54 protein-coding genes and 1 pseudogene (1 of these 55 only partly in view) are annotated in these 56,495 nt (G+C 69.7%); 33 read left to right on the top strand and 22 right to left on the bottom strand.

Annotated features, from left to right (window positions below; translation table 11 throughout):
• Together ORI60_RS07760 and ORI60_RS07755 are read right to left on the bottom strand one after the other, a co-directional pair.
• Positions 1-357, bottom strand: partial view of a lysozyme gene (locus ORI60_RS07760; protein ID WP_266035802.1) — the start only. Its footprint begins 438 nt before the window's first position; only the first 357 of its 795 coding nucleotides appear in the window; the start codon lies at positions 355-357; its stop codon lies beyond the left edge, outside the window.
• Between the two features lie 42 nt (positions 358-399).
• Positions 400-1,239 (bottom strand): aldo/keto reductase, encoded by an 840-nt coding sequence (locus tag ORI60_RS07755; protein ID WP_266035800.1) that lies wholly within the window; start codon positions 1,237-1,239, stop codon positions 400-402.
• 78 nt (positions 1,240-1,317) lie between these two features.
• Between ORI60_RS07755 and ORI60_RS44590 the strand changes: the two genes are divergently transcribed.
• The gene (locus ORI60_RS44590; RefSeq protein ID WP_406601951.1) at positions 1,318-2,211 is read left to right on the top strand and encodes a LysR family transcriptional regulator; all 894 of its coding nucleotides are present in this window, start codon (positions 1,318-1,320) and stop codon (positions 2,209-2,211) included.
• Between the two features lie 871 nt (positions 2,212-3,082).
• Here the strand turns inward: ORI60_RS44590 and ORI60_RS07735 are convergent.
• Complete coding sequence (locus tag ORI60_RS07735) at positions 3,083-3,949, bottom strand: pentapeptide repeat-containing protein (RefSeq protein WP_266035799.1); 867 nt, start codon at positions 3,947-3,949, stop codon at positions 3,083-3,085.
• Positions 3,950-4,020: 71 nt separating this feature from the next.
• On the opposite strand from ORI60_RS07735, the gene ORI60_RS07730 reads away from it, so the two are divergent.
• The 3 genes from ORI60_RS07730 to ORI60_RS07720 are packed head-to-tail and all read left to right on the top strand — an operon-like array spanning position 4,021 to position 8,876.
• On the top strand, positions 4,021-4,839 hold the full coding sequence (locus tag ORI60_RS07730; RefSeq protein WP_266035797.1) for an SAM-dependent methyltransferase: 819 nt from the start codon (positions 4,021-4,023) through the stop codon (positions 4,837-4,839).
• Positions 4,840-4,893: 54 nt separating this feature from the next.
• A complete protein-coding gene (locus ORI60_RS07725; RefSeq protein ID WP_266035795.1) occupies positions 4,894-7,059 on the top strand; it encodes a putative bifunctional diguanylate cyclase/phosphodiesterase in 2,166 nt (721 codons plus the stop codon).
• 20 nt (positions 7,060-7,079) lie between these two features.
• On the top strand, positions 7,080-8,876 hold the full coding sequence (locus tag ORI60_RS07720) for a glycoside hydrolase family 15 protein (RefSeq protein ID WP_266035793.1): 1,797 nt from the start codon (positions 7,080-7,082) through the stop codon (positions 8,874-8,876).
• Between the two features lie 45 nt (positions 8,877-8,921).
• Here the strand turns inward: ORI60_RS07720 and ORI60_RS07715 are convergent, their stop codons facing one another.
• Positions 8,922-11,561, bottom strand: coding sequence for a glycoside hydrolase family 2 protein (locus ORI60_RS07715; RefSeq protein ID WP_266035791.1), 2,640 nt, complete (start codon positions 11,559-11,561; stop codon positions 8,922-8,924).
• 150 nt (positions 11,562-11,711) lie between these two features.
• Here ORI60_RS07715 and ORI60_RS07710 point away from each other — a divergent pair, with 150 nt between their 5' ends.
• From ORI60_RS07710 to ORI60_RS07690, 5 genes are all read left to right on the top strand, one after another.
• Positions 11,712-12,305: a DUF3558 domain-containing protein gene (locus ORI60_RS07710; RefSeq protein ID WP_266035789.1), complete on the top strand. Its 594-nt coding sequence runs from the start codon at positions 11,712-11,714 to the stop codon at positions 12,303-12,305.
• 123 nt (positions 12,306-12,428) lie between these two features.
• Positions 12,429-12,803 carry a transcriptional regulator gene (locus ORI60_RS07705; RefSeq protein ID WP_266035787.1) on the top strand — a complete coding sequence of 125 codons (375 nt, stop codon included), beginning with the start codon at positions 12,429-12,431 and terminating at the stop codon, positions 12,801-12,803.
• Between the two features lie 16 nt (positions 12,804-12,819).
• Complete coding sequence (locus ORI60_RS07700) at positions 12,820-14,109, top strand: hypothetical protein (protein WP_266035786.1); 1,290 nt, start codon at positions 12,820-12,822, stop codon at positions 14,107-14,109.
• Entirely contained in the window at positions 14,106-14,912 is an 807-nt protein-coding gene (locus tag ORI60_RS07695) for an ESX secretion-associated protein EspG (protein WP_266035784.1), read from the top strand. Before ORI60_RS07700 ends, ORI60_RS07695 begins: the two co-directional genes overlap by 4 nt.
• A gap of 56 nt (positions 14,913-14,968) precedes the next feature.
• The gene (locus ORI60_RS07690; protein ID WP_266035782.1) at positions 14,969-16,612 is read left to right on the top strand and encodes a glycosyl hydrolase family 28-related protein; all 1,644 of its coding nucleotides are present in this window, start codon (positions 14,969-14,971) and stop codon (positions 16,610-16,612) included.
• Here ORI60_RS07690 and ORI60_RS07685 read toward each other — a convergent pair.
• Complete coding sequence (locus tag ORI60_RS07685; RefSeq protein ID WP_266035780.1) at positions 16,607-18,295, bottom strand: FtsK/SpoIIIE domain-containing protein; 1,689 nt, start codon at positions 18,293-18,295, stop codon at positions 16,607-16,609. The two genes, ORI60_RS07690 and ORI60_RS07685, sit on opposite strands and share 6 nt — an antisense overlap.
• Positions 18,292-19,785: a hypothetical protein gene (locus ORI60_RS07680; RefSeq protein WP_266035778.1), complete on the bottom strand. Its 1,494-nt coding sequence runs from the start codon at positions 19,783-19,785 to the stop codon at positions 18,292-18,294. Before ORI60_RS07680 ends, ORI60_RS07685 begins: the two co-directional genes overlap by 4 nt.
• Positions 19,786-19,875: 90 nt before the next feature.
• Here ORI60_RS07680 and ORI60_RS07675 point away from each other — a divergent pair, with 90 nt between their 5' ends.
• Positions 19,876-20,223 (top strand): sterol carrier family protein, encoded by a 348-nt coding sequence (locus ORI60_RS07675; RefSeq protein ID WP_416234379.1) that lies wholly within the window; start codon positions 19,876-19,878, stop codon positions 20,221-20,223.
• Here the strand turns inward: ORI60_RS07675 and ORI60_RS07670 are convergent.
• Together ORI60_RS07670 and ORI60_RS07665 are read right to left on the bottom strand one after the other, a co-directional pair.
• On the bottom strand, positions 20,220-22,190 hold the full coding sequence (locus ORI60_RS07670; RefSeq protein ID WP_266035775.1) for an alpha/beta hydrolase: 1,971 nt from the start codon (positions 22,188-22,190) through the stop codon (positions 20,220-20,222). The two genes, ORI60_RS07675 and ORI60_RS07670, sit on opposite strands and share 4 nt — an antisense overlap.
• Entirely contained in the window at positions 22,187-22,510 is a 324-nt protein-coding gene (locus ORI60_RS07665; RefSeq protein ID WP_266035773.1) for a DUF2563 family protein, read from the bottom strand. Before ORI60_RS07665 ends, ORI60_RS07670 begins: the two co-directional genes overlap by 4 nt.
• A gap of 94 nt (positions 22,511-22,604) precedes the next feature.
• Between ORI60_RS07665 and ORI60_RS07660 the strand changes: the two genes are divergently transcribed.
• The 5 genes from ORI60_RS07660 to purM all read left to right on the top strand — a co-directional run bounded on the left by ORI60_RS07660 (position 22,605) and on the right by purM (position 26,726).
• Positions 22,605-23,351 (top strand): maleylpyruvate isomerase N-terminal domain-containing protein, encoded by a 747-nt coding sequence (locus tag ORI60_RS07660; RefSeq protein WP_266035771.1) that lies wholly within the window; start codon positions 22,605-22,607, stop codon positions 23,349-23,351.
• Positions 23,351-23,653 carry a hypothetical protein gene (locus ORI60_RS07655; RefSeq protein WP_266035769.1) on the top strand — a complete coding sequence of 101 codons (303 nt, stop codon included), beginning with the start codon at positions 23,351-23,353 and terminating at the stop codon, positions 23,651-23,653. Before ORI60_RS07660 ends, ORI60_RS07655 begins: the two co-directional genes overlap by 1 nt.
• On the top strand, positions 23,653-24,015 hold the full coding sequence (locus tag ORI60_RS07650; RefSeq protein ID WP_266035768.1) for a hypothetical protein: 363 nt from the start codon (positions 23,653-23,655) through the stop codon (positions 24,013-24,015). Before ORI60_RS07655 ends, ORI60_RS07650 begins: the two co-directional genes overlap by 1 nt.
• Positions 24,016-24,112: 97 nt before the next feature.
• Entirely contained in the window at positions 24,113-25,618 is a 1,506-nt protein-coding gene (gene purF, locus ORI60_RS07645; protein WP_266035766.1) for an amidophosphoribosyltransferase, read from the top strand.
• A gap of 46 nt (positions 25,619-25,664) precedes the next feature.
• Entirely contained in the window at positions 25,665-26,726 is a 1,062-nt protein-coding gene (gene purM / locus ORI60_RS07640; protein WP_266035764.1) for a phosphoribosylformylglycinamidine cyclo-ligase, read from the top strand.
• Positions 26,727-26,797: 71 nt separating this feature from the next.
• Here purM and ORI60_RS07635 read toward each other — a convergent pair whose 3' ends face one another.
• Complete coding sequence (locus ORI60_RS07635) at positions 26,798-27,349, bottom strand: hypothetical protein (RefSeq protein WP_266035762.1); 552 nt, start codon at positions 27,347-27,349, stop codon at positions 26,798-26,800.
• 191 nt (positions 27,350-27,540) lie between these two features.
• Here ORI60_RS07635 and ORI60_RS44725 point away from each other — a divergent pair.
• Positions 27,541-27,999: pseudogene (locus ORI60_RS44725) on the top strand (SigE family RNA polymerase sigma factor); the annotation flags it as partial.
• Between the two features lie 690 nt (positions 28,000-28,689).
• Positions 28,690-29,118 (top strand): alternative ribosome rescue aminoacyl-tRNA hydrolase ArfB, encoded by a 429-nt coding sequence (gene arfB / locus ORI60_RS07625; RefSeq protein WP_266035760.1) that lies wholly within the window; start codon positions 28,690-28,692, stop codon positions 29,116-29,118.
• On the opposite strand, the gene ORI60_RS07620 is transcribed toward arfB, so the two are convergent.
• Both ORI60_RS07620 and ORI60_RS07615 read right to left on the bottom strand, forming a co-directional pair.
• Positions 29,101-29,772: a response regulator gene (locus ORI60_RS07620; protein WP_266035759.1), complete on the bottom strand. Its 672-nt coding sequence runs from the start codon at positions 29,770-29,772 to the stop codon at positions 29,101-29,103. The two genes, arfB and ORI60_RS07620, sit on opposite strands and share 18 nt — an antisense overlap.
• Positions 29,769-31,307 (bottom strand): sensor histidine kinase, encoded by a 1,539-nt coding sequence (locus ORI60_RS07615; protein ID WP_266035757.1) that lies wholly within the window; start codon positions 31,305-31,307, stop codon positions 29,769-29,771. The genes ORI60_RS07620 and ORI60_RS07615 overlap by 4 nt, the downstream gene beginning before the upstream one ends.
• A 130-nt stretch (positions 31,308-31,437) precedes the next feature.
• Between ORI60_RS07615 and ORI60_RS07610 the strand changes: the two genes are divergently transcribed.
• From ORI60_RS07610 to ORI60_RS07600, 3 genes are read left to right on the top strand one after another with little or no spacing between them, the layout of a single operon-like run.
• Positions 31,438-32,406, top strand: a complete 969-nt coding sequence (locus ORI60_RS07610; protein ID WP_266036582.1) for a Bug family tripartite tricarboxylate transporter substrate binding protein — start codon at positions 31,438-31,440, stop codon at positions 32,404-32,406.
• Complete coding sequence (locus tag ORI60_RS07605; protein ID WP_266035755.1) at positions 32,403-32,921, top strand: tripartite tricarboxylate transporter TctB family protein; 519 nt, start codon at positions 32,403-32,405, stop codon at positions 32,919-32,921. Before ORI60_RS07610 ends, ORI60_RS07605 begins: the two co-directional genes overlap by 4 nt.
• The gene (locus ORI60_RS07600) at positions 32,922-34,436 is read left to right on the top strand and encodes a tripartite tricarboxylate transporter permease (protein WP_266035753.1); all 1,515 of its coding nucleotides are present in this window, start codon (positions 32,922-32,924) and stop codon (positions 34,434-34,436) included.
• 39 nt (positions 34,437-34,475) lie between these two features.
• Here ORI60_RS07600 and ORI60_RS07595 read toward each other — a convergent pair whose 3' ends face one another.
• From ORI60_RS07595 to ORI60_RS07575, 5 genes are all read right to left on the bottom strand, one after another.
• A complete protein-coding gene (locus tag ORI60_RS07595; protein WP_266035752.1) occupies positions 34,476-34,979 on the bottom strand; it encodes a BTAD domain-containing putative transcriptional regulator in 504 nt (167 codons plus the stop codon).
• Positions 34,976-35,242, bottom strand: a complete 267-nt coding sequence (locus ORI60_RS07590) for a hypothetical protein (RefSeq protein WP_266035750.1) — start codon at positions 35,240-35,242, stop codon at positions 34,976-34,978. Before ORI60_RS07590 ends, ORI60_RS07595 begins: the two co-directional genes overlap by 4 nt.
• Before the next feature lie 376 nt (positions 35,243-35,618).
• The gene (locus ORI60_RS07585) at positions 35,619-35,981 is read right to left on the bottom strand and encodes a hypothetical protein (RefSeq protein ID WP_266035748.1); all 363 of its coding nucleotides are present in this window, start codon (positions 35,979-35,981) and stop codon (positions 35,619-35,621) included.
• A 317-nt stretch (positions 35,982-36,298) separates the two neighbouring features.
• Positions 36,299-37,792 (bottom strand): CoA-acylating methylmalonate-semialdehyde dehydrogenase, encoded by a 1,494-nt coding sequence (locus ORI60_RS07580; protein ID WP_266035746.1) that lies wholly within the window; start codon positions 37,790-37,792, stop codon positions 36,299-36,301.
• Positions 37,789-38,790 carry a LacI family DNA-binding transcriptional regulator gene (locus tag ORI60_RS07575; RefSeq protein WP_266035745.1) on the bottom strand — a complete coding sequence of 334 codons (1,002 nt, stop codon included), beginning with the start codon at positions 38,788-38,790 and terminating at the stop codon, positions 37,789-37,791. Before ORI60_RS07575 ends, ORI60_RS07580 begins: the two co-directional genes overlap by 4 nt.
• 134 nt (positions 38,791-38,924) lie before the next feature.
• On the opposite strand from ORI60_RS07575, the gene ORI60_RS07570 reads away from it, so the two are divergent.
• The 11 genes from ORI60_RS07570 to ORI60_RS07520 all read left to right on the top strand — a co-directional run bounded on the left by ORI60_RS07570 (position 38,925) and on the right by ORI60_RS07520 (position 50,104).
• Positions 38,925-39,920, top strand: a complete 996-nt coding sequence (locus tag ORI60_RS07570; protein WP_266035743.1) for a Gfo/Idh/MocA family oxidoreductase — start codon at positions 38,925-38,927, stop codon at positions 39,918-39,920.
• 2 nt (positions 39,921-39,922) lie between these two features.
• Positions 39,923-40,783 carry a TIM barrel protein gene (locus tag ORI60_RS07565; protein WP_266035741.1) on the top strand — a complete coding sequence of 287 codons (861 nt, stop codon included), beginning with the start codon at positions 39,923-39,925 and terminating at the stop codon, positions 40,781-40,783.
• A gap of 14 nt (positions 40,784-40,797) precedes the next feature.
• Positions 40,798-41,784 (top strand): sugar ABC transporter substrate-binding protein, encoded by a 987-nt coding sequence (locus tag ORI60_RS07560; protein WP_266035739.1) that lies wholly within the window; start codon positions 40,798-40,800, stop codon positions 41,782-41,784.
• A gap of 15 nt (positions 41,785-41,799) precedes the next feature.
• Positions 41,800-42,849: an ABC transporter permease gene (locus tag ORI60_RS07555; RefSeq protein WP_266035737.1), complete on the top strand. Its 1,050-nt coding sequence runs from the start codon at positions 41,800-41,802 to the stop codon at positions 42,847-42,849.
• Positions 42,846-43,616 carry an ATP-binding cassette domain-containing protein gene (locus ORI60_RS07550; protein ID WP_266035735.1) on the top strand — a complete coding sequence of 257 codons (771 nt, stop codon included), beginning with the start codon at positions 42,846-42,848 and terminating at the stop codon, positions 43,614-43,616. Before ORI60_RS07555 ends, ORI60_RS07550 begins: the two co-directional genes overlap by 4 nt.
• The gene (gene iolC / locus ORI60_RS07545; RefSeq protein ID WP_266035733.1) at positions 43,613-44,545 is read left to right on the top strand and encodes a 5-dehydro-2-deoxygluconokinase; all 933 of its coding nucleotides are present in this window, start codon (positions 43,613-43,615) and stop codon (positions 44,543-44,545) included. The genes ORI60_RS07550 and iolC overlap by 4 nt, the downstream gene beginning before the upstream one ends.
• Positions 44,542-45,447 carry an aldolase gene (locus tag ORI60_RS07540; protein WP_266035731.1) on the top strand — a complete coding sequence of 302 codons (906 nt, stop codon included), beginning with the start codon at positions 44,542-44,544 and terminating at the stop codon, positions 45,445-45,447. The genes iolC and ORI60_RS07540 overlap by 4 nt, the downstream gene beginning before the upstream one ends.
• A complete protein-coding gene (gene iolB / locus ORI60_RS07535; RefSeq protein WP_266035730.1) occupies positions 45,444-46,331 on the top strand; it encodes a 5-deoxy-glucuronate isomerase in 888 nt (295 codons plus the stop codon). Before ORI60_RS07540 ends, iolB begins: the two co-directional genes overlap by 4 nt.
• On the top strand, positions 46,328-48,181 hold the full coding sequence (gene iolD / locus ORI60_RS07530) for a 3D-(3,5/4)-trihydroxycyclohexane-1,2-dione acylhydrolase (decyclizing) (protein ID WP_266035728.1): 1,854 nt from the start codon (positions 46,328-46,330) through the stop codon (positions 48,179-48,181). The genes iolB and iolD overlap by 4 nt, the downstream gene beginning before the upstream one ends.
• A 51-nt stretch (positions 48,182-48,232) precedes the next feature.
• A complete protein-coding gene (locus ORI60_RS07525; protein ID WP_266035726.1) occupies positions 48,233-49,024 on the top strand; it encodes a pentapeptide repeat-containing protein in 792 nt (263 codons plus the stop codon).
• A gap of 84 nt (positions 49,025-49,108) precedes the next feature.
• Positions 49,109-50,104 (top strand): NADH:flavin oxidoreductase/NADH oxidase, encoded by a 996-nt coding sequence (locus ORI60_RS07520; protein ID WP_266035723.1) that lies wholly within the window; start codon positions 49,109-49,111, stop codon positions 50,102-50,104.
• Positions 50,105-50,177: 73 nt separating this feature from the next.
• Here the strand turns inward: ORI60_RS07520 and ORI60_RS07515 are convergent, their stop codons facing one another.
• Positions 50,178-50,366, bottom strand: a complete 189-nt coding sequence (locus ORI60_RS07515; protein WP_030477845.1) for a DUF3073 domain-containing protein — start codon at positions 50,364-50,366, stop codon at positions 50,178-50,180.
• 173 nt (positions 50,367-50,539) lie between these two features.
• Here ORI60_RS07515 and ORI60_RS07510 point away from each other — a divergent pair, with 173 nt between their 5' ends.
• On the top strand, positions 50,540-51,400 hold the full coding sequence (locus ORI60_RS07510; protein WP_266035719.1) for a hypothetical protein: 861 nt from the start codon (positions 50,540-50,542) through the stop codon (positions 51,398-51,400).
• Here the strand turns inward: ORI60_RS07510 and ORI60_RS07505 are convergent.
• The 5 genes from ORI60_RS07505 to ORI60_RS07485 are packed head-to-tail and all read right to left on the bottom strand — an operon-like array spanning position 51,343 to position 55,498.
• Positions 51,343-52,524 (bottom strand): MFS transporter, encoded by a 1,182-nt coding sequence (locus ORI60_RS07505; RefSeq protein WP_266035717.1) that lies wholly within the window; start codon positions 52,522-52,524, stop codon positions 51,343-51,345. The genes ORI60_RS07510 and ORI60_RS07505 overlap by 58 nt on opposite strands.
• A 43-nt stretch (positions 52,525-52,567) precedes the next feature.
• Positions 52,568-53,137, bottom strand: a complete 570-nt coding sequence (locus ORI60_RS07500) for an aerial mycelium formation protein (protein WP_266035715.1) — start codon at positions 53,135-53,137, stop codon at positions 52,568-52,570.
• Positions 53,138-53,197: 60 nt separating this feature from the next.
• Complete coding sequence (locus ORI60_RS07495) at positions 53,198-54,022, bottom strand: 3-keto-5-aminohexanoate cleavage protein (protein WP_266035712.1); 825 nt, start codon at positions 54,020-54,022, stop codon at positions 53,198-53,200.
• A 28-nt stretch (positions 54,023-54,050) separates the two neighbouring features.
• Positions 54,051-55,112: a YgfZ/GcvT domain-containing protein gene (locus ORI60_RS07490; protein WP_266035710.1), complete on the bottom strand. Its 1,062-nt coding sequence runs from the start codon at positions 55,110-55,112 to the stop codon at positions 54,051-54,053.
• Positions 55,109-55,498, bottom strand: coding sequence for a Fur family transcriptional regulator (locus ORI60_RS07485; RefSeq protein WP_051770146.1), 390 nt, complete (start codon positions 55,496-55,498; stop codon positions 55,109-55,111). Before ORI60_RS07485 ends, ORI60_RS07490 begins: the two co-directional genes overlap by 4 nt.
• Positions 55,499-55,579: 81 nt before the next feature.
• Here ORI60_RS07485 and ORI60_RS07480 point away from each other — a divergent pair, with 81 nt between their 5' ends.
• Entirely contained in the window at positions 55,580-56,422 is an 843-nt protein-coding gene (locus ORI60_RS07480) for an aminodeoxychorismate lyase (protein WP_266035706.1), read from the top strand.
• The last annotated feature ends 73 nt before the right edge of the window (positions 56,423-56,495 follow it).

Genomic DNA, 56,495 nt, shown 5'->3' with positions numbered 1-56,495 from the left:
CGCGAAGTGGTACGCGCCGCGGATCATGCCGATGTTCAGGGACCCGTTGTACTGCTGGGTGAACTTCGGGTTCTTGTAGTGGGTGCCCTCGGTCGCCTTGACGTAGGCGAACCGGGCACCTTTGTCCCAAGAGGACTTCCAGTCGACGTCGCCCTGGTGGCTGCTCACGTCCATGCCGGGCACCTTGCCCTCGGTGGGCGGGGAGTCCGAGTCCGAACGAAGGTCACCCGCGCCTTCGTGCTTGAGGATCTGGGAACCCGCGGTGTGGTCCGCGGAGCCCTCGGGCAAGGGCGCCGCGGACGCGGGTGCCGGCGTCATGCCGGCGACGATCGCCACGATGCTGATCAAGGTCCGCATGGACTAGATCGTGCGACCATTTGTCGCAATTAGCTACCGGGGTCACCCGTCCAGGCGGGACAGCTCCTCGGCGGACAACTCCAGGTGGGTGGCGGAGGCCGAATCCCGGATGCTCGCCGGGCGAGAAGCACCCGGAATGGGGACTACCACTTCGGACTTCGCGAGCATCCACGCGAGACAGACCTGGTGGGCGCTCACGCCGTGGGCGTCACCGACCTCCTTGAACGGCCCGCTCAGCTCGCCCGCCTTGCCGATCCCGCCGAACGGGCTCCACGGCAGGAACGCGATGCCGAGCTTCGCGCAGAGCTCCAGTTCGGGTTCGCTCGACCGGAACACCGGCGAGAACTGGTTCTGCACGGCCGCGAGCCGCCCGCCGAGGATGTCGTTGGCGAGCACGATCTCGTCCGGGTTGAAGTTCGAGACACCGGCGTAGCGGATCTTGCCGTTGTCCAGCAGCTCCTTGAGCGCTCCGACCGACTCCGCGATCGGCGTCTTCGGGTCGGGCCGGTGGAACTGGTAGAGGAAGATCTGGTCGACACCGAGCCGCCGCAACGAGCCGTCGACGGCTTTGCGCAGGTACTCGGGCCGTCCGTCGAGCTCCCAGCCTCCGCCCGGCACGCGCGTGTGCCCGCCCTTGGTCGCCACGAACACCTCTTCGGAACGGCCGCGCAGCGCTTCGGCGATGAGCGACTCGTTGTGCCCGAAGTCGGTGTCGTCGAGCGAGTAGGCGTCGGCGGTGTCGATGAACGTCACGCCAGAGTCCAGTGCGGCGTGGATGGTCTCGATCGCCTGCGCGCGGTCCGGCCTCCCCTGCACGGAGACGGGCATGCCGCCCAGGCCGATGGCGCTGACTTCCACTTCTCCGATACGGCGCTTCTGCATGCACTCCACTCTGAACCCTGGCGATTAAGCTGTCCAACGCGGAGAACTGATCTCATTGAGCACTGCGGGTGATGAATCGTGGAACTCAGACAGCTCGAACACTTCCTCGCGGTCGCCGAAGAGTGCCACTTCACGCGAGCCGCGCACCGGCTGCACATCGCCCAGTCGGGTCTCTCGGCGTCGATCCGCGCGCTGGAGGTCGAGCTGGGCGCGCCGCTGTTCCTGCGCACCACCCGCCAGGTCGAGCTGACCCAGGCCGGACGGGCGCTGCTGCCCGAGGCGCGCAGGGCGTTGAGCAGCGTCTCCGCCGCCAAGGACGCGGTCGCCGCCGTCCAGGGGCTGCTGCGCGGCACGTTGTCCGTCGGCAGCCTGCAGTGCCTGCACGTGGTGCACCTGCCCGCGGTGCTGGCCCGGTTCCACGAGCTGCACCCCGGCGTCGAGATCAGGATGCGCCAGTCCGGCAACGCCGAGCTGGTCGAGGAGGTGCGCGCGGGCCGGCTCGACCTCGCGTTCGTCACGCGCCAGCCGAAGATCGCCGACGACCTGCGCGTGTCCACTCTGGCCAGTGAACCGCTCGTGCTCGCGTGTGCGCCGGGAAGTCCCTTCGCTACAAGGGAGTCCATCGAGCTGTCAGAGCTGGCCGGTCAGCCGTTCGTCGACTTCAACGCCGACTGGGGCACCCGCGACGAGGCCGACCGCGCGCTGGCCGCCGCCGGGGTCGAACGCAGGGTCGCCGTCGAGGTCAACGACGTGCACTCGCTGCTCGACTTCGTCGTTTTCGGCCTCGGTGTCGCGTTAGTCCCGCAGTCCTTCACCCTCAAGACCGACCGCGCGCACTTCGTCGGCCTTCGAGGGACCGCGCCCGTTGCCGAGACCGTCGTCGTCACGGCGAACACCGTCGGCGCCGCCGCGAGCGTCCTGCTCGACATGGTTCTGGAGGCCAGGTCGGGCCGCCTCCGCGTCGCGGGTTAGGTGCCAGCCGGTCGCGGGCTCGCGGAACTCGGTTCCCTCCAGGACCTTCATCTCGCCGTCCTGAGCGGCGGGTGGCTGCGGGGACGGGTGGAAGAACCTGCCCACCTCGGCGAAACCCATCTTCTCGTTGCCCAGGTTGACCACACCGGCGAAGGCCGTCTCCTGGAAGGAGATCCCGCCCGTGAACTCGGCGTTCTCCAGCTGCAGCCTGCCGTGGAACTTGCCACCGGAGAACAGCGTCACGCTCTTGACGTGGACGTTGCGCAGGTTCGTGATGCCGTAGAACTGCGCGCGCCGGGCGACGAACCGGTTGACGTACCGGCCGTCCAGCGAGAAGTACTCCAGGACAGCGCCGGTCAGGTCCAGGTCGAAGGACTCGTGCCTGCGCTTCTTCCCCCACGACAGGGTGTCCTTGATCAGCCGTTGCGCGGTCAGCCGGACCTGGTGCTCCAGCTGGATCTCCGTCGGCACCTCGCCGAAGTGCTGGTCCGGGTCTTCCGGCCGCGCCTTGTGCGCGGGGTGCTCGAAGGGCCGCCGCAGGTACGCGCACAGCACGTCGAGCACGGTCTGCTGGTAGCGGGGCGTCGACCTGGCGAGCGACACCAGCGCGTGCATCGCGCCCACCCGCACCTGGTCGGCCTCGTTGCCGAGCAGCTCCACCGCCCGCGCGAACCGCTCGTCGGCGACCTTCTCACTCTCCAGGAGGTGCTTGCGATCGTTGAGCCACAACGCGTACAGCGCGACGATGGCACCGCCCGCGACGCCGGCGGTCTTCACGATCTCCACGGCCGGCGCCTTGACCAGCCAGAGCAGGACCGCGGTCGCCCCGGTCACCACGGCCGCGGACAGAACCGCGAAAAACCACTTCACGTCAGTTCCTCCACGCTTCGGGAAGCTCGGCCTCCGCCGCGAACGCACAGCCGTCCGCCTTCACGTCGGCCCACTCCGAGTCCGCGAACTTGGTCTCCCCGCCGAACTTCGTCTCCGTGAAGACCGCGAGCCCGCGCACCTTGACCCTGCTGAACCACGCCTTGCGGCGGAAGTCGTTGTGGTGCATGTACAACCGGCCGGCCACCTCGGCATCGGTGAGGTAGACGTCGCCGTGGACCACCATGTGGTGGAAGGCGTTGGACTCGTTGAGGTGCGCGACCCGCATGATCAGGTCACCGACCTGCCGGTACGACAGGTCCATGTACTCGAGGTGGGCCTTGGTGAGGTTGAGGTCGTAGATCGGCGGGTCCTTCTCCTCCAGGCGCGGCAGCAGGTCCTCGATCAGCCGCTGCGAGGTGAGCCGGACCTCAAGCTCGATCTCCTCGGGGTCGTTCTTCGTCTTGCGGTACGGCTGGCGCAGGTACGCGCAGAGGATGTCGAGCACGGTCTGCGCGTACTCAGCCCTGGACTTCGCGAGGCCGGCGAGCGCGTGCATGGCGCCCACCCGCACCTGTGCGGTCTCGTGGCCCAGCAGCTCGACGGCGCGCGCGAACCGTTCGTCGGCCACGCGGGACCTGTCGTGGTCGATGCGCTGGCTCTCGATCTCCTGGCGCGCCTCCTCGACCTTGCGGCGCCGGTCGTTCAGCCACAACGCGTAGAGGGCGATGATCGCGCCGCCCGCGAGACCCCCGGTCTTGATCGCCTCGTGCTTGGGCGCGCCGGGGTCCACGAGCAGCAACGCGCCGCCGACCAGCACGAACACGCCGATGGACGCGAGAATGGTCGACAGCAGCAAACTTTTCCTCACGAGGTCGGCATTCTGCCAAGGACCGGGTGCATGATGGGCTCGAACGGTTCGAACGCGGGTGGGGTGAGCGAGTGGAGCGGCCGAACTGGGCGCCGGCGGACATCGACCTGGAGCGGCCCAGCGTCGCGCGGGTGTACGACTACTGGCTCGGCGGCGCGCACAACTTCGCCGCGGACAGGGCCGTGGCCCAGAAGACGCTGGAGACCATGCCCGAGCTGCGCGGGGTGGTCCTCAACCACCGCGCGTTCCTGCGCAGGGTCGTCCGCCACCTGCTGGGCCGCGGCGTCCGACAGTTCCTCGACCTCGGCTCCGGCATCCCGACCGTCGGCAACGTGCACGAGATCGTGCAGGCCACCGATCCCGAGGGCAGGGTCGTCTACGTCGACCTCGACCCGGTCGCCGTCGCGCACAGCCGGTCGCTGCTGGCCGGCAACGACCACGTGAGCGTGCTGCACGCCGACGTCCGCGACTGGGCGGGTGTGCTCGCCTCGGACGAGGTGGACAAGCAGCTCGACTTCGACGAGCCGGTCGCCGTGCTGATGATCGCGTTGTTGCACTTCGTGTCGGACGAGGAAGACCCGTGGGACGTCGTCGGCGGCTACCGCGACCACCTGTCGCCCGGCAGCTTCCTCGCGATCTCGCACGCCGGTTACGAGGCGGACGAGGAGACCGAGGCCTCCCGGCAGGCCCGCAAGATCTACAACCGCGACGTCACGCAGATGACGTTCCGCGACGCGACCGAGATCAGGCGCCTGTTCGACGGGTTCGAGCTGGTCGATCCCGGTGTCGTCCGGGTGCCCGCCTGGCACCCCGAGTCACCGGCCGACGTGGAGGAGTCCGGGAGGGGCTTTCCCGGGTTCGCCGCGTTGGGCCGGAAGGCTTGGAGATGACTCCGGACGGCGACCGGCCGTATGCTGCGCGTTCGTGGCGTTAGGGCCGAGACGATGACCGATCGGGTTGACCAGCGGGTGCGTGAGGATCGCTCTCCTTTGAGCCCGGCCGTACTGGCCGGTGCCCAGTCGTTCGCGCGCAGCTGGGCCACGGCCGTGATCGGGTCCAGCTACGTGCCGATGACCAGGGCGGAGGTCGCCCAGCACCTCCAGGACCTCACCGAGCTGCTGGTCGAGGCGCTGTTCGCGAGCCCGTTCCGCACGGCACCCGGTCACGAGATCGGCTCACGTCTGGTCGACGCGCACTTCACCGGCACCGACACGCTCGGCCGCACCGTCCAGCTGCTCGGCGACGACCTGCTGGTCGAGCTCGGCTTCCCCGGCGACGCCCGGCTGACGTCCCGCCTGACCGCCCTGCAGGGCGCGCTGGCCGCCGGGTACGCCCGCGCGCTGCGGGAGCGCACGCTCGCCGAGCAGGAGGCCATCAGGGCGGCCGTGCTGGACGCCCGCGACCAGGCAGAGTCGATGCTGCGGGCCTCGGAGGCCCGGTTCCGCGCCATGTTCACCGAGGCCGCGATCGGCATCGGCATCGCCGCCATCGACGGCCGGATCCTGGACGTCAACCAGGCCCTGCAGGACATGCTCGGGTTCAGCGTCGAGGAGATGCGCCAGTACAACGTGCGCGACCTCATGCACCCCGAGGACGCGGGCAGCGTGTGGCGGCTCTACGACCAGCTCATCGCAGGCGAGTGCGACCACTACCGGGCCGAGAAGCGGTTTCACCGCGCGGACGGCGAGCAGGTGTGGACGCACCTGACGTTGTCGCTGGTCCGCGACGACCACGGCGAGCCGCAGTACCAGGTCGCGATGATCGAGGACGTCACCGACCGGCACCTGCTGCAGAACCGGCTGCGCTACCAGGCGTTGCACGACCCGCTGACCGGGCTGCCGAACCGCGCGCTGTTCCTCGAACGCCTCGGGCGCGTCTTCAGCAACCGGGCCAGGCACGTGCGGGCCGGCCTCTGCTACCTGGACCTGGACGGGTTCAAGGTCATCAACGACTCGCTCGGCCACGACACCGGGGACCAGCTGCTGGTCGAGGTCGGCCGCAGGCTCGACCACTCGGTGTCCGGCGAGGGCAAGCTGGTCGCGCGCATGGGCGGCGACGAGTTCGTGATCCTGGTCGAGGGCTCGTCCGGCGAGCAGGACATCGTGGACGTCGCGGACCGGGTGCTGACCGAGCTGGAGGCGCCGATCCGCATCGCGGGCCACGAGCTGTCCGTGTCGGCGTCGATCGGCATCGTCGAACGGCAGCTGTCCGGCACCACGTCCGCGGACCTCATGCGCGACGCGGACATCACGCTGTACTGGGCCAAGGCCGACGGCAAGGCGCGATGGGCGTTGTACGACCCGGAGCGCAACGCCCGCGAGGTCGCCCGGTTCACGCTGTCCGCGACGATGCCGCGCGCGTTGGAACGCGGCGAGTTCTACGTCGAGTACCAGCCGCTGGTGCGCCTGGAGGACTCGAAGGTCATCGGCGTCGAGGCGCTCGTGCGCTGGCAGCACCCGGAGTTCGGGCGGCTCGCGCCGGACCGGTTCATCGAACTGGCCGAGGAGACCGGCCTGATCGTCCCATTAGGACGGTGGGTGCTGCGCAAGGCCTGCGAGGAGGCGCGGCGCTGGCTGGAGGAGTTCGGGGACGCGGCGCCGTTCGTGTCGGTGAACCTGGCCGTGCGGCAGTCCCGCGACCCGGAGCTGGTGCGCGACGTCAAGCAGATCCTGGACGAGTGCGCGCTGCCGCCGCACCACCTGCAGCTGGAGCTCACCGAGTCGGCGATCATGGGCACCGCCGACGAGCCGCTGGAGGCGCTGCGGGCGTTGTGCGACATGGGTGTGCGCATCGCGATCGACGACTTCGGCACCGGCTACTCGAACCTGGCGTACCTCAAGCATCTGCCCGTGCACGAGCTGAAGATCGCCGGTTCGTTCATGGAAGGTCTGCGGGCCGAGAACGAGGAAGACCCCGTCGACGCGCAGATCGTCGCGACGCTGGTGCAGCTCGCGCACGCACTGTCGTTGGGCGTCACGGCGGAAGGCGTGGAGACGCCTGCTCAGGCCGCCCGGTTGCTGCGCCTGGGATGCGACACGGGCCAGGGCTGGTTCTTCGCGCGGCCGGGTCCGCCGGAGAACATCGACAGCCTGTTGCGTGGTGATCTCTAGCTCGGGGAACACCCCAGGGCATGAAGCCATTGGCCCTGGTCGTACTCCTGCTGATCATGTCGGCCCCGGTAGCCCGTGCGGCCGAAGTGGTTCCCCTGCCCGCGGACAAGCAGGCGTTCGGCACGGCCAGATCGGCGGCCAGCCCGGTGTGGTTCACCCTCGGCCACCAGGGCCTGTCCGAGATCTTCTTCCCTGACCTCAGCACACCCGCGACGCGCGAGACGCGGCTGCTGGTCGACGGAAAACCCGGCCGGGCGCACACTGAGCCCGCCGACGACAGGTCGCTGACCTTCCGGCAGCACCTGCGCGGTGACGGCTGGCGGGCCGAGATCACCTACGTGACCGATCCGCAGCGCGCGGCCGTCCTCGCGGACGTGACGGTCACGGCCCAGCGCCCGGTCCGGCTCTCGGTCGAGCACGTGCCGATGAAGGGCTCCAGCGAGGTCAGGACCACCCTGCCCACCGAGCCGGTGCGCCACGCGCGCGGCACGTTCGCGGTCGGGTTCGGCGAAGGCGTGGCCCAGGCCGCGCTGGACCGGGGATTCCGTGCCAGCGCGAAGGAGTACGCGCGGGGATGGCACACCTACCTCGACGCGCTGAAGCGCCCGAGGTCGGCGGACCGGCGGCTCTACGACATGTCGGTGATGGTGCTGGCGGCGACCGAGGACAAGACCCACCCCGGCGCGTCGATCGCGTCGCCGAGCTTCCCGTGGGCCTTCGGGTTCGACCGGGCGCTGGCACCGGAGCTCGGCCCCTACGCGCTGGTCTGGCCACGCGACCTCTACCACGTGTCCACGGCCATGATCGCCGCCGGTGACCGCGGGTTCGCCGAGCGGTCGCTGGACTTCATGCTGCGCGAACAGCAGGAGCCGGACGGCCACCTCCCGCAGAACACGCGCGTCGACGGCACCCCCGTGTGGACCAAGGTGCAGCTCGACCAGACAGCGGCACCCCTCCTGCTCGCGTGGCACCTGAGCCGAACTGACAAGTCCACAATGGACGCATTGCGCCGGTCGGCCGACTACCTGCTGAGCTACCCGAACTCGCCGTTCAGCGAGCAGGAGCGCTGGGAGAACCAGGACGGCTACTCGCCGGCCACGATCGCATCGGTCGTCGCCGGGCTGGTGTGCTTCGCGGACCTCCTGCAGCGCAACGGGGAGAACGCGGACAGGTACCTCCAGGCCGCCGACGAGTGGCAGCGAAAGGTGGAGGGCTGGACCGCGACGAAGACCGGTCCTCACGCGCCGAAGCCGTACTACCTGCGCGTGACGAAGGACGGACAGCCGGACCAGGGCACGAAGTACAACCTCGGCGACAACAACCCCACCGACATCGACCAGCGCGCGGTCGTCGACCCGAGCTTCCTGGAACTGGTGCGGCTCGGTGTGAAGCGCGCCGACGACCCGGTCATCCGCAACACCGTGCGAGTCGTGGACCAGCAGCTGAAGGAGCAGGGCTACTGGCACCGCTTCACGCAGGACGGCTACGGCGAGACCGCGGACGGCAGGCCGTGGGGCATCAACTGGCCGACGCCGACGCGCACCTACGGCAGGTTGTGGCCGTTGCTCAGCGGCGAACGCGGTGAGTACGAGCTGCTCGCCGGCGACAAGGCCGGTGCCGCCCAGCGGTTGCGCGAGATCGCCGCGACCGCCAACAGCGGCCTCATGCTGCCCGAACAGGTCTGGAACGGCAGGGGAACCGGCTCGGCCACCCCGCTCGCCTGGACGCACGCGCAGTACGTGCGGCTGGCGTGGTCGCTCGACGCGGGCCGCCCCGTGGAACGACCCGCCGTCGTCGCGAACCGCTACGGCAGTTAGTGGCGCGGCTCGGAACGTTGCCGGCAACCTTCCGAGCCGCACCCACTAGCGCTTGCTCACGTTGTGCCCGGAGAGCTGGACGACCGGCTGGGCGCCTCCCAGGTCGGACGTCCGGTACTCGGCCCGGATCGTCTGGCTCTCACCGGGGAACAGCGTGATGTAGTTGTCGCTCCAGTCGACCGGCAGCACCTCGGCACCGCCCTGGCCCTTGCGCAGCGACGTCCGCATGAAGAACGCCACGGAGGTACCGGTGTTCTTCACCGTCACGCTCGTGGACTGCCTGCCGTTGGTGCCCGGCGGCGTCGTGGAGGTCACCGACACCTGGCCCGCCCTCAACGAGCTCAGCGACTTCAGGTCCGTGTACTGGGCCTGCGGGGTGTACCACCAGTCGCCGGCGTTGTAGTTCAGCGTGTCGGCCTTGGTGGACAGCCAGTAGACGTTGCGGTCGATCTCCCTGCCCGCGGCGTCCTTCAGCAGCAGCCGCACGAAGTACGCGGGCGTCAGGCCCGAGGGTTGCGGCAGGGTGCCGACCCGCACGGAACCGTTGGCCCTGGCCGGAACGGGCCGTGTCTCGTTCGCCTTCTGGGTGCCGTCGGAGTTGAAGACCGTCACCTGGAGGCTCATGCCCTGCTTGGCTTCCAGGCCCATGTTCACCACGGCGAGCGACCTGTCGTCGTAGGAGTACTGCGCGTGCAGCGCCTTGTTCGCCTTCTTGGCCCCGAAGTACGACCCCGCGGTCGCCAGGTTGTAGTTGTAGAGGTGCCAGAAGAGCTTGGGCCACGGGTCGTTCTGCATCCAGTAGATGACGCCCTGCGCCTGGTTCGCGCCGGTGTCGGAGAAGTCGCGGCCGAACGCCTCGAACTGCGCGCGGTTCGTCTCGTACTGCTGCAGCTGCGACTTGGCGACGAAGTCGTCCACGCTGGAGGGCTTGCCGTAGCGGTTGTCGAGCGCCGTGCCCCAGAAACCGATCTTGCTGAAGTTGCCCGACGGCGACAGGTGGTACTGCGTGGCGTTGTAGTCCGTCAGCTTGGCGATCTCGGCCGGGCTCAGGAACTTCCTGAGCTCGTCCATCTCCGGGATCGCGAGGCCGGGACCGATCTCGGACGCGAAGCCCGCGCTACCGCCCTTCTGGTTGTCGTACCAGTAGACCGGAGGCTCCCACCAGTACGGACCCTCCATCTTCATGCCCGAGTCACCGAGCTGCGGAGAGCTGCGGCGCGCGGCCGCGGTGACGATCGGCGTCTGCCAGTCGGCGCGCTTCAGGGCGTCCAGGTAGATCTTCTCGACGTCGGCGACCGGGGCCTCGTCCGAGCCGATCAGGAACGTGAACACGCTGGGGTGGTTGCGGATCCGCTTGGCCTCGCCCTCGGCGGACGCGCCGGCGACCCTCTTGTCCTCCGCGGTGAACCCACCGGTGTTCTGCCACTTCGAGCAGCACTCCCAGCCGGTCATCAGCAGGATGCCCGCGCGGTCGGCCAGGTCGTAGATTTCGTCGTTCTCTGGCTTGCCCTCGAGGCGGATCGTGTTGAGGCCCATGGACTTCGTCAGCATCATCTCGTCGGCGATCTTCCGCACGTCGGTCCGCAGGAAGAGGTCCGACGCCCAGCCGCCGCCGCGGATCAGGATCGGCCTGCCGTTGATCTGGTACTGGAGGTTGCCGCTGATCATCTTCGAGGTGACCTCGCGGATGCCGAACGTCGTCCTCTGCTCGTCCGACCTGGCGCCGCTCACGGTCGCGGTGGCCGTCGCGTCGTACAGGGGCTGCGCGCCCATCTGGTACGGCCACCAGACCTGGGGGTTGGTGACGGTGAGCGGGAACGTGACGGTCCTGGTCTCGTTCGCGGCCAGAGTCACGTTCTGGCTGTAGTTCTGGCCCGCGGCGCTGCCGGAGACCGTCGTGGTGACCGCGCTGCCGGTGTTGTTGCGCGCGTCGACCTTCACCGTGACCGCGGCGGTGTCCAGGTTCGGCAGCGGCAGGTCGCTCAGCACGTGCAGGCCGCGCAACGAGACGGCGCCGCTCTGCGCGAGGTCGACGTCGCGGAACAGGCCCTGGTTGCGGTCCGGCGGGAGCTGCGCCCAGTCGATGAAGTGGATCACCAGGTCCTTGGCGGGGTCGGACGGCGACGCCTTGATCGCGAGCGCGTTGTCGCCTTTGCGCAGCAGGCCGGAGACGTTGAACTCGAACGTCGGGTAGGCGCCGACGACCGTGTCCGTGCCGGCGACCTTCGTGCCGTTCAGCCACACCTCACCGCGGGAGATCACGCCGCCGTTGAGCTTGAGGAACGTGTGGACACCCGGCTGCGGGTCCGCCTGGAACACCTTGCGGTACCACCACGGCACCTTGAAGTCCGCGGGGTCGGCCCTCTTCAGGTTCTCGGAGTAGCCGACGTCCCCGTACCTGCCGTTGGCGATCAGGCCGGCCATCACCGTCGACCGCGCGGGCACGGTCAGCCATCCGGCGTCCGAGTACCCGGTCCCGGAGATCACACTGCCGGCCTGCGTCGCCGTGGCGCTGGTCTGCATGCGCCAGTCCGGGATGGTGGAGGTCTGTCCGGGGGCGGCGGCCACGGTGAGCGCCGCTCCCGTGCCGGGCACGGGGCCCGCGGTGGCTGAGGTGCCTGGCACGAGCAGGGCCAGACCCATCGCCGCCACGACCGCGGCCGGTAGTGGTCGGTTGCGCAGCATGTCGCTCCTCGACGCGTCGGGGCGGCGGCGCTCCGGGGTATCGTAAAGAAGGTTTCCTTTTGGTGGGGTGCCCGGCAATGCGGCTAACGGGTGACGCGGGACACCTCGTTCGCCACCCTGCGTGCCCGGTGATCCGATACGTTGGCCGCCATGCGTCGACTTGCCATCCCGTTCTTGCTGGCAGCGGTCCTGGCCGGGTGTTCATCGACCGAGCCGGGCAAGCCCTCCGCGAGTGACCAGACGGGCTCCGCTCCGACGACCGGAACTTCGACCGGCACCACGCCGGTGAACAGGCCCAAGGCCGTCGATCTGACGGCCGTCGAGCCGTGCTCGCTCATCACCTCCGAACAGAGGACGGCGTTGGGTTTGAGCAAGGTCGAACCGGGTAATCCGCTCCCCGATTTCGGGGAGGGGAGCAAGCGGTGCAATCAGACCTACGCCTCGGTCAAGTTCGTCTCCAGCATCCACACGGTTCTCAACGGCGGTGCGGACAGGCTGAAGCGGACGACGGGTGAGTCGAAGCTCACCTCCCTCCAGGTCGCCGGGTATCCCGCGTACCTGACGCAGCGGGAGGCGCCGGGTGGCGCCCCGGTCTGCGAGATCTACGTCGACGCCCACGACGGCCAGTTGTTGCTGGTGGACGCGGGTGGGGTCTTCGGCGAGAAGGGCAACACGCCGGAGGCCGCCTGCGCGCAGGCCAAGGCGCTCGCCACGGCGGCGGCCACCGTTCTGGCGACCCGGTGACGGTTGAGCAGAACTACCTGTCTTGTACCGGGAACCGGTCACTCGCGTAATGCATCAGAGCTAAAGTCGTCCCAAATGCACACATGGCCCGTTCCCTGAGGGCCGTACTGAGGAGGGTGTGCCGTGTTTCTCGCGGATGGTGGAGGTGGAGGCGTCTCATCGCCCCCGGAGTTCGGGCAGCGCAAGCTGAAGGTGGACCCGTCCGCCATTCCACAGGCGAGGAAGGCTTTCGAACAGGCCCTGGCCGAGTTCGACAGCAAGATCACGCAGGCCGTCAACGACCTGCCCACCAGGCCCTGGGCCGCCGACCCGATCAGCGGTGAGACGTCGAAGGCGTTCAACGAGCAGACGTCGGAGAAGGCCCTGGCCGCGCTCGACTCCTACAAGAAGCAGCTCATCGGCGTGATCGACCAGCTGAAGATGATCGAAGAGCAGTACCGCATGACCGAGGGCGACAACGCCGCCATGTGGGGCAAGCACCTCCGAGACCAGGACTGAGAGGGGGGACTGACCGATGACCGAACACCGCTTCCAGGGGTACGCCCACCCCGAGCTGTACAAGATGATCAACTCAGGTCCCGGCGTCGCCGCCTCCATCCCGGTCGAACAGGGCTGGAAGCAGATCGCCGCGACGCTCGCCCAGATCGACGCCGACCTGCACGCCGGTCTGACCAAGATGGGCGCGGACTGGGAGTCCGACGCCGCCGACGCCGCCCAGGGCGCGCTGTCGCCGCTGGCCGAGTGGGCCGGTTTCGCCGAGACCGGCGCGACGACCATGGAGAGCTCCGCGCGTCTGCAGGGCGAGTACATCGCCGAGGCGCGCAAGAAGATGCCCGAGGTCGTCCCCGTCACGACCGAGAAGCCCGGCTTCCTCGACTACGCCGGTGGCGCGCTGACCGGTCCGCTCGGCATGGCCCACGTCATCGGCCAGCAGCAGGACCACGAGCGGCAGGAAGCCGCGGCGGACAACGCCGCCGCCCAGGCCGTCAAGGTCATGGAGGACTACCAGTCGGACAGCCGCTGGAACTCCTCGACGCTCGGCGAGTTCCCGACGCCGCCGCAGGTCGTGATCGACACGCCGCCTCCCGGCGACACGGGTACCGGCAGCACGCGCGTCGGCTTCACGCCGACCGGCTTCGACGGGCCGACCGGCCACGGCACGACGACCCCGTCGTGGTCCGGCACGCCGACGACGTCGAACCAGCAGGTCTCGACCGGCTGGACGCCGCCGCCCACCGACACGACGCACACGTCGTGGACGCAGCCTCCGACGACGACGCCTCCCCCCACGTACACCCCGCCTCCCACGAGCCTGCCGCAGCCGACTCCGACCCCCACGCCGACGCCGGTCCCCGGTGGCCCGGTGTTCACCCGGCCCGGCCAGGGCGGCACCGGCGGCGGGACGGGCGGCCCCAACGGTCCCAAGGGCCAGGGCGGTTCCACCGGCGTTCGCGGTGGTCAGCTCGGTTCCGGAGCCGGCAAGGCGTTCGGGCCGATGTCCGGCTCGCTCGGCGCGGCCGGCCAGCAGGCCGCGATGAAGCCCGGCGGGATGCCCGGTGGCATGTCCGGCCTGGGTTCCGGTCCTGACGCGCTGCGCGGCGGTGCCGCGGGCACGGGCGCCGGCGCCGGTGCGGGCAAGGCCGGTGCGGCCGGTGTCGGTGCCGGTGGTGGCGCGCACGGCCAGCGGGGCGAGGGCGAGGACGACATCGAGCACAAGGCGGCCGACTACCTGGTCGAGACCGACGACGTGTTCGGCGACGAGCGCATGGTCGCGCCACCGGTCATCGGTGGCCTGTCGGAGTGAGCCTGTTCGGCGCTGCGGCGGAGAGAGAACCGATCACTCTCTCCGCCGAGGAGTTCGACGTGCTGTGGGAACGCATGAACGTCGGCCCCATGCCGCTCATCCTGAAAGTTCCCACGCCCGGTAAGACGCGGGACGAGCGCGTGCAGCTCGAGAACCGCGTCTACCAGCAGTTGGACCACCGGCGCCTCGGCAACTCGCGCGGGCTCTCGTCCGAACTGGACGGGCTCCTGCGCATGTTCGTGAAGCCCGAGCGGGAGGCGGACGGCCGCCTCTGGCTCGGCCACAGCCTGCGCGTCCTCGCCGTGGCGAACGGCGACCAGGGCGCGCTGGCGACGCTGCGGGACGACCGGCTGACGTTCCAGCCGTGGGCGGGCTCCGGGCTCGCCTCGGCGGTGCTGTCGGTGCTGCCCGCACACCCCGCCGGGACGGGTCTCTCGGTGACGCTGCCGAGCGCGGACATCGAGAAGGCGATCGCGCAGACCGACGGCTCGCCGAAGTCGATGGAGGCCGCGTTCCGCGGCGTCGGGCTGCGCGAGGACGACGCGAAGGCGCTGGTGAAGATGTTCACCGGGCTCGTGCACACCGGGAACTTCGGCGCGGCCGCCCGCGACAAGTACGGCAAGCGCTGGCGCCCCGAGCGCGTGGTGGCGTTCTTCGACACCGAAGAGGGCCGCTACCTGCAGCAACGCCGTGCTTCAAACGGCCAGCCGCCGTGGAGCACGTTCACGCCGACCGACGCGCGCCGGATGATGCACCAGGTCGACGAGCTGATCTCCGAAGCGGTCCGTTCCGCGGGCGTCTGATCTCTGGTTTGATCTGACCACCGCCGCCGTGGCCAAGACCCCTTGGAGACGGCGAAATGAGCATCGACAGAAGGCTGTTCCTGCTGGCTACAGGGGCTGCACTGGTCGGTACGCCAGCGTTGACGGGGACTGCCTCCGCGCAGTCCTCCGCCTCGCTGTGGCAGGAGTTCGCTGCCAACCCGTACAACCACCCGCAGATCCCGAACGTCGCCTACGCCGGCTACCGCACGGGCGAGAAGCCCGCCCGTCGCCCGGTGCTCGCGAACGTCCTCTTCTTCGGCGCCCGGCGCGACGGTTCGGCCGACGCCTCCGCCGCCATCAACAAGGCCGTCGAGTTCGTCGGCAGGCTGGGCGGCGGCACCGTGTTCGTGCCGCCGGGCCGCTACCGGATCGACGACATCATCCGCATCGGCTACGACAACGTGGTGCTGCGCGGCGCGGGCAGTGCGAGGACGACCTTCTGCGCGACCAGGTCGCTGGAGGAGATCGTCGGCATCAACCGCAGCCGCTACGGCTCGGAGAACTCGGCGTGGAGCTGGTCCGGTGGCCTGGTGTGGGTCTGCCACCGCGACCGCTACCAGCCGCTGGTGGACGCGATCAAGGCCCGCAGGTGGCCGTTCGAGGGCTGGACGGGCAACGAGCTGGAGCAGGGCTCGACGCTGACGGCCGTGACCGGGTCCGCGGCACGGGGTTCGTTCGTCGTGACCGTCGAGAACGGACGCTCGCTGCGGGCGGGCCAGCGCGTGCTGCTGCGGCTCGACGACTCGAACTACTCGCTGCCCAAGCACATGTGCGGCGACGTCCCCGGCACCGCCACGTACAGGTGGGACGACAAGGACAAGCTCCTGTCGTACTTCCCGTTCCTGTGGCCGGTTCGGGTGGAGTGGGTGCGCGGCGACAGGGTGAAGCTCGCACAGCCGCTGCCGCTGGAGATCCGTCCGGAGTGGAAGGCCCGCCTGACCACGATGGCACCGGTCGTCACGGGCGCGGGCGTCGAGGGCATCAAGATCGAGATGTTCAAGGTGCCGACCCCGAAACACCTGCAGGACAAGGGGTACAACGGTGTCGCGTTCCAGTGCGCGTGGGACTGCTGGGCCGACGACGTGCACGTCCAGGACGTCGACAACGGCTTCCTCCTGGTGTCCTCCAAGGGGATCTCGCTGCTGAACACGCGCGTGTCCGGCCGCGGCCACCACCACGCGTACGCGGTGCGCGAGCAGTCCCACGACAACCTGACCGACGGCTTCGTGATCGAGGCCCCGTCGGAGCCCTCGCAGGCGGGCGCGGGCAACCACGGCCTGAACGTCGAGGGCCTGTCGTGCGGCAACGTCTGGACCCGCGGCCGCATGGACCACGACGTCTTCGACACCCACCGCGGCCTGCCGTTCGCCAACGTCCGCACCGAGATCACCATCAACAACGTCGGGGCGCACGGTGGCAGCGCGAACGCGGGACCGTTGTACGGCGCCCGCTTCGCGCACTGGAACGTCACCGTCACCAACCAGCGCGCCGGCAACGTCCGCATCGACCAGGTCGCGCCCTGCAGCGCCACCGTGGCGATCTCCGAGGTCCGCGACTTCGGCCAGGTCGACAAGCCGGACTTCACCGGCGAGCTGAACTCCCGCCTGGAGCTCTACGGCACGACCGACGTGACCCCGCGCAACCTCTACGACGCACAGCGGAAGCTGCGCCGCTCATGAGCTAGCCATCGCCACCGGCAGGGACCACGCCACGTCGTTGAGGTCGGTGGGGAGCACGAGCCTCTCCACCGACCTCCCGATGCGCCGCGTCCAGCCCTGTTCGGTCAGCTCCAGGCGGTACGACGAGTGCTCGCCCGGTGTCGTGTCGGACAGCAGCAGGTGCTGGCCGTAGGTGCGCCCCGCCGTGGCCAGGGTCTGCAGGACCTCGCTGAACTCCGGGCGTTCCCGCAGGAGCCCGTGCACACCGTCGACGCAGACCAGCAGCTCGGGCAGGACGAGCCCGGCGGCGCGGTAGTCCCAGATGTTCCGGAAGTTGTTGTGCGCCAACGTCCGGGCACGCTGTTCGTGGTCCTCCAGCAGGTCCACGATGCCGTGCCGCACGTGCGGCGCGCCGTCCAGGCCCGCGAACACGCCGTTGCCGTGGAAGTCGATGAGGACGACCTGGAGCTCGTCCGGTGAGTGCCGCAGCATCTGGCCGAGGACCAGTGCGCGGACGGCTTCCGCCCGTCGTCCCTCCGGCGCGACCACGTCGCCGTGCGGCCCCATTCCGTCCTGCAGGTGCTTGGACTTCAGGTCGATCTCGACCGGCTGCCCGTACTCGTCCACCCCGACCGGAACCCGGTACTGCAACCTGACGGGGCGTGGTTTCCACACGTGCCTGTTCGGCATCTCGTGCAGGGCGAAGAAGTCCGGTGCGGGTTCGTCCTCGTGCATCAGCAGCGGCAGCGACCTCGCCATCTCGTCGAGGTTCGCGGGCGCCGCGCAGTCGTCGACCAGCCGGTTCGCCAACTCGCTCGGACCGTCGAGCAGGAGTTGCATCCCGGACTTGCCGACGTCCGCCGCGATGGCGGCGAACGCGGCCTCTCCGATGTCAGCGAATCCGCTGACGCACACCAGGAGCTGCGGCAGCACCTGGTCGAAGGCCCGGTGGTCGAAGATCGTCCAGGTGTTGCCGACGACGTCGAGCCGGCGCTCCGACTCCGCGAGGAGCAGGTCCGCGATCTTCCGCGGATCCCGGGCCGCGTGACGATGACGAGCCACGACGTGCGGGGCCTGGTCGAGCCCGTCGAACACGTCCGAGTCGTGCGCGTCGATGAACATCGCCTGGAACAACTTGGGCGAGTGCGTGGCCATCAGACCCAGCACCACACCGCGGAACGCGTCCGGCGAGGTGACGCTCAGATGTGATCCCGTGCGCCACTTCCCGTCGGCGAAGTGCGTCAGCTCCACGACGACAGGCACGCCGTTCGAGTCGACACCCGCGGGGACCTTCCACCACCGCCCCTTCCACGCGAGCGCCTTGGTGAACCGCCGCAGCCCGTGCAGCGCCAGGAAGTCCAGCACCTCGACGCGCAGCGGCACCCGCTCCGGCAGCTCTTCGAGCGACCTCGCGGTGATGACCACCCGCACGTTCCACGCCGCCGCGGCGATCCACCGCACCGACTCGGCCAGCCCGGGATCCTCCGCGCTGCAGTACTTCCAGTCGTCGACCAGCAACGTAGCGCCGGGCTCGGCACCCCGTTCGAACCACGCCAGCAGGTTCTGCCGCCGCCGCTCGTCGCCGGGTTCGAAGCTCACCGCGACACCGGCCGCCTCACCCCGCCCGATGCGGTAGATCCCCTGCGTCGCAGCCATCCGGCGCGTGACGAGGCCGGGCGGCCCGATGAGGGCGAGGTGGTTCACGGGAGCGCGATCCGCGCGTGGAGGCGGTCGGGCACGGAGAGGCCGAAACCGGGCCGGTCCGGCACGCGGGCGGCCTCGCGGGCGTCGACGAGGGACGTGGCGGGGTCGTCCAGGCGGAACTCGACGGCGAAGCCCAGGCTGTTCCTGATGAACGGCGGCACCTGGTCCCAGCTGCGGGCGGTCACGACGACGTGGCGTTGCGGGTCGAGGGGCTCGCCGGGGCCGTCGAGGAGCTGGTAGCGGCCCGGATCACCGAGCACGCCGGCGAGGGTGCGCAGCGTCGTGCTCTTGCCGGTGCCCGGCCCGCCGACGATGGCGCCGTGGCGGAGCTCCTCGGTGAACGCGGGGACCAGCACGTCGCGCCGTTGCCCGAAGGGCTTGTCCAGCAGGCCGATGGCACCTGGCGGCAGCATCTCCAGCTTGAGGTCCACTGAGGACTCGTGCAGCGGTGGCAGCGCGATCTCGTGTGCGGGCGGGCACGATCCGGCCAGTGCCGGCGGCAGGACCTCGGCCCACTCCTCGAGGTCGTACGGCGGCTCCGCGGCCGGCCAGGCGGGGACCGGGGGCCGCAGGAAGGCAGGCGGTGCGTCGCCGGAGCAGAGCAGGTGGACGCCGAGCTCGCGCCCGGCGCGGGTGAGGGACTCCAGGACCCGCTCGTAGCCGGGGATCCGTTCGACGAGCACCTCGGCGCTGTCCACGCAGACCAGCAGGGCCGGAAACCGTTCGCCCGACTGGAGGAGCTGCTGCCGGCGGCCGAGCTCGCCGACGAGGCCGTCGTGGAACCGCTCGAGCATCTCGTCGCCGGCTTCTCCGGTGAGCGTGAACGCCACGTGCGGTGCCGCGTCCAGGCCGTCGAACACGCCGACGTTCTTCATGTCGAAGAGGCCGAAGTTCAGGTCCTGCGACGAGTGCGTGACCATGAGGCCCAGCAACGCGCTGAGCAGCTGCTGCTCGCGTTCCGCGGCCGGGCCGATGCACGCGCTGACGGGGACGGCGCCGTCGCGGTAGACGGGCCAGCCGCGTGCGTTCGAGCCGATGGCGGCCTTCAGGTCGTGGCGCTGGTACTTGTTGCTCAGATCGGGTTCGATGCCGTGCAGCGCCAGGAAGTCCGTAGCTTCGCCGTGCAGGTGCCGCCGCAGCCGGTCGGGCACCTCCGACCACTTCCTGGCTGTGACGACGACCTGCACGCCGCGCGCCGGCCCGAAGGCGGCGATCCACTCGACTGTCCTGTCCAGCGCCGGGTCGAGACCGGAGCACAGCTCCCAGTCGTCCATGAGCAGCACGGCGCCCGACGGCGCACCGCGCTCGAACCAGTCCAGCACGCTGCGGCACCCCGGCTCGTCCGCCGGGTCGAAGGTCGCGGACACGGGCAGCGGGTCCGCGCCGCGCCCGATCCGGTAGACCGAGATGTCCGGTGCCGCCGCCAGAGCCGCCGTCAGCCGTTCCCTGGTCGCCTGCCCGGGACCGACGACGGCGAAGTTCCTGATCACAGCTCAGAGGTATACCAACAGCGCCGGGAGCGCCGCTGCCCCTTCGCTAATGTGGGTGGCGTGCCAGCCAAAGCCGTCGACCCAGCCGAGATGCGAGCCGCCGTGCAGGCGGTGGTCCCATGGTTGCGCGGTGAGGCTGACCAGCCAGAACGCTCTGTGCTCGCCGCCGCCGTCCGCCTGAGCCTGCGCACGCTCGAACAGATCGCGCCCGGCCGCAGCGTCGAGGTGCGCGTTCCCCCGTTCGCGGCCGTGCAGTGCGTCGAAGGGCCGAGGCACACGCGCGGCACGCCCCCGAACGTCGTGGAGACGGACGCCCGCACGTGGCTCGAACTGGCCACCGGCGCGCTCGACTGGACCGACGCGCTGGACGGAGCCCGGGTCACCGCCTCCGGAACCCGGGCCGACCTCTCACCCCTGCTGCCGGTCGTGAGGTTCTAGAACCACGACCCGATCGTCTTGATCGCGCCGCCGACACCCTCGACGGCGTCGCGCCCGAGCTCCACCGCGTTGCCGATCGTGTCGACCACGACGTCGCCGGCGTCGCTCGCGACCTCGCCCACGGTGTCCACCGCGTGCCCGGCCGCGTCACCCCAGCGGCCGTTCGAGATGTCGTCCACGACCTGACCGCCACCGCGCCAGACGTCCTCGCCCATGTCGACGACCTCCTTGCCGGTGTTGACGCCCCAGTCGATGACCGGCCCGACACCGGGGATGTCCGAACCGGGCACCTCACGCGGCGTCGGAGCGTCCTGCCAGCGCTGCTCGGTGACGCTGCCGCCGTCACCGTTGGCGATCTTCGCGATGTTGCTGAGCGACTCGGTGCCCTTGTCGTAGTACGACGAGTGGGCGTGGCCGATCCAGGACTCACCGGACGTGCCGAACGTCTTGCCACCGAACGAGGAGTCGTAGGGACCGGTCGACGACCCGTCCTTGGTGAACCAGTCACCACTCGTCGCCTGGATGACCGGGTCGTGTTCCGTGCCACCGACGTAGACGTGCCCGGCGCCCGCCGACAGCTGGTCGACGTTGGACGCGCCGACACCCGGCGAGCCGACGAACACGATGTCGTCCGCCTTCAGGCCGTTGTCCATGGCCGAGTAGCCGACGACCGTGCTGCCGTAGCTGTGGCCGATCACCGTGACGTGGGCGTTCGGGTTGGTGGTGCGGTAGCCCTCGACGTCCTTCGCGAGGATCGCGCCACCCTCGCGGGCCTGTTCCGGGTCGTTCACCTGGCCGGGCAGGAACTCCGGCGCGTCGTAGCCGAGCCACTGGATCGCGGCGCCGTCCGGACCCATCTCCGTGCTGAGGTTCGCGGCCTGGTCCAGGCCGAAGCTGCTGAGCGTGGACGTGGTGCCGGGCACGCACACCGCGACGTTCTTCGCGGTGTCCGGGTTGCCGAACGCGACGGCGATCGCGCCTTCCTTGGCGCCGGCGCCATCAGGGCTCCACGCGAGCACGTACGCCTTCTTGCCGCTCTCCGCGCTCAACTGGCCGGCCTTGTCCAGCGCGCCCACCGCGTCATCCGCGTTCTTCGCGCGCCGTGCCGCCTCGTCGTACTGCGACATCAGCTGCGAGCCCTGGGCGTCGTTGCGCAGAGCGCGCTGACCCTCTGCCGAGTTCGGATCGACGCCCAGCTCGCGGGCACGGTCGGCCAGCTGCTGCTTGAGCTGGTCCTTCTCCGCGTTGAACCGCGCCGCGTCCTCCGGGATCCGCTTGCGGTTCGCTTCGTCCAGCACGTCGGCGGGAAGGCCGCGGAGCTGGCCGAGCTCCTGGTACTTCGTGTTCTTGAGCGCTTCCTGCTGGTCCTTGCTGAGCGACTTCCACCAGTCCGCGACGGCCTTCGGGTCGGAGCCGGGCGGCGGCACCGGCGGCAGCGCACCGGCCGCACCTCCGCGCTGGGCGGCACGGCTCCAGCCGGAGTCCGTGCGCGCCGACTCCTCGAAGCCGGGCGGGATCCTGGTCAGCGCACTCGCGTAGGAGCGCAGAACGTTGTCGTAACCCGACTTCACCTTGTCCAGGTGCTGGTTGACCTGGTTGGCGAGCTGACGGGTCTGTTCCTCGTCCATGCCTGGCGGCCGACCGCGCCACACGCCGATCGCCTGGTCCGCCGCGCCCCGCATCTGGCCGTAGGCACGCGAAGCGGCCTGGAGGATGTCGACGCCCGCGCCGAGTCGTTCGGCGGCGGCCTTGGCGGCGGTGGCGGACAACTGGGCGCGCGCGGTGAACTTCGTCGCGGCGTCACCGGTCCAGTCGCTGACGGCGGTCTTGCCACCGTTCGTGACGAACTCGCCCGCCCGGCCGACCGCGCTGATCGCACCGGTGATCGGGTCCGCGGCCGCAGCGATCCGGCCGACATCACCGGACGCGAGCCTGCCGTACAGGCTCTCGGGATCCGTGTAGCTCACTGACCGCCCCCCAGTCCCGAGAAGAGCTTCTTCAGCGCTGCCGCGTGGTCCTCGTCGATGCGCTGGTAGGCCTCGGCGTTCGACACGAGACCCTCTGCCGCGTCGGTGAACCAGGAGGAACCGCGCTGCAGGTCCTGGGAGTGCGTGCCGACGAACTTCGACAGCGCGTCCGCGAACTCCGCGGCGGCGTCGACCTCCCCGAACGCACTCGCGTCGAGCTGGAGCATCGAGATCATCTCCGCTGCCTCGCGCACCGCGTCGGAGCCGTTGCCGAACTCCTTGGACGCGGTGCGCAGCAGCTCTGGCTCAACGCCGAACATCGCCACCCCCTGTTGGTCACCGATCACTGCGACGCAGATACATGATGGCCGGTTCCACTCTCGTCAGTGGAGCGTTTCGGGCACGATGTCGTTCATGGTGCAGACAGGGTGGACGGCCCAGCGGTGGACCGCTGTGTTCATCGAACAGGCGGAGTTGTTCCGCAAGGCGGTGGCGGACGCGGACCCGGCCGCCGAGGTGCCGACACGTCCTGGCTGGACCGTGCAGGACCTCGTGATCCACCTCGCGCGCTTCCTGGAGACCTCCACCGCGTACCTGCGCACCGGCAGCCGCACCGCGATGCGGCCGTCGCCCCCGCCTGCCGGGCTGGCGCCGCTGCAGTACCTCGACCTGCAGCTGACCGCGGCCGCGGAGATCCTCACGGCCGTGCCGGGAAACCGCCCGGTGTGGACGTTCTCACCGGCCGCGCCCGATCTGGCCTGGGTGTGGCACCGCCGGATCGCGCACGAGACGGTGCTGCGCCGGTTCGACGCGCAGACGGTCGTCCGCCAGGTCGTGGCGACGGACGCCGACCTCTGCGCCGACGGCATCGACGAGGTGCTGAGCACGATCGTCGCGGCCAACCTCGACGGCGACGTGCCGAGCACCGTGACCGGCACCGCGTCGGTGCGTCCCACCGACGTGCCGGAGTCGTGGCTGATCTCCCTGACAGCGGGCGAGGTGCCCGAACTCCGTGCCGCGGCCCCCGGTGAAGAGGGCGACGCGCAGGTGACCGGTGAGGCCGAGGTCGTCTACTTCTGGCTCTGGAACAGGATGAACTTCAAGGAGATGACCGGCGATCAGCGCGTGCTGGACGTCCTGCAGGTCGGACGGGGGCACTGATGCGCAAGCTCGCCGCCGTCTTGCTGAGCTGCCTCGCGCTGACCGCCTGTGGTGACAAGCGTTTCGAGGGCGACGTCAGGTTCAAGGTCACCAAGGCGGACTCCGAGGGCTACGAGCTCGTTCTGGCACAGCAGCAGCCGGTGGACATGGTCAGTGACTGGTACTCGGGCCGCGTTCTCGCCAGGGAGTTCGCGGAACCCGTCGCGGTCGGCGACGAGGTGGTGTGCCACGTCGTCCAGGAACGGGTCAACGAGAAGCACATCTCGACCCGCTCCCAGACCACGAACTGCAAAAAGGCTTGATGCGCAAGATCATCTCGGCGCTCGCGGCCTGTCTGGTGCTGACCGGCTGCGGGCTCGGCCGCTGGGAAGGCGAGATCCGCTTCGAGGTCACCAGCATCAACACCTGCTACGACGGCTACAGCGACGTCATCTGCGCCACCCGCGTCTACCTCGACGTCGTGGGCGACCTGCCCGCCGGCGCACCCCGGCCGAGGTCGTTCGAAGGTGCCTTCGTGGAGCCGGACGACTTCACCGACGAGTCGAAGGTGCGCGACGAGGTGGCCGTGGGCGACGAGATCATCTGCCAGGGGCAGGAACAGTCCGAGGGCTTCGACTACCTCAACGGGAACCCGCTGCAGCTCTCGAAGTGCCGGATGGCATGAGTTTCATCACCTCACCAGGGGTCCGGAGGGGGTAGTTGGCCCCCTGCTCCACTTACACTCGGGTTGAAGCCAGCCCCATCGTGAGGGAGCCAATTCGGTGGTCGACGACCATTCCCAGTCCGAACAGGAACCCCGTGAGGAGTGTGGCGTCTTCGGCGTCTGGGCTCCGGGTGAAGACGTCTCCAAGATGACCTACTACGGGCTCTACGCCCTGCAGCACCGCGGCCAGGAGGCCGCGGGCATCTCGGTCGGGGACGGGTCGCAGGTCGTCGTCTTCAAGGACCTCGGACTCGTGAGCCAGGTGTTCGACGAGCAGGTCCTGCAGAGCCTCAAGGGCCACGTGGCCGTCGGCCACTGCCGCTACTCCACCACCGGGTCCACGACCTGGGAGAACGCGCAGCCCACCTTCCGCACCACCGCCGCCGGTTCCGGGCTGAGCCTCGGCCACAACGGCAACCTGGTGAACACCGCCGAGCTGCTGGAGAAGGCCAAGGGCCTCGGCATCGTCGAGCGCAACGGCGCCACCACCGACTCGGACATCCTCTGCGGCCTGCTCGCCCACGCGGCGGCCGACAAGGGCATCGAGCAGGCCGCTCTGGAGCTGCTGCCGACGGTCAAGGGCGCGTACTGCCTCACGTTCTCCGACGAGTCCACCCTCTACGCCGCGCGCGACCCGCACGGTGTCCGGCCGCTGGTCCTGGGCCGGCTGGAACGCGGCTGGGTCGTGGCGAGCGAGACCGCGGCGCTCGACATCGTCGGCGCGAGCTTCGTGCGCGAGGTCGAGCCCGGTGAGCTGATCGCGATCGACGGCGACGGGCTGCGGTCCACCCGCTTCGCGACCCCCGAGCCCAAGGGCTGCATCTTCGAGTACGTCTACCTGGCGCGGCCGGACACGACGATCTCCGGGCGCGGCGTCCACGCGACGCGCGTCGAGATCGGCCGCCGCCTCGCCAAGGAGCACCCGGTCGAGGCCGACCTGGTGATCCCGGTGCCGGAGTCCGGCACGCCGGCCGCCATCGGCTACGCGCAGGCCAGCGGCATCCCGTACGGGTCGGGCCTGGTCAAGAACGCCTACGTCGGCCGGACGTTCATCCAGCCGTCGCAGACCATCCGCCAGCTCGGCATCCGGCTGAAGCTGAACCCGCTGCGCGACGTCATCCGCGGCAAGCGCCTGGTCGTCGTGGACGACTCGATCGTGCGCGGCAACACCCAGCGCGCGCTCGTCCGCATGCTGCGCGAGGCCGGTGCGCTCGAGGTGCACGTGCGGATCGCGTCGCCGCCCGTCAAGTGGCCGTGCTTCTACGGCATCGACTTCGCCTCGCGGGCGGAGCTCATCGCGAACGGCCTGGACGACGACGGCATCCGGCGTTCGGTCGGCGCCGACTCGCTCGGGTACGTGTCGCTGGAGCAGCTCGTCGCGGCCACGGAGCAGCCCAAGTCGCGGCTGTGCTCGGCCTGCTTCGACGGCGAGTACCCGATCGAACTGCCGCAGGACGCGCTCATCGGCAAGCACCTGCTCGAGGGTCTCAAGGGCGTGTCGGGCTCGGCCGCTCCCGTTCTGGCGAGCGGCTATGGTGCCGAAGACGCACTCCGACGTCCTTAGTTCCGGGTACGTCCTGCGACCCGATATCCAAGTGGAAGAAGTTGACGTGACCGACAGCGCCAAGGCCACCTACGCCGCCGCCGGAGTCAGTATCGCCGCAGGTGACGAGGCGGTGGAGAAGCTCAAGCCGTGGGCGGCCAAGGCGCACCGGCCCGAGGTGCTCGGTGGCATCGGTGGTTTCGCGGGTCTCTTCCAGCTCAAGCTCGACCGCTGGAAGGAGCCGGTTCTCGCCTCTTCCACGGACGGCGTCGGCACCAAGATCGCGATCGCGCAGGCGCTCGACAAGCACGACACCGTCGGCATCGACCTGGTCGCCATGATCGTGGACGACCTGGTCGTGTGCGGCGCCGAGCCGTTGTTCGTGCAGGACTACATCGCCGTCGGCAAGGTCGTCCCGGACCGGATCGCCTCGCTGGTCAAGGGCATCGCCGAGGGCTGCGTCCAGGCCGGCTGCGCGCTGCTCGGCGGCGAGACCGCGGAGCACCCCGGCCTGATGGGCGACGACGACTACGACATCTCCGGCACCGGCGTCGGCGTGGTCGAGCAGTCCAAGCTGCTCGGCCCCGACCGCGTCCGCGACGGTGACGTCGTGATCGCGATGGGCTCGTCCGGCCTGCACTCCAACGGCTACTCGCTCGCCCGGCACGTGCTGCTGGAGATCGCGCGGATGCCGCTGGAGGGCCACGTCGAGGAGTTCGGCCGGACCCTCGGCGAGGAGATGCTGGAGCCGACCAAGATCTACGCCAAGGACTGCCTGGCGCTGATCGCCGAGACCGAGGTCCGCGGGTTCTCCCACGTCACCGGTGGTGGCCTGGCCGCGAACCTGGCCCGCGTGCTGCCGGAGGGCCTGCACGCGACGCTCGACCGCGGCACCTGGACGCCCGCGCCGGTGTTCCAGCTCATCGCCCAGCGCGGCCGCGTGGAGCGCGAGGAGATGGAGAAGGCGTTCAACATGGGCGTCGGCATGGTCGCCGTCGTCGCGCCCGAGGACGTCGACCGCGCGCTGGCCGTGCTCACGGCCCGCCACGTGCCGGCGTGGGTGCTCGGCGAGATCACCAAGTCCGAGCAGGGCGGCGCCGCGCTCGTCGGCGACCACCCGCGTTTCTGACCGTCGGCCCAGCGGACGGTGCCGGCGATCCCGCTGGCACCGTCACCGCTCGCTGCGGGGCGAGACCGCTCTCACCGGTTGTCGAACTCCTCGTACTTCCAGTCCGCGGGCTCGATCATCGGATGTTGCTTCACCACGCCGACCAGTCGATGTCCCTTCAACGTCCACTGTCCGCCTGCGGTGTCGAACTCGAACTCCATCGGGCCGAACGCCGACCCCGTGCTGCTTCCAGATCGCAAGTAGAAATGCGTCGCTCCGGTGACCTCAGCGACCATGGTGTTCTCACAGGCGGACACCGAGTTCACTTTGACGCCGTTGATCTCGTAACGCACGTAGCCGGCTTCCGCATTGGACCAGGACAGCACGTCGTAGGCGCGTTCGGCGGTCTTCGCCGCGTCAGGCGAGACCTGGACAGCGGCGTCGCTCAACACGAGTGGCGCTGATCCTTCCGCCGCGTTGACGATCGCGCGGGCCCGGTGTTCGGCGACATCCCGCACCACCGTGACGATCCGCTCGCTGACCACCGGATCGGAGACAGCCGGACAGCCGGGCTCGACTTCACCGGACGAGCAGCCCGCGGACGCAACGGCCACGGCGCTGAGGGTCAGCACGAGGAGTTTCATCCGAACCTCACGCCGCCTTCCAGGTCGTTGCTCGTGTGGTGGATCACAACAGCCCCCTGTGGTCGAGAAACCGTGACCATCATGGGCGGGAAACCGCGATCGCCGGCCAACTGAGCCCGCAGGCTCGCGAGTGTCGAGGCAACCTTCCAGCACGGTCGTCGCGTACTAAGCGGCGACCGAGGAGGGGGCACTTGGACCGCGACCGCGAGTTCGGCGAGTTCGTCGACGCCCGTGCGCTCGTCATGCGCCGCACGGCTTATCTGCTGTGCGGCGACTGGCACCGCGCGGAGGACATCGTCCAGACCGCGCTGATCAAGATGTACGTGGCGTGGTCGCGCGTGCGCAAGGACACCGTCGACGCCTACGCCCGCAAGGTGCTGGTGCGCACCGCCATCGACGAGACCCGGCGCGGGTTCTTCCAGCGCGAACGCATCGTCGACGCCGTGCCCGAGAGCGCGGTCACGGACGCGGACTCCGACCTCGACCTGCGCAGGGCGCTCGACGCGTTGCCACCGGGGCAACGCGCCGTCGTCGTGCTGCGGTACTGGGAGGACCTGAGCGTCACCGAGACCGCCCGCATCCTCGGCAGGACGGAGGGCACGGTGAAGAGCCAGGCCGCGAAGGGACTCGCCGCGTTGCGCGACCTGCTGGAGAACGAGCCGGTGTCGCGGATCTACACCTCCGAGGTGATCCGCAAGGGCAGGACCAAGCTCGTCCGCCGGCGCACCGGCATCGCGGCGGCGCTGTCGTTCGTGCTGCTGGCAGGGTTCGGCGCGGTCGGCTACCTGGCGACGCCGCACAAGGCCGCCGCACCGTCGATGTCCCAGGCCGACTCGGGTGGGTTGCTCGACCGCAACGCCGAACTGACCCGGATCCTGAACGGCGCGAACGTCGTCCCGGCAGGCGTGACGGCCGAGGACGTCGGTGTGGTCAGGGCGCTGACCTTCTACGAGAAGGACGGCACGCGGTACGCCGTGGCGAAGCTGACCGATGCCAGGGGCTCGGGCGGACTCACGATCGTCCTCGCCCGCGGTGAGGGCCAGGAGAAGTCCTGCGACCAGCTGCAGAGCACCGACTGCCGGATCGACGAGGTGAACGGCATCAAGGTCCTGACCTACCTGGACCGCAGGGAGAGCGACGGTGTCGTGCTCTGGGTGGCCTCGGCGACCCGGCCGGACGGCACGACCGTGCTCGTCCAAAGCGACCCGTTCGGCGCGTTCGTCGGCGACCCCTACCGTCCCGACACCAGCGCGCCGGTCGCCCGGCCGGAACCGGTGCTCGGCAGGGACGCCCTGATAAAGATCGCGACACTTCCGGGGCTGACCTTCTAACCTTGAGGCATGAACGACGTGACCGTGACGAGGACGCTGGTGGTGCCGGCGTCCGAGCTGCGCGAACGTTTTTCCAGGTCAGGTGGGCCGGGCGGGCAGGGGGTGAACACGGCGGACAGCCGTGTGGAGCTCTCGTTCGACCTGGCTGCCTCGCCGTCGATCCCCGACCACCTCAAGGCCAGGATGCTCGACCGCCTGGCGGGCAGGCTCGTCGACGGCGTGCTCACGATCGCCGCGTCCGAGCACCGCGCCCAGCTGCAGAACCGCGCCGCCGCCCGTGAACGCCTCGCGGCGGTCCTGCGTTCGGCCGCCGCGCCGCCACCGCCGGTGCGCAGGCCGACCAAGCCCACCAAGGGTTCGCAGGAACGCCGCATCGCCTCGAAGAAGCGCCGCGCGGACACCAAGCGCGGCCGCGGTCGTTCAGGCTCCTGGGACTAGGGCGTAGATCCGTTCCGGACGGCCGGTTCCGCCGTAGCGCAGCCGGACCTCGGCCCGACCCGTCGACACGAAGTGCTCCAGGTACCGGCGCGCGCTGACCCTCGCGACGCCGGTGGACGAAGCGCACTCCGACGCCGACAGCCCTTCCGGACGTGCGCGCAGCGCGTTCTCCACGAGCCGCGCGGTCTCCGGCGTCAGTCCCTTGGGCAGCAACGGTTTCGAGGTCGGCCGCGCACCGAACACCTGGTCCACGTCCGCCTGCCCGGCCGAGTCCAGCCGGTGCAGCTTCTCCCGCAACGACGCGAAGTGCGCGAGCTGGTCGCGCAGGGCCGCGTAGTCGAACGGCTTGATCAGGTAGTGCAGCACGCCGCCGCGCATCGCACTGCGCACGGTCTCGACGTCCGTCGCCGCCGTGATCACGATGACGTCCACGTCCTCGTTGGCGCGCAACGACTTCAGCACTTCGAGTCCGCTCATGTCCGGCAGGTAGATGTCGAGCAGCACGAGGTCGGGCTTCAGCTCCCGCACCAGCCGCAGCGCGTCTCCGCCGGTGTGCGCGACCCCGGCGATCTCGAACCCGTCGGTGCGCGCGACGTAACCGCTGTGCACCTTGGCCACCATGAAGTCGTCGTCGACGACCAGCACCCGGATCACCAGGGCAGCCTTGCCGTGAAGACCGAACCCGAGACGCTCACCGAACCGCCGCGCCGCAGGCAGGCCCGCCTGATCAGCGCGAGCCCGATGCCGCGTTCGCCGTGCGATGCCGCCTTCGTCGTGAACCCGTGCCGGAACACCTCTTCCGCGAGCTCCGGCGCCACACCGGGACCGGAGTCGCGCACCACGACCTGGACCTCGTCGTCCAACTGCGTCACACCTACCTCGATCCACTTCCCCGCGCCGTTCGTGTTCAGCGAACTCAGCGCGTCCAACGCGTTGTCGACGAGATTTCCCAGCACCATCACCAGGTCCGCCGACAGCGCCTCGTCGACCCTGCCCAGCACGCTGTCCGGGTCCATCCGCAGCTCGGTCCCGCGTTCGGCCGCGAGCGACGCCTTGGCGATCAGCAGCGCCGCCACGGCGGGGTCGCCGATCGACGAACCGACCTCGGCCCGCCACTGGTCCTGCGCCGAGCTGATCTGGTGAATGTAGTTGGTGACCTCGTCGTACTCCTTGAGCGCGATCAGCCCGGCGATGGTGTGCAGCCGGTTCGCGAACTCGTGCGCCTGCGCCCGCAGCGTGTCCGTCGCGTGCTGTGAGGCGTCGAGTTCGTGTTGCAGTGCAAGGAGTTCCGTGCGATCTCGCAACGTCACGACGGCGCCGTCGCCGCCCTCGATGGGCATCCGGTTCAGCGTCAGCACGACGCCCTGCCGCAGCACCAGCTGGTCGACGCCGGTCGCCCGGCCGGTCAGCACGTCGCGCAGGCGGTCGTTCAGCTCCAGTTCCTCGACCGAGCGGCCGACCGCGTCCCCCGGCAACGCCAGCAGGTCGCTCGCGTGGTCGTTGACCAGCGTGATCCGGTGCTGCCCGTCGAGACCGACGACGCCCTCGCGGATGCCGTGCAGCAACGCCTCGCGGTTCTCGACCAGCGCGGTGATCTCGTGCGGCTCCAGCCCGAGCGTCTGGTTCTTCACCCGGCGGGCCAGCAGCAACGATCCCGTGACACCGATGATCAGCGCGATCGCGAGGTAGCGCAGCACGTCGACGGGCTGCTCCAACGCACCGGCGAAGACGCCGGGGTCCTCCGCGCCGGCGATCACCATGCCGTTGACCTGGCGGCTCGTCGGGTCGAACACCGGCACGTGCGCCTCGATCGAGTCGCCGACCGTTCCCGTCCAGGACCTGCCCTCCAGCGCGGTGGTGCGGGTGTCCAATGTGGTCCCGATCTGGGCCGGGTCCGGTGACGCGATCACGAGCCGCTTCTCGTCGAGGATCAGCACGTAGGAGGCGCCGGACAGGCTGCGCGCGGTCTCGGCGGGCGCGGACAGCAGGCGCCAGTTGCCCATCTGCTCCTGGACCAGCGAGTTCGCGGCGACCGTCTCCGCGACGGACAGCATCCGGCGTTCCTCGTTGGAGCGAAAGTTGCTCCCCGTCTGGACGACGGTCAGCGCGCCCACCGCGCCCAGTAGCAGCGTGACGACTACGAGTTGCCATGCGAGGAGCTGACTGGCCAGGGAACGGCGGCGACGCATGTGACCTCCCGTGACCAGAAAGACCGAAAGAAACCTTAGAAGCGCAAGAGCGACATCAAGGTTTACACCAGAGCAACATGTCCAACCACGCGGACGAGAGGCGGGGATCACAGTGTCGGTGAAGGTGTGGGTGGCGGTGGCGGCGGCGTTGCTCGCCGTCCTGCTCGTGCCACCGCTGCTGACGCCGGGTGCGGACAGCGGCGAAGGCAGTCAGGTGCGGGCACTGCGGGTGCTGGTGCCGAACGCGCCCGGCGGCGGTTACGACATCACGGCGCGCACGGCGGCGAAGGCCATGGAAGACGCTGACCTGCTGCGCAACGCCGAGGTGTTCAACCTCCCCGGCGCCGGCGGCACGGTCGGACTCGGCCGCACGGTCGGTGAGCGCGGCAACGGCAAGCTGATCATGTCGATGGGCCTGGGCGTCGTCGGCGCGGTGTACACGAACAAGTCGCCGAACTCGCTGCTCGACACCACCCCGATCGCGAAGCTGATCGAGGAACCGGACATCGTCGTGGTCGCGAAGGACTCGCCGTACACGTCGATGCAACAACTCGTCGACGCCTGGAAGGCCAACCCCGGCACCGTGACGGTCGGCGGCGGTTCGGCTCCCGGCGGCCCCGACCACCTGGCGCCGATGCTGATCGCGAAGGCCGTGGGCCTGCCGCCCAAGACCGTCAACTACATCCCGTTCGACGGTGGTGGCGAGCTGCTGGCCAGCGTTCTGGGCGGCAAGGTCGCGTTCGGCGTCTCCGGCGTCGGCGAGTACCGCGACCAGATCCAGGCCGGCACGTTGCGGGTGCTCGCGGTGACGAGCAAGAACCGCATCGAGGGCATCGACGCGCCGACGTTGCAGCAGTCCGGTGTGGACGTCGAGTTCACCAACTGGCGCGGCATCGTCGCTCCTCCCGGCATCTCGCCGACCGACAGGGCGAAGCTGGTCGAGGTGTTCCAGAACCTCCAGAAGACGCCGCAGTGGAAGGAAGCGCTGCAGCGCAACGGCTGGACGGACGCCTTCGCGCCGGGAGACGAGTTCAGGACCTTCCTGGAAAACGAGAACAAGCGGGTGGCAACGGTGCTGAAGGACTTGGGGCTGGCATGACGACCGTGACGAAACCGGAGCGCAGGAGCTGGCTCCGCGACCACTCCGAGCTGGGCATCTGCGCCCTGCTGGTCGTGCTCGGCGTGCTGGTGCTCACCGACGCGCTGCGCATCCCCACCGACTTCGCCCAGCGCGGCCCGGTCGGCCCGAAGGCCGTGCCGATCCTGGTCGGCTCGCTGCTGCTGCTCGTCGCCGCGCTGCTGGCCCGCGACGTGCTGCGCGGTGGCAAGGGCGAGGCGGAGGCCGGCGAGGACGTCGACCTGTCCGCTCCCGCCGACTGGCGCACGGTCCTGTTGCTGTGCGGCGCTTTCCTCGCCAACGCCGTGCTGATCGGCGTGGTCGGGTTCCCGATCTCCGGCGCGATCCTGTTCTGGGGCGCGGCCTACGCGCTGGGCAGCCGCAACCTGGTGCGCGACCCGTTGATCGCGGCCGGTCTGTCGATCTTCACCTTCGTGGTGTTCAACAACCTGCTCGGCGTCCCCCTGCCCGGTGGCCCGTTGATGGAGGTGTTCTAGGTGGAACAACTGCTCGACGGCTTCGCGACCGCGCTGACGCCGACACACCTGCTGCTCGCCGCGATCGGCGTGCTCCTGGGCACGGCGATCGGCGTCCTGCCGGGCATCGGCCCGGCCATGGCGGTGGCCCTGCTGCTGCCCGTCACCTACGGCATGGAGCCGACCGGCGCGTTCATCATGTTCGCGGGCATCTACTACGGCGGCATGTTCGGCGGCTCGACCACGTCGATCCTGCTGAACACACCGGGTGAGAGCGCCGCGGTCGTCGCTGCCTTCGAAGGCAATCCCATGGCCCGCAAGGGACGGGGTGCGCAAGCGCTTGCCGCCGCTGCCATCGGCCACTTCACCGGCGGCATCATCGGCACGATCCTGATCGTCCTGCTGGCGCCGTTCGTCGCCAAGCACGCCGTCGACATCGGCGCGCCCGACCTGTTCGCGGTCATGGTGCTGGCGTTCATCGCCGTCACCTCGGTGCTCGGCGCGTCCCGCATCCGCGGCTTCGCGTCGCTGCTCATCGGCCTGACGCTCGGCCTGGTCGGACTCGACGAGATGACCGGCCAGCAGCGCCTGACGTTCGGCTCGCTGCACCTCGCCGACGGCATCGACATCGTCGTGGTCGCGGTGGCCCTGTTCGCGGTCGGCGAGGCCCTGTGGGTCGCCGCCCACCTGCGCCGCAAGCCGTTCGAGCCGATCCCGGTCGGCCGCCCGTGGCTGTCCCGCGCGGACCTGAAGCGCACCTGGAAGCCGTGGCTGCGCGGCCCGGTGATCGGGTTCCCGTTCGGCGCGATCCCGGCCGGCGGCGCGGAGATCCCGACCTTCCTGTCGTACGTGACGGAGAAGCGGCTCTCCAAGCACAAGGACGAGTTCGGCAAGGGCGCCATCGAAGGCGTGGCGGGCCCGGAGTCCACGGCCTCCGCCTCCGCGGCGGGCACCCTGGTCACGATGCTGACGCTGGGCCTGCCGACGACCGCGGTCGCGGCCGTCATGCTCGCGGCGTTCCAGCAGTACGGCATCCAGCCCGGCCCGTTGCTGTTCCAGCGGGAAGCCGGCCTGGTCTGGGCGTTGATCGCGTCGCTGTTCATCGGCCTGACGCTGCTGCTGGTGCTGAACCTGCCGCTGGCACCGCTGTGGGCGAAGCTGCTGCGCATCCCGCGGCCGTACCTCTACGCGGGCATCCTGTTCTTCGCCTCGGTCGGCGCCTACGCGGTCAACGCGGACATCTTCGACCTGTTGCTGATGTTCGTGATCGGCCTGCTGGGCTTCGGCATGCGCCGGTACGGCCTGCCGGTGCTGCCCGCGATCATCGGCGTGATCCTCGGCCCGGCCGCTGAACAGCAGATGCGCCGCTCGCTGCAGCTCTCCGACGGCTCGCTGACCGGCCTGGTCAACAGCCCGATGGCGATCATCGTCTACGTGGTCGTCGTGGTGATCCTGTTCTTCCCGCTGATCAAGCGGTTCCTGCCCAAGCCCCCCGCGGCACCGGCGGAACCGGAACGCGAGAAGGTGGACGCCTGATCGCACGAGAAAGCCCCCGCTCTCCCGGCGGGGGCTTTCTCATGCGCTGCGGCGCACGATCAGGATGGCGAACGGTCTGTCGTCCTCGGGCCCGCTGACCGCGACCTCGACCTGGTCGCGCAACGTCGCCCACAGCTCCATGACGCGGGCCACCTGCGGCTCCGGCAGCCCGCAGATCGTCACGAACGTCCGCACCTGCTCGGGTTTCGTCGGCAGCTTGCCGCGTTTGAGCAGCGAGTAGACCTGGCTGCGCGGCAGCAGCCCGCCCGCCCGGCGGTGGACCTCCGGCAGGGTCAGGCCTGACCGGATCTGGATCGTCCGCAACAGCTCGACGAACTCGGCCTCGGTCGCCGCCCGCAGTTCGGCGGTCGACGTCGCGAGCAACGGCCGCGGGTCGATGCCGAGCTCGCTCTCGAGAACCGCTTTCACCTCGTGGTACGCCGCGATCACCTCCGCGCGCCTGCCCGGCCTGGACAGCCCGTGCAGCACCTGGGACCAGAGCCGGTTCAGGCGATCGAGGGGATCCCCGTCCGGGCAGGTCATCGCTGGTCTTCCTCCCAGACCACCACCGGCCCGGCGGGCGGCAGCGGTCCGAACCTCGCGGTGAACGGCCTGCTGCGGCTCAACGTGATCGTCACGGCGAGCACGGCGGCCGTCGTGGACACCGACACGATCGGCGAGTGGTCGTGCGCGAGCATCCACGCCGTGAAGACGAATGCGGTCGCCGTCAGCAGAACGGTGCTCGCGCCGGAGGTGGCAGGCCGTCGGCGTGAGTGCGGAGCCCCGTTGTAGGGGGTGGTGGTCATCTGAACTCCTGGAAGAGGCGCAAAGCGTCACCGTGCGCCGGGTGGACCAGCTGATGTGGGAACAGCGAGCAGCCGGATGCGCGAATGCGTCCAGGTCGGCAATTGGCGTTGCCGCGGGACTCGGCGACATAACGGCTGTGCCACGAGCATGTCACTCACACGGGTGATTGCCAACTGAATCGCCGTCCAGGTTTTCGCGGTGTCGTGCAACGGCGTCCAAGTCAGTTCGAACAAGTCCAACTGGCCAGTTTTTGTCAACTTCCTCAGGGCCTCTGACCACGCTGCCGGCAATTGGTCGTAATGACCACGTCCAGTACCGTCCAATCGTCTGGCCGGAGCCGAGGTGGACAGTTAGGCTCGCGCACGTGCCGGAGCGTCATTCCGGTGGTGCGAAATCCCCGGCGGAGCTCTGGACCAGCTGAGCGGCGGGGTGCGGCCTCCTGTTGGCGCGGGAGGCCGTCACGCGCCGCCACTGCTCCACCCAGCCGTCGAGCGCCTCGGCCGGCTCTCCGCAGCCGGTGAGAAAAGCCCTGAGCTGGGCTTCCTGCTTGGGAAGGTGGTAGGAGCACATCGCGTGCGCGCTGCTCTTGGCCAGCACGCGTTCACCGGCGTTGATCGAGACCTGGCCGAACGAGAGCCCTCTCGCCAGGCGCAGCTGGTTCAGTGCGCAGATGAACTGCTTGCGGGTGCCGGCGCGGCATGCCGTCGCGAAAGGACTGTCGTCCTCACTGGGCGACATCGTGTTCGGTCCTCCTGCTGAAGGCGTTCTTCCTTTCCTGAGCTGTAACGAACGGTGCGGCGTTCGCGAGAAAGGAAGCGATGTTCGACTGTGTTGACGCGGATCCTACCTCCGTGTCCAGCACCTTTGTCGAACCGATCTGCCGCGTCCTGGTATTCCAAGATCAGCGAAATTGACGGCGATTTCAGCAGGACAATCGTTCGCTTAGTTCATCTGTCCAGATCAGCGAGTTGTTCGGGTCGTCATTGGTTCGTACCAAATGGAAACGGCCGCCCTGTTCGCCTGAGGCGGACGGGGCGGCCGTTGCTCCGAACGGATCAGCCGTGCGTCGGGAAGCCCAGGTTCACGCCGTGCTGCTGCGGCCACCGGGCCGTGACGGCCTTGGCCCGCGTGTAGAACTTCACGCCCTCGGCGCCGTGCACGTGCGTGTCCCCGAACAGCGAGTCCTTCCAGCCGCCGAACGAGTAGTAGGCCATCGGCACGGGGATCGGCACGTTGATGCCGACCATGCCGACGTGCACGCGCCGCTGGTACTCGCGGGCCGCGAGACCGTCACCTGTGTAGATCGCGGTGCCGTTGCCGTACGGGTTGGCGTTCACCAGTTCCAGGGCGTCCTCGAACGTGTCGGCGCGCACGACCGTCAGCACCGGGCCGAAGATCTCGTCGGTGTAGATGGTCATGTCGCGCGTGACGTGGTCGAACAACGTCGGCGCGAGCCAGAAACCATCCGAGTGCCCCTCAGGCGCGTACCCGCGGCCGTCCACGACCAGTGACGCGCCGGCCGCCTCACCCGCGTCCACGTAGGACCGGACGCGATCCCGGTGCACGCCGGTGACCAGCGGTCCCATCTGGGCGGCGGGATCGGTGCCCGGCAGCACGGACGGGTGCAGGTCGCGGGTCCGTGCGGCGATCTTCTCGACGAGCGCGTCGCCCGTCTCGCCCACGGCCACCACGACCGAGATGGCCATGCAGCGCTCGCCGGCGGAGCCGTAGCCCGCGGAGACGGCGGCGTCGGCGGCCACGTCGAGGTCGGCGTCGGGCAGCACGACCATGTGGTTCTTGGCGCCGCCCAGCGCCTGCACGCGCTTGCCGGCCGCGGTGCCGCGCGAGTACACGTGCCGCGCGATCGGGGTGGAGCCGACGAACGACGCGGCGGAGACGTCCGGGTGGTCCAGCAGCGCGTTGACCGCGAAGGCGTCGCCCTGCAGCACGTTCAGCACGCCGTCGGGCAGCCCGGCCTCCGCGAACAGCTCGGCCAGCCTGACGGACGCCGACGGGTCGCGCTCGGAGGGCTTGAGCACGAAGGTGTTGCCGGTCGCGATGGCGATGGGGAACATCCACATCGGCACCATCACGGGGAAGTTGAACGGCGTGATGCCCGCGACGACGCCGAGCGGCTGCCGCAGCGAGTACGCGTCGACGCCGCGCGAGACCTGCTCGGAGTGCTCGCCCTTCAGCAGCTGCGGGATGCCGCACGCGAACTCGACGACCTCGAGGCCGCGCTGCACCTCACCGGCCGCGTCCGAGAGCACCTTGCCGTGCTCGGACGTGATGATCGCGGCGAGCTCGTCGCGGTGGGTGTGCAGCAGGTGGCGGTACTCGAAGAGGATCCGCGACCGCGTCGACAGCGACGACTCCGACCAGGACTGCGCCGCCTTCAGCGAGGACGAGACCGCGAGGTCCACGTCGGCCTGCTCGGCCAGCACGACCTGGGCCGCGACCTCACCGGTGGCGGGGTTGAAGACGTCGGACTTGCGAGACGACACCCCCGTGGTGCGGGCGCCGTCGATCCAGTGGGGGATGGTGCTCAACGCGGTCCTCCTGGGGGAGCTGTCGTGTTGCGGACTACGAGAGAGGGATTGAGGAGATGGCGCACGGGTTCGGTGCGCTCTTCACGAACGCGCTGCAGAAGCGCGTCGGCGGCCAACCGGCCGAACTCGGCACGGGGCTGGTCGATCGTGGTCAACGAGACGTGCCGCAACGCGGCCAGCGAGGTGTTGTCGTACCCCACGACGGAAACGTCGGACGGCACACGCAGTCCGGCGTCCTCCAAAGCGGAGATCGCACCGACGGCGTTGAAGTCGTTGCAGGACAAGATCGCCGTGGGCAAAGCGTCATCTTCGAGAAGCCCGCGAATCGCCCGCGCACCCGCCGCGTCCGTGTACTCGGACGACACGACCTGCGGCACGAGCCCGTGTGCCTCCATCGCGGCGACGTACCCGCGCCGCCGAGGCCCGGCCTGGGTGCCCTCGCCACCGTCCAGGTGGGCAATGCGCTTGTGCCCCAGCGAAACGAGGTGGTCGACGGCCAGTCGTGCGCCCGTCTCGCCGTCGTCGTTCACCGTGTCCACAGTGGACACACGCGACGACCGGGCGACGAGCACGACCGGGAGTTGTTCGGCGGCCTTGCCGATCGCGGTCGCCGGCACGACGGGCGACAGCAGGATCAGTCCGGCGGGGCGGAAGGACAGCAGCGACTCCAGGGCCCGGCGCTCGCGCGCGGGAGACCGGCCGCCGGTGTTGATGATGATGTCGAACCCCTGGTCGCGCGCCACCTCGTCGATGCCGTCCACGACCTCCGCGAAGAACGCGTTGTGCAGGTCGGACACCATCACGCCGAGAACGGTCGACGTGCGCGAGGCGAGCGACCGCGCCATGGCGTGCGGGGAGTACCCCAGCTCCTCCGCGGCCTTCAGGACAGCGCTGCGTCGCATCTCGCTCACCTTGGGTGAACCGCGCATCACCAGTGACACCAGTGCGCGGGACACGCCCGCCCGCAGAGCGACGTCTTCCATCGTCGGCCTGACCACCTGGAACCACCTCCCCTCACGTCACGGGCTGGAAACCCACCCTTGACACCCGTGTGACGGAAGCTACAGCATTAGAGCGCTCCAACCAATAGAGCGCTCTAACACTTCTCGGCGATGAACAGGGGAAACCTGCGATGCGGATCGGAGTAGCGGGTGTCGGCAGGATCGGCACCATGCATGCGACCAACCTCGCCGCACTGGATCGAGTCGACGAGGTGCTCCTCTTCGACCCGGTGCCCGGCAGGGCATCGCAGGCGTCGGCGGACCTCGCCGGGACCAAGGCGGTCGACGACCTCGGCACGCTGCTGGACAACGTCGACGGCGTGCTGCTCGCCACCCCGACGAACACGCACCCCGAGATGCTCCGCGCGGCCATCGCGAAGGGCGTCCCCACGTTGTGCGAGAAGCCGATCGCGAGCGACGTCACCGAGATGGCCGCGCTGATCGCGGACGTCGAGAAGTCCGGCGTCGAGGTGCTCGTGGGCTTCCAGCGCCGGTTCGACCCGGCCATCTACGAGCTGAACCGCCGCATCCGCGCGGGCGAGGTCGGTGACATCTACCTGGTCAGGGCCGTCGGCAACGACGCGAACCCGCCGGACTTCTCCTACCTGCCCGCCTCCGGCGGCATCTTCCGAGACCTGCTGATCCACGACCTCGACTGCGTGCCGTGGCTCGTCGGGGAGCCGGTCGTCGAGGTCTACGCGAGCGGCTCCGTCCTGGTGCACCAGGCGTTCGCGGACGCCGACGACGTGGACAACGCCGTCGTGATGCTGAAGTTCGCGGGCGGCGCGCACGCGACGCTGGCCGGCGGACGGCACGACCCGGTCGGGTACGACCACCGCATCGAGGTGCTCGGCAGCAAGGACTCGCTGGTGGCGGGCGTCGACCCGCGCACCCCGCTGAACTCGCTGGAGCCCGGCGGCCACGTCGCCGGACCGGACGCCTACCCCGGCTTCCCGGAGCGCTTCCACCGCGCGTACGTCAACGAGATGAACCTGTTCACGCAGGTCATCAAGGGCGAGGTCGCGAACCCGTCCCCGGCGCGAGAGAGTTTGATCAGCCTCCGCCTGGCCGAAGCCTGTGAGCAGTCGCGCCGCAGTGGCGCACCGGTGCGGATCGAGGGGAACTAGGCATGGCGAAGATCGCTGGAGCACCGATCTCCTGGGGCGTGTGCGAGGTGCCGGGCTGGGGCAACGTGCTCCCGTCGGACACAGTCCTCGCCGAGATGCACTCCCTGGGCCTGACCGCCACCGAACTCGGCCCGCCCGACTACCTGCCTGCCGACCCCGAAGCGTTGAAGACGCTCCTGCGCGGCCACGAACTGAGCCTCGTCGGCGGCTTCCTCGCGGTCACGCTGCACACCGACGTCCAGTCCACTCTGGACGAGGCGGACCGCGTCGCCGCGATCCTGAAGGCCGGTGGTGCCGAGGTCCTCGTGCTCGCCGCCGCGACCGGCCTCGACGGCTACGACGAGACGCCGAAGCTCACCGACGACGAGTGGAACACCCTCGTCGGCACCTGCGCGAAGATCCGCGAGATCGCCGCCCGGCACGGCCTCAGGACCGTGCTGCACCCGCACGTGGGCACCCACGTCGAGCGGGAGGCGGAGGTCGAACGGTTCCTCGTGGACTCCGATCTCCAGCTCTGCCTGGACACCGGCCACCTCCTCATCGGTGGCACGGACCCGGTCGAGCTGGCGCGCCGCTACCCGGACCGGATCGGTCACGTGCACCTCAAGGACGTGCGTGGCGAGATCGCGGCGAAGGTGCGCAGCGGCGAGCTCAGTTACACCGATGCCGTGGAACAGGGCATCTACGTGCCGCTCGGGGACGGCGACGTGGACGTGGAAGCGCTGGTGAAGCTCGTCCAAGAGGCGGGCTACACCGGTTGGTTCGTTCTCGAGCAGGACACCCAGCTCAAGAACGGAAGTCCAGTGGACAAGCCACTGAAGGACACCGGGCGCAGCCTCGCGCACCTCAGCAAGATCCTCTGAAGGGACTGGAGACGATGAAGTCTCGTCTGGTCATCCGTGCGGGCGTCGCGCTCGCCGGTGTTGCTCTGCTGGCCGCCTGTAGCGGTCCCACGGGGACCAACACTCAGAACACGCAGAACAACAGCAGTTCGCAGGCCTCCGGAGACCTGAAGGTAGCCGTGATCACGCACGGCACCGCGGGCGACGCGTTCTGGAGCGTCGTCAAGGTGGGCGCCGAGGACGCGGGCAAGCAGCTCGGCGTCGGCGTCACCTACAACTCCGACGGCGACCCCGGCGCCCAGGCCAAGCTGATCGACAACGCCGTGTCGCAGAAGGTCGGCGGCATCGTGGTGTCGATGGCGAACCCGGACGCGCTCAAGACGTCCATCGAGAACGCGGTGAAGGCCGGCATCCCGGTCATCACGATCAACTCCGGCAGCGCGAAGAGCGCGGAGTTCGGTGCCATGGCGCACGTCGGCCAGGAGGAGTCGATCGCCGGTGAGGAAGCCGGCAAGAAGCTCAAGGCCGCCGGCAAGACCAAGCTCCTCTGCGTGATCCACGAGGCCGGCAACTCGGGCCTCAACCAGCGCTGCGACGGTGCCCGCACCGGCTTCGGCGGCGCGGTGGAGAACCTGCAGGTCGACATCTCCAACCCGACCGACATCGAGGCCCGCATCAAGGCCAAGCTGCAGTCCGACACCGCCGTCGACGGTGTGCTGGCGCTGAACCCGCAGGTCGCCGTGAACGCCGCCTCCGCGATCAAGGGCGCGAGCTCGAAGGCCCAGGTCGCGACGTTCGACCTGAACGCCGACGTCGTCGGCTCGATCAAGTCCGGCGAGGTGCTCTTCGCCGTCGACCAGCAGCAGTACCAGCAGGGCTACCTGCCGATCGTGATGCTGAAGCTGTTCAAGGACAACGCCAACACCCTCGGTGGCGGCAAGCCCGTCCTCACCGGTCCCGGCTTCGTCGACAAGTCCAACGTGGACAAGGTCGCGGAGTACGCCAAGAACGGCAAGAGGTAAGGAGGAGGCGGGGAGATGACCGTGACGGCCACAGCTCCACCGGCTGCCGACGAACGGCTGGGCAAGCCCAGGGCGATGGATCAGCTGATCAAACGCCCGGAGATCGGCGCCATGCTCGGCGCACTGCTGGTGTTCCTGTTCTTCTCCGTGGTCACCGAGCAGTTCCTGAGCGTGGGTGGTGCCGCCACCTGGCTGGACGACGCCTCCATGCTCGGCATCATGGCGGTCGCGGTGGCGATGCTCATGATCGGTGGCGAGTTCGACCTGTCCGCCGGTGTCATGACCGCGTCCACCGCGCTGGTCACGGCTCTCCTCGCCACCCAGCTGGGACTCAACGTCTGGCTGGCGCTGCTCGTGTCGCTCGTCTTCGCACTGGCGGTGGGCGCGCTGAACGGCTGGCTCGTGATGCGCACGGGCCTGCCGAGCTTCATCGTGACGCTGGGCAGCTTCCTCGCGTTGCAGGGCCTCAACCTCGGCATCACGCGCCTGGTGACGGGCAGCGTGCAGGTGTCCGGCATGCGCGAGGCCGCCGGGTACGAGTCGGCGGGGTTCCTGTTCGCCTCGACATTCCAGATCGGCGGCACGAGCTTCTACGTGTCGATCATCTGGTGGGTCCTGTTCACCGTCGTCGCGTCGACCCTGCTGATGCGCACCAGGTTCGGCAACTGGATCTTCGCGATCGGTGGTGCCGCGCAGAGCTCGCGCGCGGTCGGTGTGCCGGTCGTGCGGTCGAAGATCCTGCTGTTCATGACGACGGCGTTCGCCGCGTGGCTCGTGGGCTCGATCAACATCCTGCGGTACGCGAGCGTGCAGGCGAACCAGGGCATCGGCCTCGAGTTCCAGTACATCATCGCGGCGGTGATCGGCGGCTGCCTGCTCACCGGTGGCTTCGGTTCCGCGGTGGGCGCGGCGATCGGCGCGCTGATCTTCGGCATGGCCCGGCAGGGCATCGTCTACGCCGGCTGGAACAGCGACTGGTTCCAGCTGTTCCTCGGCGTGATGCTGCTGGCCGCCGTGCTGGTGAACAACATGCTGCGCCGCCGAGCGGAAAGGGTCCGGCGATGACGTCCCTCATCGAGACCGAGAACATCGGCAAGACCTACGGCAGCGTCATCGCGCTGAGCGAGGTGTCCACCGTGGTCAACGCGGGTGAGGTCACCTGCGTGCTCGGCGACAACGGCGCCGGGAAGTCGACCCTGATCAAGATCCTGGCCGGTGTCCACCAGCACGACCAGGGCTCGTTCAAGGTCGAGGGCGAGGAGATCAAGTTCTCGTCGCCCCGCGAGGCCCTGGACCACGGCATCGCGACCGTGTACCAGGACCTCGCCGTGGTGCCGCTGATGTCGGTGTGGCGCAACTTCTTCCTGGGCTCGGAACCAACGACGAAGTTCGGCTTCCTGGACCGCAGGAAGGGCAAGGAGGTCACCAAGAAGGCGTTGTCCGACATGGGCATCGACCTCCGGGACGTCGAGCAGCCGGTCGGCACGCTGTCCGGTGGCGAACGGCAGTGCGTCGCCATCGCGCGCGCCGTGCACTTCGGCGCCAAGGTGCTGATCCTGGACGAGCCGACGGCCGCGCTGGGCGTGAAGCAGGCAGGAGTGGTGCTGAAGTACGTGGCCCAGGCGCGTGATCGCGGCCTCGGCGTCGTGCTGATCACCCACAACCCGCACCACGCCTACCCGGTCGGAAACCGGTTCCTGCTGCTCAAGCGCGGCCGCGCGCTGGGCAGCTACGAGAAGTCCGAGATCGACATCGGCGAGCTGACCCGGCAGATGGCCGGTGGCGCCGAGCTGGAAGCGCTGGAGCACGAGCTGCGGGGTGTCGAGGCGTGACGTCGCTGGAAGTGCTGACCGTCGGCCGGGTCGGCGTCGACCTCTACCCGGAGCAGTCCGGGGTGCCGCTGGCCCAGGTCAGCACCTTCGCCAAGTCGCTCGGCGGGACCGCGACCAACGTCGCGGTCGCCGCCGCGCGGCTCGGCCGCCGCGCCGGCGTGCTGACGAAGGTCGGACCGGACGGCTTCGGCACCTACGTCCGCGAGGCGCTGGAAGGCTTCGGGGTGTCGTCGAAGTACGTCGGCACCTCGCCCGACCTGCAGACCCCGGTGGTCTTCTGCGAGCTGAACCCGCCCGCGGACCCGCCGCTGCTGTTCTACCGGTCGCCGATCGCACCGGATCTCACGATCGGTGAGGACGACGTGCCGTGGTCGCTCGTGCGCGACGTCCCGCTGCTGTGGGTGACGGGCACGGGTGTCTCCGCCGAGCCCGCTCGCACCTCGCAACGGATGATGCTCGCCAGCCGCGCCCGCCACGGCCACACCGTGCTGGACCTGGACCACCGGCCGATGTTCTGGCCGGACGTCGAGACGGCGCGCGCCGAGATCAGCTGGATGCTCGACCACGTGACGGTCGCCGTGGGCAACCGGACCGAGTGCGAGATCGCGGTCGGCACCTCCGATCCCGACGAGGCCGCCGACCGGCTGCTGGCGCGCGGAATCTCCCTGGCGCTGGTCAAGAAGGGCGCCGAGGGCGTTCTCGTCGCCACGCCCGAGGGCCGGTGGACCGTCGAGCCGAACCCGGTCGAGGTGGTCTGCGGGCTCGGCGCCGGTGACGCGTTCGGCGGGTCCCTGGTGCACGGCCTGCTGTCCGGCTGGGACCCGGTGAAGATCGCCCGCTACGCCAACGCGGCCGGTGCGATCGTCGCTTCACGGCTGGCCTGCGCCGACGCGATGCCCGACCAGGAAGAGATAGAGGAACTGCTGTGATCACCGACGGCCAGTGGCGCGAACTGTTGTGGCGGCGGGCTGAGGACCCCGGCTCGATCAGACGGGCCTACCAGTCGCGCAAGCGGCGCAACTCGTTGCTGAACGGCAAGTCCACGCTGTTCCTGGTCGCGGCGGACCACCCGGCGCGCGGTGCGCTCGGCGTCGGCGGCGACCCGATGGCGATGGCCGACCGGCGCTCGCTGCTGGCCCGTCTGCTGACGGCGCTGGCGAACCCCGACGTCGACGGTGTGCTGGGCACGCCGGACGTGATCGAGGACCTGCTGCTGCTGGACGGCCTGGACGAGCGCGTGGTCATCGGCTCGATGAACCGCGGCGGCCTGGCCGGTGCGGACTGGGAGATCGACGACAGGTTCACCGCGTACGACGCGTCGTCCATCGCGACCTTCGGGCTCGACGGCGGCAAGATGCTGCTGCGCCTGGTCGACTCGGACCCCGGCACGATCCCGACGCTGGAGGGCTGCGCGCGAGCCGTCACGGAACTCGCCGAGCACGGCCTGATGGCGATGGTCGAGCCGTTGCCGTACAAGCGTGACCACAACGACAAGCTGGTGCTGCAGAAGGATTCCGCGGCACTCTCCCGTGCGTCGGCCGTCGCCGCCGGACTGGGTTCGACCTCCGCGTACACGTGGCTGAAGCTGCCCGCGCCGGAGGAACCGGAGATCGTGCTGGACACGACCGCGTTGCCGGCGCTGGTGCTCGGTGGCGTGCCGTCCGCGAACCCGCAGGACGACCTCGCGTCGTGGGGCCGGTCGCTGGGCCACCCGACCGTGCGCGGCCTGGTCGTCGGCCGCGCGCTGCTCTACCCGCCGGACGGCGACGTCGCCGCCGCCGTCGCCGCGGCCGCCGAGATCCTGCGCACCGCGAAGGGGGTCACGGAATGACCTTGCACCGTCCACACGGGACTCTGTCGACCGCCACCGACGTCATCCACCTGACGCCGGAGGACGCGAGCTGGACGTACACCGGTCTGCGCGTGCTGCGGATCGAGGCCGGCTGGGTGCGCACGATCGAGACCGGCGAGTTCGAGGCGTTCGTGCTGCCCCTCTCCGGATCGCTGACCGTCGAGGTCGACGACGAGCGGTACGAGCTGCAGGGCCGCGAGTCGGTGTTCACCCGCGTCACGGACTTCGCCTACGTGCCGCGCGATGCGTCGGTCAAGCTGTCCTCTGAGGACGGTTGCGAGATCGCACTTCCGATGGCGCGCTGCGAGAACCGACTCACGCCCAGGTACGGTCCGGCCGACGGCGTTCCCGTCGAGGTGCGCGGCTCCGGCAACGCGACCCGCCAGGTCACCAACTTCGGCGTCCCGGGCGTGTGGGACCACGCGGACAAGCTCAACGCCTGCGAGCTGATCACCCCGGACGGCAACTGGTCCTCGTACCCGCCGCACAAGCACGACGAGTCCGAGCCGTGCGAGGTGAACAACGAGGAGATCTACTACTTCCGCATCGCGGACCGGGACCAGATCACCCCGTCCCGCACGGGTTTCGGCTTCCACCGCACGTACACCGACGACGGCACGATCGACGAGGACGTGACCGTGCGGGACGGCGACGTCTTCCTGATCCCGCGCGGCTACCACGGTCCGTGCGTCGCGGCGCCGGGCTATCCCATGTACTACCTGAACGTCCTGGCCGGTCCGGGTTCCGAGCGCTCGATGGCGTTCTGCGACGACCCGGCCCACACCTGGATCCGGGACAGCTGGGCGACGCAGGAACTCGACCCCCGCTGCCCGGTCACGACCGCAGAGGGGCGGGCCAAGTGAAGCTCACGACCGCGCAGGCGCTGGTCCGCTGGATGCTGGCCCAGCGCACCGAGCTCTTCGACGGAACCGTCGCGCCGCTGTTCCCCGGAGTGTTCGCGATCTTCGGCCACGGCAACGTCCTCGGCCTGGGCAACGCCCTGGAGGAGGTCCGCGACCGGCTACCGGTGTGGCGGGGCCACAACGAGCAGGGCATGGCCCTGGCCGCCGTCGGCATCGGCAAGGCCACCCACCGCCGCCAGGTGGGCGTCGCCACGTCGTCCATCGGTCCCGGCGCGCTGAACATGGTCACCGCGGCCGGCGTGGCCCACGCCAACCGCCTGCCGCTGCTGCTCCTGCCGGGCGACACCTTCACCGGCCGCGCCCCGGACCCCGTTCTCCAGCAGGTGGAGCACTTCCACGACCCGACCGCGACGGTGAACGACGCGTTCCGCGCGGTCAGCCGCTACTTCGACCGCATCACCCGCCCCGAACAGCTGCTCTCGACGTTGCCGCAGGTGGCCAGGGTCCTGACCGACCCGGCCGACTGCGGCCCGGTGACGCTGGCCCTGCCCCAGGACGTCCAGGCGGAGTCGTACGACTTCCCGGAGGCCCTGTTCGCCCCCGTGGTCCACCGCCCGCTGCGCCAGCGCCCGGACCTGCTCGCCCTGGCCGAGGCCGCCTCGGCGATCCGCAACGCCTCCCGCCCGCTGCTGGTCCTGGGCGGCGGCGTCCGCTACTCGGGCGCCGCGGGCCGCGCCCTCCGCTTCGCCGAGCAGCACGCCATCCCGGTCGTCGAGACGACGGCGGGCCGGACGCTGGTCCCGCACGACCACCCGCTGCACGCGGGCCCGCTGGGCATCACCGGCTCGACCTCGGCGAACGTCCTGGCCGGCGAGGCGGACCTGGTCATCGCCGTGGGCACCCGCCTGCAGGACTTCACCACCGCGTCCTGGACGGTCTTCTCCCCGGACGCGCACCTGCTCTCCCTGAACGCGGCCCGCTTCGACGCCGTGAAGCACGGCTCGTTCGCCCTCGTGGCCGACGCCGACGAGGGCCTGCGCGAACTGACCGACCTGCTGGCGTCCTGGCAGGCCCCGGCCTCCTGGGCGGCGCGGGCACTGGCGGAACGCACGAAGTGGGACGCCCACATCACCTCGCTGCGCGCCCCCGGCGGTGGCCTGCCGACGTACGCGCAGGTGGTGGGCGTGGTCAACGACGTCAGCGGGCCCACCGACTACGTCATGACGGCGTCCGGCGGCCTGCCCGGCGAGCTGATCGGCGGCTGGCGGGCCACCGGCGAGTCCACGATGGACGTCGAGTACGGCTTCTCCTGCATGGGTTACGAACTGGCCGGTGCCTGGGGCGCCGCGATCGCCCACACCCAGGGCGTCGTCACGACCCTGCTCGGCGACGGCTCGTACCTGATGCTGAACTCCGAGCTCTTCTCCGCCGCCTTCGCGGGCCACGGCTTCGTGGCCGTCGTCTGCGACAACGACGGGTACGCGGTGATCCACCGCCTGCAGACGGGCCAGGGCGGCGCGGGCTTCAACAACCTCTACGCCGACTGCGCGACAGGCCACGCCGAACCCCCGCGCACGGACTTCGCCGCCCACGCCGCGGCGATGGGCTGCGCGGTCTTCCCCGCCGACTCGCTGGCCGACCTGGAAGGCGCTTACCGCAAGGCCCGCGAGGCCGTGGTCACCGAGAAACGCCCTGCCGTCGTCGTGATCCGCACGCACCCTTCGTCGTGGACCGAGGCCGGAGCCTGGTGGGAGGTCGGTGTGCCCGAGGTGTCGCACCGGCAGGAGATCGCGGCGGCGCGCGAGGAAGTGCTGGAGGGCAAGGCCAGGCAGGTCCGCTATCTGAGCTGAACTCCAACAGCGGATACCGCCGGACGGTGGCCATCACGAGGATGACCCACCGTGGGGAAGCGGATGTTCAGGCTCGGGGCGGTCACCCTGTTCGTGCTCGGTGTCGCGCTGCTGGTGCCGCAGAACGGTCCGCGATCGACGTCGTTGCTGCTGTTCGGCGGGGTGCTGGTCGCGGCCGGTGGTGCGCTGGCCTGGCGACAGGCCAGGGACGGCCAGATCGTCGAGCGGTACCGCCGCGCCGTCGAGCACCTCGGCAGCGACGAGGCCGAGGTCAGGCTCGGCGGGCTCCACGCGCTGGACCAGATCGCGAAGGACTCGGCGAGCAGCAGGCGGCTCGTCGACGAGACCATCGGGGACTTCCTGCGCGAGCGCTCTCCCTGGACCGGCGCGGACCCCGCCGCCGAGAACCGAGGGGCCGACGTCGAGACGGCTCTGGCGATCCTCATCCGGCGGCCCGGCGCGGCGATCGACCTGTCCTACGTCGACCTGCGCGGTGCCGACCTGGGCAAACAGGACCTGACGGGCGCGGTGGTCCGCCGGTCCAACCTCGCCGGCGCGCGGCTGTTCGGAACCTGCCTGAACGACTGCGTCCTCGACGCCACGGACCTCCGCGGCGCCGACCTGCGGGGAGCGTCCCTGCGCCAGGCGTCGCTGCGGGTCGCCTGCCTCGAAGGCGCCGACCTCCGGGCCGCCGACCTCACGGACGCGGACCTGCGCGGCACCGACATGCGCGCCGTCAACCTGCACCAGGCGGTCCTGACCGGGGCTCGGGTCAACCGCGGGACGCTCTGGCCTCCGGACTTCACCCCGGCACGTGTCTCCGCGTCGCTGTTCAGTGACTGAGATGTCTCACAACGGGGAACAACACGCCGACGCCCGACCCTTGAACGGTTCGTAGCCCAACGAACGTTCGAGGGAGCTTTTGTCGTGAGCCTGTTGTTCTCCCCGTTGACCCTGCGCTCGGTCACCCTGCCCAACCGCATCGCGGTCAGCCCGATGTGCCAGTACTCGGTCACGAAGGAGGACGGCGTGCCGACCGAGTGGCACCTCGTCCACCTGGGTTCCCGCGCCGTCGGAGGCGCCGGCCTCGTCATGGCGGAGGCGACGGCGGTCGAGCCGCGCGGCCGGATCTCGCCGCAGGACACCGGCATCTGGAACGACGAGCAGGTCGAGGCCTGGAAGCCGATCACGAGGTTCATCAAGGAGCACGGTTCGGTGCCCGCGATCCAGCTCGCGCACGCCGGGCGCAAGGCGATCGGTGACTGGGTGCCGGTGGCGCCCACGACCGAGCCGTTCCCCGGCGGCAACCAGCCGGAGAAGCTGACGAACACCACGCAGATCGTCAAGGCGTTCGTCGACGGCGCGCTGCGCGCGATCGAGGCGGGCTTCGAGGTCCTGGAGGTGCACGCGGCGCACGGCTACCTGCTGCACGAGTTCTACTCGCCGCTCACGAACGAGGGCAGCATCGAGGAACGCATCGCCCTGCCCGTCGAGGTCACCGCCGCCGTGCGGGCAGCGGTCGGCCCGGAGGTGCCCGTGATCGTGAGGATCAGCGGCACCGACTGGGTCGACAACGGCTGGACTGCCGACGACAGCGTTGTGCTGGCACAGGCGCTCAAGGCCGCGGGTGCGGACCTGATCGACGTGTCCAGCGGTGGCAACACCGCGCAGGCGGACATCCCGATCGGGCCCGGCTACCAGGTGCCGCTGGCCGAAGCCGTACGGCGCAAGGCAGACGTGCCCACGGGTGCGGTCGGCCTGATCACCGAGGCGACTCAGGCCGAACAGATCTTGACGGACGGCTCCGCCGACCTGGTCCTGCTCGCGCGCGAACTGCTCCGCGACCCGTACTGGCCGCTGCACGCGGCACAGCAGCTGGGTGTGGAGGTCAGGGCGCCGAAGCAGTACGCCAGGGCGTTCTGAAAGAGCCCTCAGAGTTCAAGGGCTGGGCACCGGGGTGACCGGACGCCCAACCCTTGAACTCCGAAGGCTGAATTCAGCGACGGTAATCGTCGTAGTCGTCGTACGGGTCGTCGTGTGGCTCGTCGCCACCACTACTCCCGTTCGGCGACCTTTCATCAGTCGACAGCTCGCGCTGCAACGCAGCGAAGTCGGTCTCATGAGAGCTGTATTTGAGCTCCCTGGCGACCTTCGTCTGCTTGGCCTTAGCTCGGCCGCGCCCCATGGCTCGACCCCCTCGCACAGGGACGGGGGCGGCCGGGGGAACGGCGGCCCCACTCGTCTCGACAACTGATTCCTGGTAACTACCGTACCGTGCCGATGGGGTTCCTCGCGACGCGGTAGGCGTGACACGTACCGCCAAATCTCGCGGCCGCCCTCGCGTGGAAGGATGCACACGTGCCAAGACCGTTCGTCGCCTACCTACGGGTGTACGAACCGTTATCGGTGTTGGACGCAAAGCTAGCTTTCAAAGTCGAAAAAGCCCTGGAAGCGGGCCCTGTCCCCCGGTCGGAGGCAGGAGACCGGGAACGAGAGCTGTGGTTGCGATCACAGTTGGGACAAAAGCTCCTCCCGGGCGAGTCGTTCGACGTGATGACGATCAGTCCGGCCGAGGTTCCGACCTCCGAAGCCGCCCGTGTCGGTCCGGGCCCCCTCGTCTGCCCGCTCGATCTCAGGGCCCGATCCGCCGCCGCTCTGGTGGGCTTCCTGGCCTCCGCGCCGCGGATCCTGCAGGACGAGGCCCTCGCCCTCTCCTCGGAGACGGTCCGGGCGCGCGCGTCCGCCGTGATGGCCGAACTCTCCGCGGGCGCGGTCCACGTGATCTCCACGACCTGGACGATCCCGCTGCCGTGGTTCGCCCTCGTCGACCCCGCCCAGCGCCGCGTGGTGCTCGCCAGCGCCCAGGACGACCCGGAGCGCCAGGTGTCGTGGCGCGTGGCCATGGCCGACGCCAGGCGGCGGATCGCGCGAGCGCTCAAGGTCGTGAAGCGCTCGCTGGGCGACGACGGGCCGGCCAAGGTCCTCGCCGACACGGGCCGCTGGCTCGAACACTTCCACCCGCACTCGGCCGTCGAGCTCGACTACGGCGGCCTGGTGCAGCTGCTCGGGGACAAAGACCTCCTGGAGGACACCTCGGCGGCCGACGTGAACGCCATCGTCGACGCCCTCGAAGCGGACGACGCCGAGGAGGTCGCGCTGCGCTACGAGACGCTGCGCGAGTTCTGGGGCGAGCTGGCCCGCAGGGAACGCCACGGCTGAAGCAGGACCCGCGCGGACACGGCGGCCACCGCCGCCAGCACCATCGCCGCGGGCCACGCCACGTGCACCGCGACGAAGCTCGCGACGAACGGGGTCAGCGCCGCGCTCAGGTAGTTCGCCGAGTTCTGCATGGCGATCGCGGTGGCGCTGCGGCCCTCCGGCGCGAGCTCACCGGCCTCGGTGACCGCCAGCCCGTTCCAGCACAGCGCGCACAGCGAGGTGGGCACGAGCACCGCGATCAGCAACGGCAGCGGCGCCTGGTCCAGCACCGCTACCAGTACGAACCCACTCGCGGTGAGCACGGAGACGATCTTCAACGGCCCGATCCGGCTGCCCGCGCGGTCCGACCACACGCCGACCGCCAGCCGCCCGGCCCCGCCGAGCAGCTGCGCCACGGCGAAGACGGCCGCTGCCGCCGTGACGCTCATGCCGCGGTGTCCGTGCAGGAGGGGCACCAGCAGGGCCGTGGCGGTGAACTGGGGCACCACCAGCAGCCCGCTGGCGAGCGACAGCCGCAGCAACCGGGGGTCCTTGAGCACCAGCCCGTGGTCCGTGCTCGCCCGGAGCGCGCCGGGCGGTTCCCGGACCAGCAGGGCCACCGCCAGCGCCACGAACGCCGTCACGCCGGCGAGCACGACGAACGCCGCGGGAATCCCGGCCGAGATCGCGATGCCGGGCAGGACGGCCGCGGTGAGGGCCGCACCGAGCGGCGTCGCCGTCTGCCGGACGCCCATGGCGAGGCCGCGCGACTCCCGGCTGAACCACGACATCACCGCACGGCCGCTGGCCGCGTTGATGCTGGCCCCGAACAGTCCGGCGCCGAGCAACGCGAGACCGGCGATCCAGGCGTTGCCCAGCGCCACGGCGAGGAGGCAGGCTGCGGCACCCACGCCGCCGATGGTCATCACGAGCCGTTCGCCGCGTCGGTCCGCGACGACTCCCCACGGCACGAGGGCGATCATCGTGCCGAGGTTGACCGCACCGAGAAGTAGCCCGACCTGGGGCAATGTGAGGGAGAAGTGCTGCTGGAGCTGCGGGCTGATCGCGGGCAGGCCGAGGAAGACGGCTGCGTTCGTGCCCTGCGCCAAGGCTCCGACGGACAGCACGACCCAGCGATACCCCATGGGGGCACGCTAGGTCCGCTGCTCAGGAAGTGGAAAGCTCGTCTTACCTCTTGGGACGGTGGTGTCCGCGCTCCGCAGCCAGCAGCTCGTCCACCGAGGCACTTCCGCGCTGGTAGCGCGAAGCGATCTCGGCGTTGAGCTTGTCCACGACCACCTGCACCTCACGCCGCCGCACTGACACGGACGCCTCTTCCGAGATGAGCGTCTCCAGCACGTCGCCGAGGCGATCGTCGGTCAGCGAGCTCACGTCGGAGAGGTCCACGTCGGAGATGAGCGCCTCGACGTGCCGTTGATGCGCATCAGCGCGTGACGGCTCATGGGTCTGGTACCGGCCGAGACCGGTCGCGGGACCCACGGCGTTCGTGGAGAGGATTGTGGCCAGCTGCTCGACCACGGCCGAGCCACCCGAGCTGCGGCGCTCCTGCTCCGCGCGCACGATGTCGATCCGCGCGTGCAACAACCGCCGCAGGTAGGACAGATCTGTCTCTTCCTGCGCAGCCTCGTCGCGGAGTTCGCGCACCTCGACGAGCGGGCGCTGCTCGACGCCCTCCGTGTAGTCGGGGGCGAGCACCCTGTCGATTCGGCGGCGCCCGCCAGGACGCACCTCGATCACGTGTCCATCCTGCGGTAGATCCTCCTCACCCGCCAACACATCCCATGCACCAAACTTGTCTCAAATGTGCACGCCCAGCAGCTTTCGCGCCTCGTCCGGGGTCAGAGCGGGCCGCTGGGCGATCTTGGAGAGACCTGCGGCACGTGCCACGAGCTGTGCGTTGTCCCGCACCGGCACCCCCCGCGAGTAGCTGATGGTGTCTTCCATACCCACTCGGAGGTGGCCACCCGCACCCAAAGCGGTGAACATCACGGGGAGGGTCGTCCGGCCGATACCGGTGGCGGAGAACGTTGCTCCGTCCGGCAGAGCGTTGACCGCCGCGACGAGCGTCGCCGCGTCGCCGGGCATCCCGCCGGGCACGCCCATCACGAAGTCGACGTGCACGTGCCCGCCCGCGGGAAGGCCGTGCTGGTCGAGCAGGCGCTTCAGCGACGCGAGCTGCCCGATGTCGAAGATCTCGTACTCCGGGACGATCGAGCGCTCCTGCATGCCCTTGTGCAGGGAGACGATGAACTCCCAGCGGTTCATGAACACGTCGTCACCGAAGTTGACGGTGCCCATCGTGCAGGACGCCGAGTCCGGCATCGCCTCGAGCACGCGCAGCCGGTCCGACTCGGGGTCGTGCACCGACCCGCCCGTCGAGAGCTGCACGACGAGGCCGGTCTCGGACCGCAACGCCTCGACGGTGGCCTTCAGCAGACCCAGGTCCAGCGACGGCTTCGCGTCCTCGCCACGGATGTGGACGTGGATCATCGCCGCGCCGACCTGCTCGCAGCTCTGCGCCGTCGCGACCAGCTCTTCCAGGGTCACCGGAAGCTGCGGGACGTCGGCTTTCGAGTGCTCCGCTCCGGTGGGAGCGACAGTGATCAGCGTGCCCAGTGACATGTACCGGGACTGTAGCGGTCCGCCGGGCTCATCCCCTCAGGTTGCGCACGGCTTCCCGGCCGAGACCCGGGGTGTCCGGCGGCACCGAGTCGGGGTCGATCCGTGCGGGAACCTCGCGTTCGGGAGCGCCCGCGATGAGTTCCGCCTCGACCGGTACAGACCGCTTGACCAGAGCCAACGCGATCGCGCCGAGTTCGTGGTGCAGGGCCACGGTGCCGACGCGGCCGACCACGCGCCCGTCCAGGGTCACCGGGTCACCGGTCTCCGGCTGGGCGTCGGCAGAACCATCCAGGTGGAGTAGGAGCATCCGCCTGGGCGGGCGTCCCACGTTGTGGACCTTCGCGACGGTCTCCTGGCCCCGGTAGCACCCCTTGTTCAGGTGCACGGCCGGGTCGATCAGGCCGACCTCGTGCGGGATCGTGCGTTCGTCGGTGTCGATGCCCTGCCGGGCGCGCAGCGACTCGACCCGCAGCGCCTCGAACGCGTAGCTGCCCGCCGGACGGGCGCCCGCGTCGGTGATCCGCTGCCACCAGCCGGCGAGCTCGGCGCGCGGGACCAGCAGGTCGACCGCGTCCCGGCCCGGCCACGAGGCCCTGCGCACGAAACCCTCACCGAGCGCGTCGACGTTCGACGGCATCGGGATGCCGAGCTTCTCCAGCAGCGCCGGGGTCTCCGGGCCGGTGATCGTCAGCAGGGCGAACTCCGCGGTGGCGTCCCGCGGCTCCACCTTGGACCAGAAGACCATCTTCTTCAGGTACGCCAGCAGGTCGTCGACCTTCTCGACGTCGAGGAACACCGTGCCGCCGACGTTCGCGACGACCATGTGGTGCTCCAGGCGGCCCTGGGCGTCGAGGATCAGCGCCTCGGTCGCCGCGCCCTCGCCGAGCTGCTCGAAGTGCTGGCTCGTGAGCTGGTGCAGCCACTTGAGCCTGTCCTCGCCCGGGATCGCGATGACACCGCGGTTCGAGCGGTCGACCACGACCACCGAACGGGCGGCGGAGCGCTGTTCGGCGAACGGGTCGCCGTAGTGCCAGGCGACACCGGGATCCGTGGAATCGTCGGGCGGCGGGACGGCTCCGGGGAGGGTCACTCGATCTCCTGCTCCTGCTTCAAGCAGTCGCGGCAAGTGCCGGACAGCGCGAGATGGCTTGCATCAAGTTCGAACCCGTCGCGCTCCCGCAATGTTCCGACCAACGGGTCGAGAAGCTCACACGGGATTTCCTGGATCGAACCGCACACGTGGCACACGAGGTGCACGTGCTGGTGGTCCTCGACCGAGTAGCTCGGCGCACCGTGGCCAAGGTGCGTGTGCCGAACCAGTCCGAGCCGGTCGAGGAGGTCGAGCGTGCGGTAGATGGTGGTGATGTTGACCGTCGGCGCCGTCTCCTGGACGCGCTGACAGATCTGCTCGGGTGTCGCGTGTTCCAGCGACCTGACCGCGTCCAGCACGAGCTGACGCTGCGGCGTCATCCTCATACCGCGGTCGTGCAGCGTTTTGCGCAGGCCTCTTGCGGTCTCCACGTCAGCCATGTTAGTTGCCGCTAGTAGTCTCGGCGCATGCGCGTGCTGGCACTGCTCGACGGAACCCTCGCTGACCCCGACTCGCCGCAGATCCGCGTCGACGACCTCGGGCTCATGCGCGGTGATGGCGTGTTCGAAACGATCCTCGTGGTCGACGGGAAGCCCCGCGAACTCACGCCCCACCTCGACCGGCTCGACCGGTCCGCGGCCATGCTCGACATGCTGCCTCCTCCGCGTGCGGAGTTCGAGCGCGCGGTCGAGCTCGTCATCGGCAACTGGACAGGCGGCACCGAGTTCGCCCTCAAGCTCGTCTGCACCCGCGGCGTCGAGGGCGGCGACGGCACGCCCACGGGGTTCGCGCTCGGCATGGAGATCGGCGCGAAGGTGCTCAAGCAGCGCGTCGAGGGCCTGTCGGCGGTGACGTTGGACCGCGGCATCGACGCGGACCTCGCCGACCGCGCGCCGTGGCTGCTGCTGGGCGCGAAGTCGCTGTCCTACGCGATCAACATGGCCGCGCTGCGCGAGGCCGAGCGCCGCGGCGCCGCCGAGGTCGTCTTCACGACGTCCGACGGCTCGGTGCTCGAGGGCCCGACCTCGACGCTGATCATGGTGCGCGGCAAGACCCTGGTCACGCCGCCGTCGAAGCTCGGCATCCTGCCCGGCACCACGCAGTACGCGCTGTTCCGCGCCGCCGAGCGCGCCGGCTGGACCGTGCTCGTGGAGCCGATCCAGGCCGGCGAGCTCTACGACGCCGAGGGCGTGTTCCTCGCGTCCAGCGTCCGCAAGATCACGCGGGTGACCGTGCTGGACGGCAAGCCGCTGCCCGACTCGTCGGCCCTGCTGACCGAGCTGCAGGGCCTGTACGAGTCCGAGTACTGAGTTACCTGAGTCCGGCGTCGACCGCGGGCCACCAACAGGCGCCGGGGGCCCCCGCACACCCACCAAAGCCGCC

This window comes from Lentzea sp. NEAU-D7 (assembly GCF_026242055.1).
Taxonomy (GTDB): domain Bacteria; phylum Actinomycetota; class Actinomycetes; order Mycobacteriales; family Pseudonocardiaceae; genus Lentzea.
This window is presented reverse-complemented; position numbering and strand designations above follow the sequence as displayed.

What these genes read in the sequence shown, in the direction of transcription:
- ORI60_RS07505 (WP_266035717.1), bottom strand. Translation starts at nt 52,524, where the DNA reads ATGGGGTATCGCTGGGTCGTGCTGTCCGTCGGAGCCTTGGCGCAGGGC.
- ORI60_RS07710 (WP_266035789.1), top strand. Translation starts at nt 11,712, where the DNA reads ATGCGTCGACTTGCCATCCCGTTCTTGCTGGCAGCGGTCCTGGCCGGG.
- arfB (WP_266035760.1), top strand. Translation starts at nt 28,690, where the DNA reads ATGAACGACGTGACCGTGACGAGGACGCTGGTGGTGCCGGCGTCCGAG.
- ORI60_RS07650 (WP_266035768.1), top strand. Translation starts at nt 23,653, where the DNA reads ATGCGCAAGATCATCTCGGCGCTCGCGGCCTGTCTGGTGCTGACCGGC.
- ORI60_RS07755 (WP_266035800.1), bottom strand. Translation starts at nt 1,239, where the DNA reads ATGCAGAAGCGCCGTATCGGAGAAGTGGAAGTCAGCGCCATCGGCCTG.
- ORI60_RS07615 (WP_266035757.1), bottom strand. Translation starts at nt 31,307, where the DNA reads ATGCGTCGCCGCCGTTCCCTGGCCAGTCAGCTCCTCGCATGGCAACTC.
- ORI60_RS07690 (WP_266035782.1), top strand. Translation starts at nt 14,969, where the DNA reads ATGAGCATCGACAGAAGGCTGTTCCTGCTGGCTACAGGGGCTGCACTG.
- ORI60_RS07495 (WP_266035712.1), bottom strand. Translation starts at nt 54,022, where the DNA reads ATGTCACTGGGCACGCTGATCACTGTCGCTCCCACCGGAGCGGAGCAC.
- ORI60_RS07725 (WP_266035795.1), top strand. Translation starts at nt 4,894, where the DNA reads ATGACCGATCGGGTTGACCAGCGGGTGCGTGAGGATCGCTCTCCTTTG.
- ORI60_RS07700 (WP_266035786.1), top strand. Translation starts at nt 12,820, where the DNA reads ATGACCGAACACCGCTTCCAGGGGTACGCCCACCCCGAGCTGTACAAG.
- ORI60_RS07655 (WP_266035769.1), top strand. Translation starts at nt 23,351, where the DNA reads ATGCGCAAGCTCGCCGCCGTCTTGCTGAGCTGCCTCGCGCTGACCGCC.
- ORI60_RS07550 (WP_266035735.1), top strand. Translation starts at nt 42,846, where the DNA reads ATGACGTCCCTCATCGAGACCGAGAACATCGGCAAGACCTACGGCAGC.
- ORI60_RS07595 (WP_266035752.1), bottom strand. Translation starts at nt 34,979, where the DNA reads ATGACCTGCCCGGACGGGGATCCCCTCGATCGCCTGAACCGGCTCTGG.
- ORI60_RS07570 (WP_266035743.1), top strand. Translation starts at nt 38,925, where the DNA reads ATGCGGATCGGAGTAGCGGGTGTCGGCAGGATCGGCACCATGCATGCG.
- ORI60_RS07590 (WP_266035750.1), bottom strand. Translation starts at nt 35,242, where the DNA reads ATGACCACCACCCCCTACAACGGGGCTCCGCACTCACGCCGACGGCCT.
- ORI60_RS07565 (WP_266035741.1), top strand. Translation starts at nt 39,923, where the DNA reads ATGGCGAAGATCGCTGGAGCACCGATCTCCTGGGGCGTGTGCGAGGTG.
- ORI60_RS07585 (WP_266035748.1), bottom strand. Translation starts at nt 35,981, where the DNA reads ATGTCGCCCAGTGAGGACGACAGTCCTTTCGCGACGGCATGCCGCGCC.
- ORI60_RS07635 (WP_266035762.1), bottom strand. Translation starts at nt 27,349, where the DNA reads ATGAAACTCCTCGTGCTGACCCTCAGCGCCGTGGCCGTTGCGTCCGCG.
- ORI60_RS07515 (WP_030477845.1), bottom strand. Translation starts at nt 50,366, where the DNA reads ATGGGGCGCGGCCGAGCTAAGGCCAAGCAGACGAAGGTCGCCAGGGAG.
- ORI60_RS07560 (WP_266035739.1), top strand. Translation starts at nt 40,798, where the DNA reads ATGAAGTCTCGTCTGGTCATCCGTGCGGGCGTCGCGCTCGCCGGTGTT.
- ORI60_RS07665 (WP_266035773.1), bottom strand. Translation starts at nt 22,510, where the DNA reads ATGTTCGGCGTTGAGCCAGAGCTGCTGCGCACCGCGTCCAAGGAGTTC.
- ORI60_RS07675 (WP_416234379.1), top strand. Translation starts at nt 19,876, where the DNA reads ATGCGAGCCGCCGTGCAGGCGGTGGTCCCATGGTTGCGCGGTGAGGCT.
- ORI60_RS07480 (WP_266035706.1), top strand. Translation starts at nt 55,580, where the DNA reads ATGCGCGTGCTGGCACTGCTCGACGGAACCCTCGCTGACCCCGACTCG.
- ORI60_RS07555 (WP_266035737.1), top strand. Translation starts at nt 41,800, where the DNA reads ATGACCGTGACGGCCACAGCTCCACCGGCTGCCGACGAACGGCTGGGC.
- ORI60_RS07485 (WP_051770146.1), bottom strand. Translation starts at nt 55,498, where the DNA reads ATGAGGATGACGCCGCAGCGTCAGCTCGTGCTGGACGCGGTCAGGTCG.
- iolB (WP_266035730.1), top strand. Translation starts at nt 45,444, where the DNA reads ATGACCTTGCACCGTCCACACGGGACTCTGTCGACCGCCACCGACGTC.
- ORI60_RS07720 (WP_266035793.1), top strand. Translation starts at nt 7,080, where the DNA reads ATGAAGCCATTGGCCCTGGTCGTACTCCTGCTGATCATGTCGGCCCCG.
- ORI60_RS07660 (WP_266035771.1), top strand. Translation starts at nt 22,605, where the DNA reads ATGGTGCAGACAGGGTGGACGGCCCAGCGGTGGACCGCTGTGTTCATC.
- ORI60_RS07715 (WP_266035791.1), bottom strand. Translation starts at nt 11,561, where the DNA reads ATGCTGCGCAACCGACCACTACCGGCCGCGGTCGTGGCGGCGATGGGT.
- ORI60_RS07605 (WP_266035755.1), top strand. Translation starts at nt 32,403, where the DNA reads ATGACGACCGTGACGAAACCGGAGCGCAGGAGCTGGCTCCGCGACCAC.